Origin of the sequence: Microbacterium sp., from assembly GCF_035556355.1 — a bacterium.
GTDB lineage: Bacteria > Actinomycetota > Actinomycetes > Actinomycetales > Microbacteriaceae > Microbacterium.
This window is the reverse complement of record NZ_DATMFG010000004.1, coordinates 1-55,666: the sequence shown is the minus strand read 5'-3', so window position 1 is coordinate 55,666 and position 55,666 is coordinate 1. Positions and strand designations below refer to the sequence as shown.

At 69.6% G+C, this 55,666-nt stretch carries 51 protein-coding genes and 1 riboswitch; of the genes, 19 read left to right on the top strand and 32 right to left on the bottom strand.

All coding sequences use genetic code 11. From position 1 onward, the window contains the following. Window positions 1-603: aldehyde dehydrogenase family protein (locus VNR19_RS00475; protein WP_325722823.1), on the bottom strand; the 603-nt coding region annotated here is incomplete at its 3' end. Window positions 604-858: 255 nt separating this feature from the next. Here VNR19_RS00475 and VNR19_RS00470 point away from each other — a divergent pair. After that, window positions 859-1,515, top strand: a complete 657-nt coding sequence (locus tag VNR19_RS00470) for a GntR family transcriptional regulator (RefSeq protein ID WP_325722821.1) — start codon at window positions 859-861, stop codon at window positions 1,513-1,515. Window positions 1,516-1,624: 109 nt separating this feature from the next. Here VNR19_RS00470 and VNR19_RS00465 read toward each other — a convergent pair whose 3' ends face one another. The 5 genes from VNR19_RS00465 to VNR19_RS00445 are packed head-to-tail and all read right to left on the bottom strand — an operon-like array spanning window position 1,625 to window position 6,326. Next, on the bottom strand, window positions 1,625-2,893 hold the full coding sequence (locus VNR19_RS00465) for an ABC transporter substrate-binding protein (RefSeq protein WP_325722819.1): 1,269 nt from the start codon (window positions 2,891-2,893) through the stop codon (window positions 1,625-1,627). Between the two features lie 2 nt (window positions 2,894-2,895). Then, complete coding sequence (locus VNR19_RS00460; RefSeq protein ID WP_325722817.1) at window positions 2,896-3,963, bottom strand: branched-chain amino acid ABC transporter permease; 1,068 nt, start codon at window positions 3,961-3,963, stop codon at window positions 2,896-2,898. Further along, window positions 3,963-4,844, bottom strand: a complete 882-nt coding sequence (locus VNR19_RS00455) for a branched-chain amino acid ABC transporter permease (RefSeq protein WP_325722815.1) — start codon at window positions 4,842-4,844, stop codon at window positions 3,963-3,965. The genes VNR19_RS00460 and VNR19_RS00455 overlap by 1 nt, the downstream gene beginning before the upstream one ends. Before the next feature lie 2 nt (window positions 4,845-4,846). Next, window positions 4,847-5,557, bottom strand: a complete 711-nt coding sequence (locus VNR19_RS00450) for an ABC transporter ATP-binding protein (RefSeq protein WP_325722813.1) — start codon at window positions 5,555-5,557, stop codon at window positions 4,847-4,849. Further along, complete coding sequence (locus VNR19_RS00445; protein ID WP_325722811.1) at window positions 5,544-6,326, bottom strand: ABC transporter ATP-binding protein; 783 nt, start codon at window positions 6,324-6,326, stop codon at window positions 5,544-5,546. The genes VNR19_RS00450 and VNR19_RS00445 overlap by 14 nt, the downstream gene beginning before the upstream one ends. 290 nt (window positions 6,327-6,616) lie before the next feature. Between VNR19_RS00445 and VNR19_RS00440 the strand changes: the two genes are divergently transcribed. The 4 genes from VNR19_RS00440 to VNR19_RS00425 all read left to right on the top strand — a co-directional run bounded on the left by VNR19_RS00440 (window position 6,617) and on the right by VNR19_RS00425 (window position 12,339). Further along, on the top strand, window positions 6,617-7,999 hold the full coding sequence (locus VNR19_RS00440; protein ID WP_325722809.1) for an aminomethyl transferase family protein: 1,383 nt from the start codon (window positions 6,617-6,619) through the stop codon (window positions 7,997-7,999). Between the two features lie 157 nt (window positions 8,000-8,156). Then, window positions 8,157-10,364, top strand: a complete 2,208-nt coding sequence (locus VNR19_RS00435) for a hypothetical protein (protein ID WP_325722807.1) — start codon at window positions 8,157-8,159, stop codon at window positions 10,362-10,364. A gap of 309 nt (window positions 10,365-10,673) precedes the next feature. Continuing rightward, window positions 10,674-11,546, top strand: coding sequence for an IclR family transcriptional regulator (locus tag VNR19_RS00430; RefSeq protein WP_325722805.1), 873 nt, complete (start codon window positions 10,674-10,676; stop codon window positions 11,544-11,546). Between the two features lie 13 nt (window positions 11,547-11,559). Next, window positions 11,560-12,339: an NAD(P)-binding domain-containing protein gene (locus tag VNR19_RS00425; protein WP_325722803.1), complete on the top strand. Its 780-nt coding sequence runs from the start codon at window positions 11,560-11,562 to the stop codon at window positions 12,337-12,339. 28 nt (window positions 12,340-12,367) lie between these two features. Here VNR19_RS00425 and VNR19_RS00420 read toward each other — a convergent pair whose 3' ends face one another. From VNR19_RS00420 to VNR19_RS00390, 7 genes are all read right to left on the bottom strand, one after another. Next, window positions 12,368-13,540 (bottom strand): acyl-CoA dehydrogenase family protein, encoded by a 1,173-nt coding sequence (locus VNR19_RS00420; protein WP_325722801.1) that lies wholly within the window; start codon window positions 13,538-13,540, stop codon window positions 12,368-12,370. After that, window positions 13,537-14,415 (bottom strand): amidohydrolase family protein, encoded by an 879-nt coding sequence (locus VNR19_RS00415; protein ID WP_325722799.1) that lies wholly within the window; start codon window positions 14,413-14,415, stop codon window positions 13,537-13,539. Before VNR19_RS00415 ends, VNR19_RS00420 begins: the two co-directional genes overlap by 4 nt. Then, window positions 14,412-16,016, bottom strand: a complete 1,605-nt coding sequence (locus VNR19_RS00410) for an AMP-binding protein (protein WP_325722797.1) — start codon at window positions 16,014-16,016, stop codon at window positions 14,412-14,414. The genes VNR19_RS00415 and VNR19_RS00410 overlap by 4 nt, the downstream gene beginning before the upstream one ends. Window position 16,017: 1 nt before the next feature. Continuing rightward, window positions 16,018-16,929, bottom strand: coding sequence for an SDR family NAD(P)-dependent oxidoreductase (locus VNR19_RS00405; protein WP_325722795.1), 912 nt, complete (start codon window positions 16,927-16,929; stop codon window positions 16,018-16,020). Continuing rightward, window positions 16,926-17,387, bottom strand: a complete 462-nt coding sequence (locus tag VNR19_RS00400; protein WP_325722793.1) for a MaoC family dehydratase — start codon at window positions 17,385-17,387, stop codon at window positions 16,926-16,928. Before VNR19_RS00400 ends, VNR19_RS00405 begins: the two co-directional genes overlap by 4 nt. A 174-nt stretch (window positions 17,388-17,561) precedes the next feature. Then, the gene (locus VNR19_RS00395; RefSeq protein WP_325722791.1) at window positions 17,562-18,686 is read right to left on the bottom strand and encodes an NDMA-dependent alcohol dehydrogenase; all 1,125 of its coding nucleotides are present in this window, start codon (window positions 18,684-18,686) and stop codon (window positions 17,562-17,564) included. A gap of 99 nt (window positions 18,687-18,785) precedes the next feature. Next, window positions 18,786-20,228: an aldehyde dehydrogenase family protein gene (locus tag VNR19_RS00390; protein WP_325722790.1), complete on the bottom strand. Its 1,443-nt coding sequence runs from the start codon at window positions 20,226-20,228 to the stop codon at window positions 18,786-18,788. Between the two features lie 145 nt (window positions 20,229-20,373). Here VNR19_RS00390 and VNR19_RS00385 point away from each other — a divergent pair, with 145 nt between their 5' ends. After that, a complete protein-coding gene (locus VNR19_RS00385) occupies window positions 20,374-20,814 on the top strand; it encodes a MarR family winged helix-turn-helix transcriptional regulator (protein WP_325722789.1) in 441 nt (146 codons plus the stop codon). A gap of 3 nt (window positions 20,815-20,817) precedes the next feature. Here VNR19_RS00385 and VNR19_RS00380 read toward each other — a convergent pair whose 3' ends face one another. Continuing rightward, window positions 20,818-22,176: an aminomethyl transferase family protein gene (locus VNR19_RS00380; RefSeq protein ID WP_325722787.1), complete on the bottom strand. Its 1,359-nt coding sequence runs from the start codon at window positions 22,174-22,176 to the stop codon at window positions 20,818-20,820. 108 nt (window positions 22,177-22,284) lie between these two features. On the opposite strand from VNR19_RS00380, the gene VNR19_RS00375 reads away from it, so the two are divergent. Beyond that, a complete protein-coding gene (locus VNR19_RS00375; RefSeq protein ID WP_325722785.1) occupies window positions 22,285-23,226 on the top strand; it encodes a LysR family transcriptional regulator in 942 nt (313 codons plus the stop codon). 53 nt (window positions 23,227-23,279) lie between these two features. Here the strand turns inward: VNR19_RS00375 and ligM are convergent, their stop codons facing one another. Further along, window positions 23,280-24,689 (bottom strand): vanillate/3-O-methylgallate O-demethylase, encoded by a 1,410-nt coding sequence (gene ligM, locus VNR19_RS00370; protein WP_325722783.1) that lies wholly within the window; start codon window positions 24,687-24,689, stop codon window positions 23,280-23,282. A 222-nt stretch (window positions 24,690-24,911) separates the two neighbouring features. Between ligM and VNR19_RS00365 the strand changes: the two genes are divergently transcribed. Genes VNR19_RS00365 through VNR19_RS00350 form a run of 4 tightly spaced genes read left to right on the top strand, consistent with a single transcriptional unit; the run spans window position 24,912 to window position 28,492 of the window. After that, window positions 24,912-25,667 carry a PIG-L deacetylase family protein gene (locus VNR19_RS00365; RefSeq protein ID WP_325722781.1) on the top strand — a complete coding sequence of 252 codons (756 nt, stop codon included), beginning with the start codon at window positions 24,912-24,914 and terminating at the stop codon, window positions 25,665-25,667. Further along, window positions 25,664-26,374 carry a 4-carboxy-4-hydroxy-2-oxoadipate aldolase/oxaloacetate decarboxylase gene (locus tag VNR19_RS00360; protein ID WP_325722779.1) on the top strand — a complete coding sequence of 237 codons (711 nt, stop codon included), beginning with the start codon at window positions 25,664-25,666 and terminating at the stop codon, window positions 26,372-26,374. The genes VNR19_RS00365 and VNR19_RS00360 overlap by 4 nt, the downstream gene beginning before the upstream one ends. Beyond that, complete coding sequence (locus tag VNR19_RS00355; protein ID WP_325722777.1) at window positions 26,364-27,461, top strand: 4-oxalomesaconate tautomerase; 1,098 nt, start codon at window positions 26,364-26,366, stop codon at window positions 27,459-27,461. The genes VNR19_RS00360 and VNR19_RS00355 overlap by 11 nt, the downstream gene beginning before the upstream one ends. Before the next feature lie 2 nt (window positions 27,462-27,463). Further along, entirely contained in the window at window positions 27,464-28,492 is a 1,029-nt protein-coding gene (locus tag VNR19_RS00350; RefSeq protein WP_325722775.1) for a VOC family protein, read from the top strand. A 70-nt stretch (window positions 28,493-28,562) separates the two neighbouring features. Here VNR19_RS00350 and VNR19_RS00345 read toward each other — a convergent pair whose 3' ends face one another. Then, window positions 28,563-29,675 (bottom strand): 5-methyltetrahydropteroyltriglutamate--homocysteine S-methyltransferase, encoded by a 1,113-nt coding sequence (locus VNR19_RS00345; RefSeq protein ID WP_325722773.1) that lies wholly within the window; start codon window positions 29,673-29,675, stop codon window positions 28,563-28,565. Window positions 29,676-29,800: 125 nt separating this feature from the next. Between VNR19_RS00345 and VNR19_RS00340 the strand changes: the two genes are divergently transcribed. Genes VNR19_RS00340 through VNR19_RS00330 form a run of 3 tightly spaced genes read left to right on the top strand, consistent with a single transcriptional unit; the run spans window position 29,801 to window position 32,471 of the window. After that, window positions 29,801-30,742: an ABC transporter ATP-binding protein gene (locus tag VNR19_RS00340; RefSeq protein WP_325722771.1), complete on the top strand. Its 942-nt coding sequence runs from the start codon at window positions 29,801-29,803 to the stop codon at window positions 30,740-30,742. Then, window positions 30,739-31,647: an ABC transporter permease gene (locus tag VNR19_RS00335; protein WP_325722769.1), complete on the top strand. Its 909-nt coding sequence runs from the start codon at window positions 30,739-30,741 to the stop codon at window positions 31,645-31,647. Before VNR19_RS00340 ends, VNR19_RS00335 begins: the two co-directional genes overlap by 4 nt. Continuing rightward, the gene (locus tag VNR19_RS00330; RefSeq protein WP_325722767.1) at window positions 31,644-32,471 is read left to right on the top strand and encodes an ABC transporter permease; all 828 of its coding nucleotides are present in this window, start codon (window positions 31,644-31,646) and stop codon (window positions 32,469-32,471) included. The genes VNR19_RS00335 and VNR19_RS00330 overlap by 4 nt, the downstream gene beginning before the upstream one ends. A gap of 68 nt (window positions 32,472-32,539) precedes the next feature. Here VNR19_RS00330 and VNR19_RS00325 read toward each other — a convergent pair whose 3' ends face one another. The 6 genes from VNR19_RS00325 to ribD all read right to left on the bottom strand — a co-directional run bounded on the left by VNR19_RS00325 (window position 32,540) and on the right by ribD (window position 38,131). Next, window positions 32,540-33,997, bottom strand: a complete 1,458-nt coding sequence (locus VNR19_RS00325) for an MFS transporter (RefSeq protein WP_325722765.1) — start codon at window positions 33,995-33,997, stop codon at window positions 32,540-32,542. Window positions 33,998-34,224: 227 nt separating this feature from the next. Then, a complete protein-coding gene (locus VNR19_RS00320) occupies window positions 34,225-34,587 on the bottom strand; it encodes a Fe-S protein (RefSeq protein WP_325722763.1) in 363 nt (120 codons plus the stop codon). A gap of 67 nt (window positions 34,588-34,654) precedes the next feature. Beyond that, the gene (gene ribH, locus VNR19_RS00315) at window positions 34,655-35,128 is read right to left on the bottom strand and encodes a 6,7-dimethyl-8-ribityllumazine synthase (protein WP_325722761.1); all 474 of its coding nucleotides are present in this window, start codon (window positions 35,126-35,128) and stop codon (window positions 34,655-34,657) included. Next, entirely contained in the window at window positions 35,125-36,408 is a 1,284-nt protein-coding gene (ribA, locus tag VNR19_RS00310; protein ID WP_325722759.1) for a GTP cyclohydrolase II, read from the bottom strand. The genes ribH and ribA overlap by 4 nt, the downstream gene beginning before the upstream one ends. Next, window positions 36,405-37,088 (bottom strand): riboflavin synthase, encoded by a 684-nt coding sequence (locus VNR19_RS00305; RefSeq protein ID WP_325722757.1) that lies wholly within the window; start codon window positions 37,086-37,088, stop codon window positions 36,405-36,407. The genes ribA and VNR19_RS00305 overlap by 4 nt, the downstream gene beginning before the upstream one ends. Then, the gene (gene ribD / locus VNR19_RS00300) at window positions 37,088-38,131 is read right to left on the bottom strand and encodes a bifunctional diaminohydroxyphosphoribosylaminopyrimidine deaminase/5-amino-6-(5-phosphoribosylamino)uracil reductase RibD (protein ID WP_325722755.1); all 1,044 of its coding nucleotides are present in this window, start codon (window positions 38,129-38,131) and stop codon (window positions 37,088-37,090) included. The genes VNR19_RS00305 and ribD overlap by 1 nt, the downstream gene beginning before the upstream one ends. 63 nt (window positions 38,132-38,194) lie before the next feature. Further along, a riboswitch (FMN riboswitch) is annotated at window positions 38,195-38,354 on the bottom strand. A gap of 170 nt (window positions 38,355-38,524) precedes the next feature. On the opposite strand from ribD, the gene VNR19_RS00295 reads away from it, so the two are divergent. After that, complete coding sequence (locus VNR19_RS00295; protein ID WP_325722753.1) at window positions 38,525-40,234, top strand: glycerol-3-phosphate dehydrogenase/oxidase; 1,710 nt, start codon at window positions 38,525-38,527, stop codon at window positions 40,232-40,234. 59 nt (window positions 40,235-40,293) lie between these two features. Beyond that, entirely contained in the window at window positions 40,294-41,823 is a 1,530-nt protein-coding gene (gene glpK, locus VNR19_RS00290; protein ID WP_325722751.1) for a glycerol kinase GlpK, read from the top strand. Window positions 41,824-41,851: 28 nt separating this feature from the next. Here the strand turns inward: glpK and VNR19_RS00285 are convergent, their stop codons facing one another. The 10 genes from VNR19_RS00285 to sdhC form a co-directional block, all read right to left on the bottom strand. Beyond that, window positions 41,852-42,733, bottom strand: coding sequence for a DNA-formamidopyrimidine glycosylase family protein (locus VNR19_RS00285; protein ID WP_325722748.1), 882 nt, complete (start codon window positions 42,731-42,733; stop codon window positions 41,852-41,854). 12 nt (window positions 42,734-42,745) lie between these two features. Further along, a complete protein-coding gene (locus tag VNR19_RS00280; RefSeq protein ID WP_325722746.1) occupies window positions 42,746-43,342 on the bottom strand; it encodes a GNAT family N-acetyltransferase in 597 nt (198 codons plus the stop codon). 41 nt (window positions 43,343-43,383) lie between these two features. After that, a complete protein-coding gene (gene trpS, locus VNR19_RS00275) occupies window positions 43,384-44,394 on the bottom strand; it encodes a tryptophan--tRNA ligase (RefSeq protein ID WP_325722744.1) in 1,011 nt (336 codons plus the stop codon). Between the two features lie 44 nt (window positions 44,395-44,438). Further along, window positions 44,439-45,287, bottom strand: coding sequence for an exodeoxyribonuclease III (locus VNR19_RS00270; RefSeq protein ID WP_325722742.1), 849 nt, complete (start codon window positions 45,285-45,287; stop codon window positions 44,439-44,441). A 33-nt stretch (window positions 45,288-45,320) separates the two neighbouring features. Beyond that, window positions 45,321-46,568: a YihY/virulence factor BrkB family protein gene (locus tag VNR19_RS00265; protein WP_325722740.1), complete on the bottom strand. Its 1,248-nt coding sequence runs from the start codon at window positions 46,566-46,568 to the stop codon at window positions 45,321-45,323. 9 nt (window positions 46,569-46,577) lie between these two features. Further along, entirely contained in the window at window positions 46,578-47,699 is a 1,122-nt protein-coding gene (locus VNR19_RS00260; protein ID WP_325722738.1) for an MFS transporter, read from the bottom strand. A 129-nt stretch (window positions 47,700-47,828) separates the two neighbouring features. Beyond that, the gene (locus tag VNR19_RS00255; protein WP_325722736.1) at window positions 47,829-48,614 is read right to left on the bottom strand and encodes a succinate dehydrogenase iron-sulfur subunit; all 786 of its coding nucleotides are present in this window, start codon (window positions 48,612-48,614) and stop codon (window positions 47,829-47,831) included. Window position 48,615: 1 nt separating this feature from the next. Beyond that, on the bottom strand, window positions 48,616-50,421 hold the full coding sequence (sdhA, locus tag VNR19_RS00250) for a succinate dehydrogenase flavoprotein subunit (protein WP_325722735.1): 1,806 nt from the start codon (window positions 50,419-50,421) through the stop codon (window positions 48,616-48,618). 43 nt (window positions 50,422-50,464) lie between these two features. Next, window positions 50,465-50,926: a succinate dehydrogenase hydrophobic membrane anchor subunit gene (locus tag VNR19_RS00245; protein WP_325722733.1), complete on the bottom strand. Its 462-nt coding sequence runs from the start codon at window positions 50,924-50,926 to the stop codon at window positions 50,465-50,467. After that, a complete protein-coding gene (gene sdhC, locus VNR19_RS00240) occupies window positions 50,926-51,360 on the bottom strand; it encodes a succinate dehydrogenase, cytochrome b556 subunit (RefSeq protein WP_325722731.1) in 435 nt (144 codons plus the stop codon). The genes VNR19_RS00245 and sdhC overlap by 1 nt, the downstream gene beginning before the upstream one ends. 187 nt (window positions 51,361-51,547) lie before the next feature. Between sdhC and VNR19_RS00235 the strand changes: the two genes are divergently transcribed. The 3 genes from VNR19_RS00235 (at window position 51,548) to VNR19_RS00225 (ending at window position 55,550) form a co-directional block, all read left to right on the top strand. Then, window positions 51,548-52,663, top strand: a complete 1,116-nt coding sequence (locus VNR19_RS00235) for a mannose-1-phosphate guanylyltransferase (protein WP_325722729.1) — start codon at window positions 51,548-51,550, stop codon at window positions 52,661-52,663. 148 nt (window positions 52,664-52,811) lie between these two features. Beyond that, window positions 52,812-53,924, top strand: coding sequence for a BMP family lipoprotein (locus tag VNR19_RS00230; protein WP_325722727.1), 1,113 nt, complete (start codon window positions 52,812-52,814; stop codon window positions 53,922-53,924). Window positions 53,925-54,029: 105 nt separating this feature from the next. Beyond that, window positions 54,030-55,550, top strand: a complete 1,521-nt coding sequence (locus VNR19_RS00225; RefSeq protein ID WP_325722725.1) for an ABC transporter ATP-binding protein — start codon at window positions 54,030-54,032, stop codon at window positions 55,548-55,550. Window positions 55,551-55,666 lie beyond the last annotated feature (116 nt).

Sequence of the window (55,666 nt, the reverse complement as noted above, 5' to 3'; positions counted from 1 at the left end):
GGCGACGCGCTGCACGACGCGCGCGGTCGCGAGCGGCGTCGTCGGCGGAACCTTCACGATCGCGGTGTTGCCCGCGAGGAGCGCGTGCGGCAGCGATGCCGCGAGGATCGCGATCGGCCAGTTGAACGGCACGATGATCGTCACGACCCCGAGCGGCTGGTACGACACCTCGGTCGACACCGGGATCGCGCCCGGAACCACCGGGAGCGTCTTCGAGGTCTCGACCTCGTCCTTGAGCGCGAGCGCGAGGTTCCACCGCAGCTCGAACACGAGCGCGTCGATCCACGCCTCCATGCGGATCTTGCCGTTCTCCTGCGACAGGATCGCAGCGTCTTCGTCGCGGTCGTCGGCGATGCCTGCGATCGCGTCGGCCATCGCCTTCGCGCGCCCTTCGGCACCCAACGCCGCCCACGCGGGGTACGCGGCCTTGGCCGCCGCGACGGCATCCGCCACGTCCTGCGGCGACGCCGAAGCCGCCTCGCCCACGATCACACCGGGTTTTCCCGGATCGGCGACTTTGAGCACCTCGTCGGTGAAACGCTCCTCCCCGCCGATGTACAGTCCCGTCCGCACCTTCGCGGACGTCTCCACCACTTCGGACATCTCGACGACCACCTCTCCGTGTGTCAAAGATTCGATGCACGCGAATCAAACCCGCGGGCGCTTCCAGCGTGCCCCTTCGGGACGCGGGTGGCAAGATCGGCTACAAAATTCTCACGAATCTCGTATGCAATACCGAGTGCGCGTTACCCTCGAATCAGCAAACCGAGGACGCGGGGGCGACGGCGCCGCCGTGTCGAGATGCCCTGAGGCGTCGAGGCCGGCGTCAGGGCGGACGCAGCGAGAGAGGAACGGCGGATGACCGATCTGGCGGTGGAGTCGAGGGAGAGCCCGGCACGCGCTGACCTGACGCAGCAGCTGCGCGACGCGATCCTCGGCGGTGAGTTCGCACCGAACCAGCGCCTCATCGAAGCCGACATCAGCGAGCGGTACGACGCCTCCCGGGCGTCGGTGCGCCTCGCGCTGCTCAACCTCACGAGCGAGGGACTGGTCGAGCGCCTGCCGAATCGCGGCGCGCGCGTACGCGCGATCAGCGTGAAGGAGGCGATCGAGATCGTCGAGGTGCGTGTGGGCCTCGAGGTGCTGTGCGCGCGCAAGGCGGCCGAGAACCTCACCGACGACGGGGCCGAGACGCTGCGCACGATCCGCGCGGGAATCACGGATGCCGTCGCGAGCGGCAACCTCGTCGAGTACGCGCGCCTCAACCAGGAGATGGACCGCCTCATCCGCGAGGACAGCGGGCACGAGACGGCCACTCAGCTCCTGGAGCGGCTGCGGGCCCAGTCCGCCCGCCACCAATTCCGGCTCGCATTCCTGCCGGGGCGCGCGACGCAGTCGGCTCCCGAGCACATCGCGATCATCGACGCGATCCTGGCGCGCGATCCGGATGCCGCGGAGCGCGCGACCCGCGTGCACCTCGAGGGCATCGTCGAGGTGCTGCGCGGCCTCGACTGACGCGCGCGGTCGCCGATCGAGCGCAGCGACACGAAGCGCGCCCCGCGAACACGAGAGCGGGGCGGCCCCGGAGGACCGCCCCGCCTGAGTCGCGACTCGACTCAGAGCATCATTCGAAGCTCTGCGCCGTCTCGTAGCCGCGGCCGTTGTACTTCTGCACCTGCACGTCGGCGACGGCGGGCAGGCCGTCGACCGTCGTGTTGATGGTCGAGCCCTCGAGCATGAACGGCGCGTCGAAGCCGTCGATGCTCAGGAGCGCCTCCATGAACGCCTCACGCGTCGGCTCCTCCATCTTCATGAAGGCCTGCTCGAGCACCGAGGCCGCGATCCAGCTCCACACGCAGTGCGGGAACGCCGGGACGCCGTCCTGGTTCGTGTACTCGCCGAGCGCCTCCATGAAGGCCTGGCCCTCTTCGCTCTCCTGGAACGCCGGGCTCGCCGCGGCGCCCGAGAAGGCGACGGTGTAGATGCCCGGGAACGCCGAGCCGCCACCGGGCTCGAGGATCGCCGACGGGCTCGAGGTGTTCGACGGCAGGAACCAGCTGGGCAGCCAGCCGATCTGCTGCGCCTTCTGCAGGGCCGAGATCACGAGCGGCGTGATCGACATCGCGTTGAAGAACACGTCGGCGCCGCTCGCGGCGAGCTCGGTGATCTGCGCGTCGACGCTCGTGTCGGTCGCCTCGTAGGTCAGCTCCTCGACGACCTCGATGTTGTCGGCGCCCTCGATGGCCGACTTGAAGCCCTCGACGTAGCCCTCGCCGTAGTCGTCGTTCTGGTAGAGGATCGCGACCTTGTGCTCGTCGGACGACGACGCGAGCAGCTTGCCGAACGCCTCGCCCTCCTGCTGGTAGATCGGCACGAAGCCGAGCTGCCACGGGCTCTCCTCGCGGTCGCTGAAGATCGGGTCGCCCGACATCACGAGCACCTGCGGGAACTCCTCGTCGATCGCCGCCTCGCGCCACGCGCGGTTGGTCGGCGTGCCGAGGCCGATGCCGGCCGCGAAGACGTCGTCGGCGACCATCTGCTGGAAGTTCGCGAGAGCCTTCTGCGGGTCGTACGTGTCGTCGTACGACTTGATCTCGATCGTGCGCGTCTTGCCGTCGCCGAACTCGATGCCGCCGTCGGCGTTCTTGACGCCGAAATAGGCGAGCGCGCCGTCGACGGTGCAGTTGCCGGGGCCGGCGGTCGGGCCCGTGAGGGGGCTCGTGATGCCGAACGTCAGCGACGTGTCGGTGATGCCGGGGCTGGCGGCCGCTTCGCCGCCCCCGTCACCGTCACCGCCGCCGCCGTCGCCGCCGCGTGCGCAGCCGGTGAGGGCCAGCGCGACGACCGACGCCATCGCGACGATGCCGACGACGCCCTTCTGAGTCTTGCGCATGTTCATGCCTGACCTTGCCTCTCTGTCTTCTCGGGTCCCTCCGTCGCCGCTTCGGAAGGAGCGGACGGCGGAGTGGTCTTGGGGATCGCACCGGTGAACGTGCCCTCGCGGTGCCGTCGGAGACGGCGGAACGTGCGGGGCAGGCTCACCAGGCCACCGGGCAGCACGAACAGCACCGCGAGCAGGATGATGCCCTGGATGATCGCGGTGAGGTTCGGGTCGATGGCGTTCGTCATCTGCGGAACGAGCACGTAGTAGAAGCCGCCGAGCAGCGAGCCGACGATGCTCGCGGCGCCGCCGATGACCATGGCGGCGACGAGGCTGATCGAGTGCCCGAAGTGGAGCGTCTCGGGCGAGGTGTACTGCACCGCGACCATGTAGAGGAAGCCGGCGACGCCGCCGAAGATCGACGCGATCGTGAACGCGAGGACCTTGTAGCGATACGGCGAGATGCCCATCGAGGTCGCGACGGCCTCGTTCTCCTTCACGATCGCCATCGCGCGGCCGAACTTGCCGCGCACGAGGTTGCGCGCGAGCACGAATGCGATGACCGCGATGACCATGACGATGTAGAACTGCCACTGGTCGTTGTCCAGGCCCGTCCAGTCGGGTGCGCCGGAGAAGCGGGCGGATGTGCCCTGCGAGCCGCCCGTGAAATCGACGAGGCGCTTCGCGAGGGGCACGCCCACGATCGGCAGCGCGATCGTGACCATCGCGATGGCGAGTCCGCCGAGTCGTGCGGCGGCGAGCGCCACCAGAAGGCCGGCGATGCCCGCCACCACGAAGGCGGCGATGAAGACGAGCGCGATGTTCCAGCCGTTGTTGACACCCCATGCCGTGACATATGCGCCCAGGCCGACGAAGAAGATCTGGCCCAGCGACACCTGGCCGGTGTAGCCCATGATGATGTTCAGGCCCAGCACGGCGACGGCGTAGACGCCGACGCGCGTGAGCGTCTGGTTCCAGAACACCGGAAGCACGAGCGGCGCGATCAGCAGGAGCACCGCCACGACGAGCAGGATGCCGAGGCGAACCCAGCGGTTGCGCAGGAGGTCGGACACAGCGGCCATCAGACTCGCACCACGACTTTCCGTCCGAACAGACCCTGCGGTCGCAGGATCAAGATCACGAAGATGAGGATGAAGGGCACCGCGATCTTCAGGTCGTAGCCGATGAACGGCACGTAGACCGCGGCGAGGTTCTCGAGGACGCCGATCGCCCACGCCGCCACGACGACGCCGATCGGGCTGTTCAGGCCGCCGATGATGACCGCGGCGAGCGCGTACACGAGCGCGGTGTCCATCATTCCGGGGGTGAGTGTCAGCTGCGGCGCGACGAGCGAGCCGGCGACGGCGCCGAGCGCGGCCGCCAGGCCCCATCCGACCATCAGGAGGCGACCGACCGGGAGGCCGGACAGCGCCGACGACCGCGGGTTGATCGAGACCGCCCGCAGAGCGAGGCCGAGCTTGGTGCCGAGGAACAGTGCCTGCAGAAGCAGCATGATCACGACGATCGACAGGAACGTGCCGAGCGAGCGCAGGCTCACGGTCGCCCCGAGGATGTTGATGCCCCCGAGCGGGAACAGCGACGGGAACTGCCGGTTGTTGTAGCCCCAGATGAACGCGCAGATGCCGGTCACGAGCGTCAGCAGGCCGATTGTCACGACGACCGCGGTGTCGGGGTCTCCGCCTTCGAAGCGGCGGATGAGCAGTCGCTCGATGATGCCGCCGATCACGAACGAGATCCCGACCGAGATGAGGATCGCCAAGAGCAGGGGCACGTTCCACTGCACGAACACGTACGCGATGTACGCCGACAGCACGGCCAGGCCGCCCTGCGCGAAGTTGATGAGTCCCGTCGACTGGTTGACGAGCACGATCGCGAGTGCGAGAGCCGCGTAGATCGAGCCGGTCGACAGACCGTCGACGACGAGCTGGATGAAGGTCCCCAACGTCAGCCTCCCAGGTAGGCACGACGGATCTCGTCCATGCCCTTGAGCTCGGCGGTGGTCCCCGTCAGCGCGTTGCGACCGGTCTCGAGGACGGTCGCAGAGTCGACGAGGGTGAAGGCCAGGTTCGCGTTCTGCTCGACGATGAGCATCGCGATCCCCGATTCGAGTCGGAGGCGACGGATGGCGTCGTACACCGTCTTCGCGGTGCTGGGGGCCAGTCCGAGCGACGCCTCGTCGAGGAGGAGCAGCCGCGGCTTCGCCATGAACGCCCGCGCGATCGCGAGCATCTGCTGCTCGCCGCCCGACAGGGCCGCGCCCGCGGAGCGGATGCGGTTCTTCAACTGCGGGAAGATCTCGAGGCAGTAGTCCATGTCAGCCGCGACCTGCTTGCGGTCCTTGCGCAGGTATGCGCCCACGCGGAGGTTCTCGCGCACGGTCAGGCCGCCCAGCGTTCCGCGCCCCTCGGGGACGTGCGCGATGCCGAGTGCTGCGACGCGCTCGGGGGAGTACCCGCGGATGCTGCGCCCCTCGAACGTGATCGTGCCGCCCGTGCGCACCATGCCGCTGATCGCGCGCAGCGTGGTCGTCTTGCCGGCGCCGTTCGCGCCGAGGATCCCGACCGCGCCGCCGTCGGGCACCGTCAGCGAGATGCCCTCGAGCACCTGCACGGGGCCGTACGACGCGGTGACCCCCTTGAGCTCAAGCAGCGTCATCGGCCGCGTCCTTCCCGATGTAGGCCTCGATCACGCGCGGGTCGGACTGCGCCTCGGATGCCGTGCCCTCCATGAGCTTGCGACCGTGGTCGAGCACGACGACGCGGTCGGTGAGGGCGGCGATGAGGCCCATGTGGTGCTCGACGATGACGATCGTCACGTCGTCTTCGGCGCGCAGGCGCTTGACCGTCTCGATGAGCTGCTCGACTTCGGAGTGCGGGAGGCCCGCGGCCGGCTCGTCGAGCAGGAGGAGCTTCGGGCGCATGAGCAGCGCGCGGCACAGCTCGATGCCCTTGTGCAGGCCGTGCGACAGCTCGTCGGCGTGGAGGTTCGCGGCCCACGCGAGCCCGTGGCGCTCGAGAAGCTCCATGGCCTCCGCGCGGAGCTCCTTCTCGCTGCGGGTCGTGCGCGGCAGTCGGAGCGACCACTCGACGGGACCGCCCGGCAGTCGCGTGTGCGCGCCGAGCATGACGTTCTCGAGCACGGTCTCGCGGAGCTGGAGCGCGGGGTGCTGGAACGTGCGGGCCAGGCCGTGTCGGGCGAGTGTCGCGGGCCGCGAGCCGAGAACCTCGGTGTCGTCGATCTTGATCGAGCCCGAGCTCGGCCGGTAATGCCCGCTGATGCAGTTGAAAAGCGAGGTCTTGCCGGCGCCGTTGGGGCCGACGAGCCCGAACACCTGCCCGGGCTCGACCTCGAAGCCGACGTCTTCCAGCACTTTGACTCCGCCGAAGTGCAGATTGACGTCGCGCAGGGTCAGACGTGCGGCCATCGCCTGCCTTCCTACTCGTCGCTCCGTTGTGCCGATGCGAGGAATCGAGACACCCAGGGTGTCATGGCACGTCGATGTGCTCCCCGCGACATCTCGAAAAGTACGTTCCCCGCCCAAGATTGTCAACGATTTTGGATCGACTTCGGGCGACTGTCACTCAATCGTGATCGAGGACGATCGTTGCGCGGACGGTGACGGATGCGGCACCCGATTCTGTTCAACGGAAATCGTCGATGCGATCCGAGTCTTGCGTGCCTAACCTGCTGGCGACATCGAAAGGAAGGTCGACGATGACTACCGAGTCACTCGCTCAGGCGATCGCCCGCGTCGGCAACCCCGTGGAGCTGCTGCGGAACCAGGACTGGCCCGCGTTCACGTTCCCGGTCGCGCCCGAGTTCACGAACTGGCGCGACGAGCAGCGCGCGTGGAACACGACGGTCGCACTCATGGACCAGTCCCACCACATGACGCAGCTGTTCCTGCACGGCGCGGACCTCATCCCGATGCTCGCGAGCATCTCGCCGAACACGTTCGCGACGTTCCGTCCGGGCGTCGCCAAGCAGCTCATCTCGGTCAACAAGGACGGGTACCTCATCGGCGACGGGATCCTGTTCTACAACTCCGACGGTCCCGAGGGCCTCGTGCTCATCGGGCACCACCTGCTCATCGACTGGGTGCGGTTCAACGCCGAGAAGGCGGAGGCCGCGGGCAAGGACGTGCACCATCGCCTCGAGGCGAACTCGCACATGCGCCAGGGCCCGCCCACGTTCTATCGCTACGAGCTGCAGGGCCCGCGCGCGAACGATGTCATGCAGAAGGTCTTCGGCGGTCCGCCGCCCGACATCAAGTTCTTCCACATCGGCGACGTCGAGATCGCGGGCCGCCCCGTCAAGGCACTCCGTCACGGCATGGCGGGTCAGCCCGGGTTCGAGTTCTACGGCCCGTGGGAGGACAACGAGGTCGTGCTCGAGGCGATCATGGAGGCCGGCGCCGAGCACGGCATCCGCCGCGTCGGCGCGAAGGCGTACTCGGCCACCCCGCTCGAGGCGGGCTGGGTTCCGACGCCCTTCCCCGCGATCTTCGACGAGGACTTCGCCGAGTACCGCGAGTGGCTGCCGGCCGCGCGCGCCGGATCGATCGGCGGATCCCTGTACTCGACCGACATCCACGACTACTACATGACGCCGTACGACCTGGGCCTGGGCAAGTCGGTGCGCTTCGACCACGACTTCCACGGTCGCGATGCGCTCGAGAAGCACGCCGAGAACCAGCGCCGCCGCAAGGTCACGCTGCTGTGGAACGCGGAGGACGTGGCATCCGTCGTCCGATCCCAGCTCGAGCCGGGGACGCCTGCGAAGTTCCTCGACTTCCCGAAGGCGCGCTACGGCTTCTACCAGATGGACGAGGTCGTGAAGGACGGCGAGCGGGTGGGCATCTCGACGGATGCCGGGTACGTCGCGTACGACCAGTTGTACATGTCGCTCGCGACGCTCGACGTCGACATCCCCGACGGCGCCGAGGTCGAGGTCGTGTGGGGCGAGGACCCGATCTCGCACAAAGCGGCGGTCGACGCGAACCACCGGCAGGTCCGGATACGCGCGACCGTGGCGCCCGCGCCGTACCACGAGTTCGCCCGGACCGTGTACCGCGCGAACGAGCACGCGACGGCCTGAGGTCCGTCGCCGAGGGCCCGGGGTGTGGGAGCCGCACCCCGGGCCTCTCTCGATCGATAGGATCACTGCGCGCACGCATCGACCGATCCCTCTACGTTCTGGCGGCATGGATCGCGACCACCCCCAGGTCGTCGACATGACTCGATGAGGAGCATCCATGCGAAAGATGAGATATGTGGCCGCGGCCGTCGCGACGGCGGCACTGGTCGCCTCGACGGCAACGACCGCGAACGCTGCGACGGAACCCGAGGAGAACGTGTTCCTCAAGCCGCACGTGCTGGACGCGTGGTACGAGTACACCGCGTCCGACACGTTCGCGGAGCTGCAGCAGCAGGGCAAGATGGCGACTCCGAACGTGTACCTCGCCGACGTGGCGCGGGGCACCGACACCACGGGGGCCGAACCCGCGGACTACTGGTACGTGCGCAACGGGGTGCCCGACGACGGCGTCACCCTCGCGCCCGAGGCGATCCTGTACGCGAACCTCGAGAGGCTCAAGGCAGCGGGCAAGATCGACGACTTCAACTTCACGCTCGTGATGAACCTGCCTCACTCGGAGAACGTGAGCACCGCCGAGGCGTATGAGTGGATGGACGGCATCCTCGCCGAGGCGGGACCCTCGGACCCCGCCGACGTGCAGCCGGCCACCGGGTGGTGGGACGTCACGACCTATGAGGGCGGCACGTTCGTCGAATCGGCGAACGGGAACGTCACCTCGTCGTCCGACACGGGCAAGCGCGAGATCACGGTCACGCTCGACGGGCAGCCGTTCGGCGTGACGCACTACTGGGGCTGGTACTCGGCGACGCCGAACAGCCCGAAGCAGAAGATCAGCATCTACGTTCCCGAGAACGTGCGCGAGGACAGCCCCACGTTCTTCCGCACGAACAACGGCGGCTGGACGTCGAACAACTTCGTCGCGACGATCGTGGACGGCGGCTCGTACAACACGGGCAACCTCGCGTTCAACACCGTGATGGGCGGCGGCAACAACAACCCCGCCGTGCTCGGCGAGATCCTCGACCGCGGCATGATCCTCGTGTCGTACGGCGCGCGGAGCATGAACGACGCCCCCGTGAACGGCGAGTATCAGGGTCACTCCCCGGCGACGATGACCGACACGAAGGCCGCGATCCGGTTCCTGAAGTACAACCAGGTCTACGGCGGCCTGCCCGGTGACCCGGAGCGCGTGATCATCCACGGCATGAGCGGCGGCGGCGGCCTCACCACCGCGGTGGCCGCCAGCGGCAACAGCTCGGACTACTTCGAGTCGCTCGCCGAGATCGGCGCGCTCGGGCTCACCCAGAGCGGCGGCGCGTACTCGGACGACCCGGCGGTCGGCGACGACGTGTTCGCGACGTTCTCGAGCGCCCCGATCATCGACTCGTTCCGCGCCGATCACCTGGCGGAGTGGATGTACAACGAGACGCGCCAGAAGATCCGCGACGGCGTCTACGCGAACGAGACGGGCATCACGAGCGGCCGCAACAACCCGACCGCGCTCGCCGAGTGGCAGTACCTGAGCGCCGCGGTCCTCGCGCAGAAGGGCGACGACTACACGTACGAGCTCGGGCTCACGCCGGAGTCGGTCAAGCGCACGCTGCTCGACATGATGGAGACCTCGCTCGAGCTGACGCTCAACGAGAACAATTCGTACCGGCCCACGCTCGTCGACGTCTCGACGGTCACGACGCCGGCCGAGGCCAAGGCCGCGCTCGACGTGTTCCTGCGCCAGCAGGACTCCAACCGTGCGGCGAACTGGGCGGGCCTTCGGCTCGACTGGTTCACGGTCACGGGCACGCAGGGCGCTTTCGAGGTCACCATCCCGGACTCGGGCTGGGACGACCTCACGGAGTACCTGTACTGGGTCTCGCAGTGGACCAAGGGCACGCCGATCTCGACCGCGCAGGGTCTGACCACGGGCCTGGGCAAGAGCGGTGCGTTCGCCGGTGGTGAGGGGCAGCTGTTCGGCACGCGTGACGCGCCGTACACGCAGCTCAACCAGGTGTCGTGGGCGATGGATCCGGCCAATTGGCACCTGTTCGGAGTGCAGCAGAGCACGAACCCGAACCAGGCGCAGCGCCAGGCCGAGAACCGCGCCATCGCGGTGACGCTGTTCGACGTGCTTCCCGGCCCGAGCTACGAGGTCGTGCGCCGGCACATCGACATCGCCGAGCGTGACGGCGACCTCACGGGCAAGGCGCTGAGCGAGGTGCTCAAGCACGTCGCGCAGGCCGAGAAGCTCGCGGGCAAGGCATCGTCCAACGCCGTGAAGGCGCAGCTCGACAACGCGATCCGCAAGTCCGGTCTGCCGAGCGACGCGAACGTCGTGAAGGCGATCCAGGCGCTCGCCGACGCGAGCTGAGTCGACACGGATGCGGCGGGGAGTCGGCTTCGGTCGGCTCCCCGCCCCGTTCTCTTGCCCCGCCCCGTTCTCTTGCCCGCCCGTTCTCCTGCCTCAGCCCGTCTCTCTCTCCCGGATCAGGACATCTGGCGAGGACAGGAGGCGATCGCCGCGATAGTCCTGCCTTCGCCAGATGTCCTGATCCGGTGAACGGGGCGTCCCGCACACCGGCCGCCTGCGTGCCGCACACCGGTCGCCTGGGTCCCGCACATCGGTCGCCCCGGGTTCCGTTCATCGGAACCCGGGGTACGATCGCGCCGGGAGGTCGCGATGGCGCGGGGATCGGCGGGCGAGTCGGTGCTGCACAAGCACTTGCGCGTGCTCGACGCGTTCGACGCGCTGCATCCGTTCCGCACCCTGACCGAGATCGCGGATGCCGCGGGCCTCGCGATCTCGACCGCGCACCGCCTCGTGCGCGAGCTCGAGCGCGAGGGTCTGCTGGAGCGGTCGCCCGACCGCACGTATCGCCTCGGTGTGCGGCTGTGGGAGTACGCGTCCCGCACGCCGGGCGCTCTCGGACTGCGCGAGCTCGCCCGCCCGTGGCTGGGCGCGGTGCACTCGCGCGTTCGTCAGCACACGCAGCTGGGCGTCCTGAGCGGGCGAGACGTGCTGTTCATCGAGCGGATGTCGACGCGCGACGCCGTCGTGAACGCGACGCTCATCGGCGGACGCATCCCGCTGCCCGTCTCCAGCAGCGGGCTCGTGCTGCTCGCGCACGCGGACCCCGCGCTCGTGGACGAGGTCATCGCCGCCGGGTGGCCGCGGCACACGGCGCACACGATCCGCGACGGCAAGGAGCTGCGCGAGAAGCTGCGCCACGTGCGCGCCGACGGCTTTGCCGTCACCTCGGGACACATCTACGAGGAGTCGCGCGGCATCGCGGTTCCGGTGATGGGACCCCACGACGTCGTGTACGCCGCGATGGGCGTCGTGGTCGCGAACGACGACACGGCGATCCAGCCGATCGTGGAGCTGCTCACGACCGCGGCGGCGGGCATCACGCGCGATCTCGAGCGGGCGTACCTCCCCGACGGGGGCCCGACGGCGGGCCGCATCCGTCCCCTCGTCAGCACGTCGCCGCGCTCGCTCGAGTACATGCTCGAGCACGGCCTCGACGCATCCGGAGCCTCGCGCGGCGGCTAGGGTGAGCTTCGGCATGACGACGATCGCGATCCTGGGCCTCGGCGAGGCCGGACGACTCTATGCGACGGGGCTGCGCGACGCCGGCGCCGTGATCCGCGGCTACGACCCGTCGATCGACCTCTCGGACGCGGGGGTTCCGCAGGCGGCATCCGTGATCGAGGCCGTCGACGGCGCCGATGTCGTGCTGAGCCTCGTGGGCGCGCCCGCCGCCGAGGAGGCCGCGCGCGACGCGCTCGCGGCGGCCAGCGCCGAGACCGTGTTCGCCGACCTCAACACGGCTTCCCCCGACGTGAAGCGGCGCATCGCGGCGATCGCGGGCGAGCGGCGGGTGCCGATGGCGGATGTCGCGGTGCTCGCGCCCGTGCCGCGCGCCGGCCATCGCACGAGGCTCGTCGCGAGCGGCGACGGCGCGCAGCGCTTCGCGTCGCACGTGACTCCCCTCGGTGTGCCCGTCGAGGTCGTCGCGGGCGAGGCGGGGGAGGCGGCGCGGCTCAAGCTCCTGCGCACGGTCTTCATGAAGGGACTGGCGACGCTCATCCTCGAGAGCGTCGAGGCCGCCCGGGCGGCGGGTGCCGAGGAGTGGATGCGCGAGCAGCTCGCGCACGAGCTGGGTCCGGGCGGACGCGACCTCGTGGAGCGTCTCATCGACGGCACGCACCGGCACGCGGTGCGGCGCGAGATCGAGGTGCGCGACGCGCTCGAGGAGCTCGAGAGACTCGGGGTCGCCGACGACATGACCCGCGCGACGCTCGCGTGGTTCGAGCGCATCGTCGCCGAGCGCGACGGGGACTGACGCGTCCGGCAGGCTCAGCGTCGGGGCGTCAGCGCGTGAAGGCGCTCCGGCCCGTCAGCGCGCGACCGACGATGAGCGTGTTGACCTCGCGCGTGCCCTCGAAGGTGTACATCGCCTCGGCATCCGCGAAGAAGCGCACCGCGTCATTGTCGAGCAGGATGCCGTTTCCGCCCATCGTCTCGCGCGCGAGCGCGACGGTCTCGCGCAGCCGGTCGGCCGCGATGAGCTTTACGAGGCTCGGCGAGACGTCGTCGGCGATCGGATGCTCCGCCGTGCGCACCGCGAGGGCGAGCGTCTGCGCGATGTTCGCCGCCATCTGCACGAGCTTCTGCTGGATGAGCTGGAACCCGGCGATCGGCCGTCCGAACTGCACGCGCCGCTGCGCGTAGTCGATCGCCGCCTTGTATGCGCCCAGCTGCATGCCCGCCGAGCTCCACGCGATGTCGGCGCGCAGTCTGCGGAAGGCGCGGTTGATGTCGGCGAACCCCTCGATGCGCGGCAGGCGCCGCTCCTCGGGCACGACGACGTCTTCGAGCACGATGTCGGCGTTGTGGACCATGCGCGCCGCCGCCTTGTGGGGGATGACGGTGCGCGTCACGCCGGGGGAGTCCGCCGGCACGACGAACGCGAGCACGCGGTCGCCGCCTTCCTCGCGCGCGATGACGCACAGGTTGTCCGAGATCGTGGCGTTGCCGATCCAGCGCTTCGCGCCGTTGAGGACCCAGCGGTCGCCGTCGCGCCGCGCGGTGGTCGCCATGCCGCCGGCGATGTCGGATCCGTGATCGGGCTCGTTGAGGGCGAAGCATCCGGTGAAGGTGAAATCGAGGATGCCGGGGTCCCACGCCGCGATCTGCTCGGGGCTGCCACCCGCGTGCACGAGCGTGCGGAACATGCCGACCTGCCCGCCGTATGTGATCGACATCGCGAGGTCGAGGCGGCACAGCTCGAGCGTGACGAACCCGCGGTAGAGGGCTCGCAGCGATCCGTCGGCCTGCCGCACCGACGGGTCGTCGAGCAGGTGCAGGTCGGCGATCGGCTTGCGGAAGTCGGCGAGCGACTCGCCGCGCTCCCACCGTTCCACGAGCACGGGCCGCACGTTCTCGTCGAGGTACGCGCGCAACGCGGCGAGCTTGGCGCGCTCGGCATCCGTGAGGTCGTCTGCGAAGCCGAGCACGTCTCCCGGATAGTCGAGCTCCGTCACGCCGCACTCCCCGCATCGAGTCCGAGCAGCTTCACGGCGTTCTCCTTGAGCACGAGGCGCTGGACGTCTTCGGGCAGTTCGAGCCCCGCGAAGTCGCGCAGCCACCGGTCGGGCGTGATCGCGGGGAAGTCCGACCCGAACAGCATCTTGTGCTTCAGGTATGTGCGCGTCGCGCGCACGAGCGCCGGGCTGAAGTACTTGGGCGACCACCCCGACAGATCGATCCAGACGTTCGCCTTGTGGGTCGCGATCGAGATCGCCTCGTCCTGCCAGGGGACGCTCGGGTGGGCGAGGATGATGCGAAGACCCGGATGCCGCGCCGCCACGTCGTCGAGCAGCATCGGGTTCGACAGCCCGAGTCGCAGCCCCAGTCCGCCGGGCACCCCCGCGCCGACACCGGTCTGCCCCGTGTGCACGACGATCGGCAGGTCGAGTTCCTCGATGGCCGAGAACAGCGGGATGAACTCCGGCGCCGACGGGTCGAAGCCCTGCACGGTGGGGTGGAACTTGAAGCCCTTCACACCGAGCTCGCCCGCCTGGCGGCGCAGCTCCTCGATCGCGGCCTCGCCCTGGAGCGGGTCGACCGAGCCGAACGCGATGAGCGTGTCGGCGTTGCGCGCGGCGCCCGCGGCGATGTCGTCGATGCTGTTCGGCCGGTGTCCCGAGTTCGTCGTCGCGTCGACCGTGAACACGACCGCCATGAGCTCGCGCTCGCGGTAGTACTCGGCGGTCTCATCGATCGTGCGCGGCGGCTCGCTGCTGCCGAAGTAGCGATCCATCGCTTCGCGCTGCTCCTGCGACGCGCCGAAGTGCCCGCTGTCGTCGACCTGGATGTGGACGTGGGTGTCGATCGCGCGGATGCGGTCGAGGTTCATGCGGTGCCTTCCGATGCGTTCGCGGCGAGGATCTCGTCGCGGAGCTTGCCGATGTCGACCTTCCCCGTCGGCGAGCGGTCCATCGTCGCGCGGAACACGATGCGCCGCGGCTTCTTGTATCCGGCGAGCATGCCGTCGACGTGGCGGATGAGCTCGTCGGGCGACACATCCGCCGCCCGCTCGACGACCGCCGTCACGACCTCGCCGAAGCGCGGGTCGGGGGTGCCGAGCACGACGGCGTCGGCGACGGCCGGATGCGACAGCAGCGCCTCCTCGACCTCGAGGGGGTAGACCTTCTCGCCGCCCGTGTTGATCACGCCGCTGCCACGACCGAGGAACTCGATGTGCCGGTCCTCCTCGACGCGCACCCAGTCGCCCGGGATGACATGGCGCACTCCGTCGATGACCGGGAATGTGGCATCCGTCTTCTCCTGGTCGCCGTAGTAGCCGAGGGGGAGCGCGCCGCGCTGGGCGAGCACCCCGAGCGCGCCGGGGCGATCCTGGATCTCGTTGCGCTGCTCGTCGAGCACGACCGCGGTCGGGAACAGCTTCGGCCGGCCGGGCAGGTCGTGCTCGCCGGTCGTGGTCGTGACGGCGAAGCCGCCGCCCTCGGTCGAGGCGAGCAGGTCGTAGATCGAGAGGTTCCCGAGCCTGTGCAGGCCGCGCTTGGTCTCGGGGCTGAAGCGCATGCCCGAGCTCATGATCGAGTCCACCGTCGGAAGCCCGAGCCCCAGGCGCTCGGCCGCCTCGACGAGCGGGACGGCGACCGCGTCGCCCGCGACGATGATGCGCGTCGCGCGGGCGTCGTTCGCGAACCGCAGCGCGGCCTCGGCGTCCAGGCGCGCCGACGACGTCACGAGCACGGTGCCGCCGAGCGTCAGCGTGTTCATCGAGGTCGTGAGAGCCGTGCCGTGCATGAACGGCGCAAGCGGGAGGTTCACCATGTGGGGCGTCGCGGGGTCGCTCGCGATCGCGACCGCGTCGCTCGCCGTGCGCGGCCATTCGAGTCCGCTGAGCGAGTAGGTCGCGAACATCTGGACCTCGAACATGTCCTGTTCGTCCCAGCGCACGGCCTTCGGTCGCCCGGTGGTGCCGCCCGTGTAGATCCACAGCTCGGTGCCGTCGATCGCGGCGGCGGGCAGCGGTGCGTCGCCCGCGACGGCGTCCTTCCACGCGATGCCCGGCGCCTCGGCGGTGTCGTCGTCGGTCACGGAGATGAGGAGCACGTCGTGATCCGCCTGCTTCTCCGCGTCGACCGCCACCGTCGTGAGCGAGGTCGGGTAGACGAGCGCTGCGGCGCCCGAGTCGTCGAGCAGCGCCGCGACCTCTCCCGCCCGCAGCCGGAAGTTCAGCGGAACGGGTGTGAACCCGGCCGCGAGGCACGCGAACTGCGTGATGAGGAACTCGGGGCGGTTGTAGAGCAGCATCGCGACGCGATCGCCGGTCTTGACACCTTGTGCGGCCAGGGTCGCGGCGAGCGCGCCCGACTCGCGGGCGAACCGCGCGTACGTCCACTCCTCGCCGTCGATCGTGAGGATCGCGGTGCGCTCGGGCAGGGCCCGCGCGACCGCCTGCCAGATGTCGGCGTAGTGCGCGCGCATGTCAGTCCTTCGGGGGTCCGGAGTGCTGCGCGTCGGCGGCGAGCTCGGCGCGCCAGGCTTCGTCGATCTGCTCGGGCGACCAGCCGCCGTCCTGGTTCATCGTGCGCAGCACGGCGGGGTGCGCGTAGAGCGTGAGCCGGTCGCCGCCGATGCCGATCGCCTGCCCGGTGACGCCGGTGGAGGCATCCGACGCCAGCCACACGATGAGCGACGCGACGTCCTCTGGCGTTCCGAGAGCGTGGTCGCGGCGGTAGATGGCCGGGATGCCCTTGCCCGCGACGTAGTCCTCGTACACCTGCGTGTACGCCGGGATGGTGGCGGTCATGGGCGACAGGGCCGTCGGGATGACCGCGTTCGCGGTGATCCCCGCGCGCGCGAGCTCGAGCGACCACGTGCGGGCCATCGCGACCAGGCCGGCCTTCGCGGTGGCGTAGTTCGTCTGGCCGAAGCTGCCGAACTGCCCGGCGGGGGACCCGATGAGGATGATCCGCCCGGGGATCCCGTTGTCGCGCATGTACGTCGCCGCGGCGCGGCCCGTCGTGAACGAGCCGCGCAGGTGCGTCTCGATGACGATGTCGAAGTCGTCGTCGCCCATCTTCCACAGCACGCGGTCGCGCAGCACGCCGGCGTTCGCGACGAGGATGTCGAGGCGGCCGAAGGTCTCGACCGCGGCGGCCACGAGGGCGTCGGCGGTCTCGGTCGGGCCGACCGGGGCGACCACCGAGGTCGCACGGCCGCCCGCGGCCCGGATGTCGGCGACGGTCTGCGCGGCGGTCTCGGCGTCGACGTCGTTCACGACGACGGCGGCCCCCGCGTCGGCGAGGGCGAGCGCGTACGCGCGGCCGAGACTGCGTCCCGCGCCGGTGACGATGGCGACCTTGTCGTCGAGACGGATGCTGTCAGGAGCGCTCATTTGTAGTACCTCAGCACGAGCTCGGCCACGCACGCGGGCTTCTCGACGCCCTCGATCTCGAACGTGACGGGCACCTCGATCTGCCAGCCGCCGCCGACGTCGGTGACGCTCGCGATGCGGCCGTGGACGCGGACGTTGGAACCGGACGGCACGGGCGCGGGGAAGCGCACCTTGTTCATGCCGTAGTTGATGCCCATGCTCGCGCCCGTGATCTGGAAGATCTGGCGCATGTGCGGAACGACGAGGCTGAGCGTCAGCAGCCCGTGCGCGATGCGCGTGCCGAACGGCGTCGACGCGGCGAACTCCTCGTCGATGTGGATCGGGTTGTCGTCGCCCGACAGCTGGGCGTAGAGGTTCACCTCCTCCTGCGTGATCGGCCGCCAGCTGGAGGGGCCGAAGGTCCGGCCTTCCAGATCGGGCAGCTCATCGACGGTCGCGGACACGACGTTCTCGGCCATCACACCTCACTCGCTGCTTCGCGTCGCGCGACTCGGGCGCCGCGCTCCGGAGCGACTTCGCTCGATTGTCAGGTTACCTGAAATATTGACGGACGCCAAAGCGCCCTTCCGCAGAATGGAACCGGCCGCCCGGGCGGATGGCTCGGGCGGCCGGAGCCTGTGGGCGACAGAGGATCAGAAACGGATGCCGCCGCGGATGTTGCGGCCCTCGACCATGTCGAGGTAGCCCTGGTTGATCTCGTCGAGCGTGTACATCTTCGTGATGAGCTCGTCGAGCTTGAGCTGCCCCGCCTCGTACATCTGCAGCTGGCGGGGGACATCGGCCCGCGGGTTCGCGTGGCCGTAGATCGTGCCCTGGATGCGCTTCTGGTATCGCGTCAGCTCGAGCGGGCTGATCGGGATGCTCGTCTCGCGGTCGGGCGCGATGCCCGTGATGACCGCGACGCCGCCCTTGCGGATCGCGGACACGGCCTGCGCGACATGCTCGCCCTCCACGACGCCCACCGAGACGATCGCGCGGTCGGCGCCCTGCCAGTTCGTGATCGACCGCGCGAAGTCCGCGGCTTCGTCCATCGTCGCGAACGCGTGCGTCGCGCCCAGCTTCAGTGCCGACTCGCGCTTGAACTCGACCGGATCGACGGCGATGACCGCGACCGCACCCGCGTGGTGCGCACCCTGCACGGCGTTGATGCCGATGCCGCCGATTCCCATCACGATGACGACATCGCCGGGCTGCGTCTCCGCCGCGTAGACCGCGCTGCCCCACCCGGTGCCGACGCCGCATCCGAGCAGCCACAGCTTCTCGAGGTCGGCATCTTTCGGCAGCTTGATCGCCGAGTCGACCGACACGAGCGTGTACTCCGAGAACGAGCCGACCTGGCACATCTGCCCGACCTCGGTGCCGTCGGGCAGGGCGAAACGGTAGCTCTCCTCGTCGTCGAACCGGTGGCCCGCGAGTAGGAACCGGCCGCGGTCGCACAGGTTCGTCATGCCCGACGTGCACCAGCGGCACTTGCCGCAGCTCGGGATCCACGTGAACACGACGGCGTCGCCGACCTCCCACCCGGGGGTGTCGGGTCCGACGGACTCGACGATGCCGGTGCCCTCGTGCCCGCACACCATGGGAAGGTGGCCCGCGACGCTGTCGCCGGTCATCATGTGATAGTCCGAGTGGCACATTCCGGCGGCGACCATCCGCACCCGGATCTCGTTCTGCCGCGGATCGCCGACCTCGACGTCGGCGATCTCGAACTCTCCCGGGGCTTCGCGGACGATCGCGGCGCGGGACGTGATGGGCATTGCTCCTCCTTCGGACCAAGCTGATGAGCGACGGCGCTCAGTGTCAGGTTACCTGTAATTCAATGCGGTGAAGTCGAGACGGATGCCCCGACCGCCCGCTCAGCGGAAGATCGAGGTGCTCTCGCGGTAGTTCTCGACCGCCTCGGGCCCGAACTCGCGACCGAGACCCGACGCCTTGACCCCGCCGAACGGCGAGCCCAGGTCGGGGCGGTAGCCGTTGATCCCGATCGAGCCGGTCTGCACGCGACGCGCGACCGCCTGCGCGGCATCCGCGTCGGCGCTGAAGACGGCGCCACCGAGACCGTAGGTCGTCGCATTGGCGATGCGCACGGCGTCGTCGATGTCGGTGTACCGGTGCACGCTGATGGCCGGTCCGAAGATCTCGTTCTGCGCGATCTCACTGTCGACGGCCGCGTCGACGATCACGCGCGGCGCGAAGAAGTAGCCCTCCGACGGCGCCGGGGTGTCTCCCGCGAGGATCTTGGCGCCCTCCGCCTCCGCGCGGTCGAGCATCGCAGTGACCCGCGCGTGCGCCGTCGCCGAGACGAGCGGGCCGACCTCGGTCGACTCTTCCTTCGGGTCGCCCACGCGCAGATCGCGCGCGAGCGCCACCAGGGCGTCGACGACCTCGTCGTAGCGGTGGGCGGGGGCGAGGATGCGGCTCAGCGCGACGCAGTTCTGGCCCGTGTTTCCGAACGACGCATAGCGCAGGCTCGCCATGACCTCGTCGAGGTCGGCGTCGTCGAGCAGGATGCCCGCGGACTTGCCGCCGAGCTCGAGCGTCGCGGGGATGAGCCGCTGACCGGCGACCGAGGCGATGTGACGCCCCGCCGCGGTCGAGCCCGTGAAGGCGACTTTGTCGACGCCGGGGTGGGCGACGAGCGCCTGGCCGGTCTCACGGCCCCCCGTGACGATGTTGATGACGCCGGCGGGCAGGCCGATCGCACGGCTGGCCTCGGCGAGGTTGAAGATGTCGAGCGGCGACTCGGCGGCGGGCTTGATGACGACCGTGCAGCCGGCGGCGAGAGCGGGGCCGAGCTTGAGGGTCGTCGAGGACTGGGGGTGGTTCCACGGCACGATGAGCGCCGCGACACCGAGAGGTCGGCGCAGGTGCAGCGAGCTGCCCTCGCGGTCGACGTTCTTGCGCTCCTGCTCCTCTGAGATCTCGCGCGCGATCTTCGCGTAGTACCGCAGGTGCTGCACGGGGCGGATCGCGTTCATGCCGCGCGCGATCGTGATGGGCTGGCCGATCTCGTCGGTGACGAGCGGGGCGGTGGCCTCACCCCGCGCCTCGACCTCGTCGGCGAGGCGGTCGATCCAGTCGGCGCGTTCCGCGGGGGTCAGTCCCGACCAGGATCCGCTGTCGAACGCCCGGCGCGCCGCGGTGACGGCGCGGTCGACGTCCTGCGGCGAGCTGTCGGGCGCGTGCCCGACGACGGAGCGGTCGAAGGGGTTCTCGACGGTGAGAACCTCGGTCGAGGAGGCCTGGACGTACTCCCCGCCGGCGAAGATGCGTTCCTGGAGATCAGTTGCTTCAAGCACAGCGGAAGGCTAACACCGGAGAACGGTCATCTGCACGCATTGCGACGAAATGACCGCTATGCGTACACTCGCTGGATGAGAGCGGGAACGCGTGCGGTGCCATCGCGACGAGCGCTAGCCTGATCGGGCTCGGGGAAGGGTCGGCATGGAACACACGAACTTCACGTATGTCATCAAGCAGGTCGAGCTCGCGCTCCGACCGTACATCGACGCCGCGTGCGCCGCTGCCGGTATGACCACGGCCCAGTACACCGCGCTCACGGTGCTCGAGCGCCGGCCCGGCATCACGAGCTCCGAGCTTGCGCGTCGGTCGTTCGTGCGCGCGCAGACGATGGCGCAGACGATGGACCCGCTGCTCGAGGCCGGGCTCGTCCGTCGCGAGCGCGACCCCGAGCACGCGCGCCGCCTTCTGCTGTACCTCACCGACAAGGGCGCGGCCGCAGTCGCGAAGGCGCGCCCCGCGGTGGACGAGCTCGAGCGGCTCATCCTCACGGGTTTCACCGAAGAGGAGGGAGCGGCGTTCGCGGACTATCTCCGTCGCGTCCGCCACTCCCTCCGCGAGGGTCGCCTCGTCTCGAGCCGCTGATCCTCAGTTCTTCCGGTAGTTCTCCCGCGCGAACGACGAGTACGGCGCCGGCGCGACCGTCGCCCGCACCTCGACCTGGCGGTGCGCTTCGACGGCGGGCTTGCGCGTGTTCGGCTCCTCGCCCCACACGACGACGACCTCGGTGCCGGGCTCGGCGTGGGCGACGTCGACGCTCGCGAGCGACACGAACACCTGATCGCCCGTGATGTAGCCGACGTCGTGCGAGATGCCGACGTCGACGCCGTCCGCGAGCACGCGGTCCACCTGATACGTGCCGTAGCGCGCCTTGGGGAAGTCCAGGTACTTCGCCGGCAGCCCCGGCTCGTACATCGAGCGCTGGATCGCGGCGACGTCCTCGGGGTTCCATACGAGCGTGACCTTCGTACGCCGGGGTGCCTGTGCATGCCGCTCGAGCGCCTCGCGTCCGATGAAGTCGTGGTCGAAGGCGACGCTTCGCCCGTAGCCGAGGTCGTACGGGGTGAGGTAGTAGTCCTCGATGTCGTCCGACACGAAGCTGCCGGCGAGCGAGCCCGCCCGGTTCGCCGGCAGCCACGCGAGGTACTCCGCCGTCCCCTTGCCCGAGAAGATCGCGGGGAGGGGAGAGGGCACCCACGCCGACTCGAGGTTCGCCGACGAGTACGCCTTCGCCCCGACGAGCACGACGTCGAGTCCCTCGCCGGCGCGCAGGAGCGCGTCGCGCACGCGCTCGCCGTCGGCCCACGGACCGAACAGCTCGAACCCGGGCTGACCTGCCATGCCGTGCCGCAGCGACCGCACCGTGACGCCGTCGATCTCGAACGTCGCCATGTGGAAGAACTTCGTCGGCGGCACGGGGGCGCCGGTCGCCTTCTCCATGAGTGCGAGCGCGTTCGGGCCCTGCAGCTCGTATCGGTAGAGCTTCGGCGGAACGCCGGGCTCTCGCATGAGCGAGTTCGCGTCGCGCTCGAAGGTCACGTCGTAGTCGCCGGTCTCGCCGATGTACTGCACCCAGTCCAGCACCATGAACCAGCCGACGAGGTCGAACACGTCCTCCTCGAGGTGGAAGAGGATCGCGTCGCCGATGAGGTAGCCCTCGTGGTTGACGGCGACGAACTGCTTCGCGCGATCGACTCCGAAGTTCGCGAAGCTGTTCACACCGGTGTCCGACAGCAGTCTGAGCGCGTCGGGCCCGGAGATGAACAGGTCGGTCATGTGGTGGGACTGGTCGAGCAGGGCGACCGTGTCGCGCCACGCGCGTTGCTCGGTGCGCCAATTCGAGAACTCGGGCGTCACCGGGAAGATCGTCGGGCGCGCCTGCGAGTTGCGCAGCAGCTCGACGGCGCTTCCCACGCGGGCGATGGCGTCGGCGACGGACTCGGTCATGGCAAACTCCTTCGTTCGGGTCCTCGCCATGCTAGTAACCGCTGGTTGTTTCCGACCCGTCGGGCGATAATCGCTGCTTATGCGACGCGAACCGTTTCTAAGCGACGGATGCCGGGTGCGGGCGTGGACCTGAACCTGCTGCGAGTCTTCGTGGCGGTGTACGAGTCGCGCGGCCTCACGATCGCCGCCCGCCGTCTCTACGTCACCCAGCCCGCCGTGAGCCAGGCGCTCGCGAGGCTGCGGCGCGAGCTCGACGATCCGCTCTTCGAGCGCGAGGGTCGGCTCATGCGTCCGACCCCGTTCGCGGATGCCGTCTACCCCGGGTTCCGCGAGGCGCTGGCCGGCATCGACCGCACGCTCGACTCCGTGCACCGGTTCGACCCGGCCGACTCGCAGCGCCTCTTCCGCATCGCGCTGTCCGAGCTCGGCGAGATCGGGTGGTTCCCGTCGATCCTCGCGGCGGTGCGAGCCGAGGCATCCGCAGTCCGCCTCGAAGTCGTCCCGTCGGATCCCGCACAGCTGTCCGACTGGCTCGCGCGCGGCACCGTCGACCTGGCGATCACGCCCGCGGCGATCCCGTTCGAACGCGTGCTCGTGAAGGCGCAGCCGTACGCCGTCGCGATGTCGGAGCGCAACCGGCTCGTCGGCGAGCACCTCGACATGCCCACGTACGTCTCGGCGCGCCACGTCACCGTCGAGAGCGACTCGGGCCGCCCCGTGCTCGAGGCCGCACAGCGCCGGGCGGGGATCGACGTGCGCCCGTCCGTCGCGGTGTCGCACTTCGCGACCCTTCCCCCCGTGCTCGCGGCCGATCCGCAGCTCATCGCGAGCGTGCCCGACATGATCGCGAAGGGCTGGGCGCAGACGTGGCCGCTGCGCGTGGTGCCCCTCCCGTTCGAGATGCCCGCCGTCGAGCTCTACCTCTATCGCCGCGCGACGACGCAGCACACCGCGGCGCTGGACTGGCTCTTCGCCACGGTGGCTCGCGCCGTGCGCGGATCGTCGGGTCAGTTCTTCGTGATCCACGCCGACGCGCCGGGCGTGACATGACGAAGGGGGCGGATGCCGCAGCATCCGCCCCCTCGTCGTGACGGTTCGACCGATCAGACCGCCACGTTCTGGGCGGCCGTGCGCCAGCCGCCGTGGTACTCGGTGCGCGCCGTGACCGCGTACGGCACGGGGCTCACGACCGCGCGGACCGCGATCTGCTCGTGCGGCTGCACCGTCGTCTTCTTCGTGTTGGGCTGCTCGCCCCACAGGACGCGCACCTCGGCGCCGATCGGCACGTTGGCGTCGACGGTCGCGAGCGACAGGCCGCGCTTCTCGTTCGCGGTGACGCCCGTGAACAGCGAGAGGCCGACGACCGTGCCGTCCTCGTCGACGACGGAGTCGAAGTTCGACGAGCCGTAGTTCGCGTTCGGGAGGTCGAAGAACTGGTAGCCGGGGCCCTCGCGGTCGATGACGGTCGTGAGGATCTTGGCGAGGTCCTCGTCGTTCCACGCGAGCGTGACCTTCTTGCGCTGCGTGGCCGGGTCGATCTTCTCGAGGGCGTCGCGGCCGATGAAGTCGTGGTCGAACTTCACGAACGAGCCGTAGCCGAGCTCCCACGGGTTGAGGTAGTAGTCCTCGATGTTGTCGGAGACGAACGAGCCGGCGATCGCGTTGATGGCCTCGTAGCTGTCGGTGGGCAGCCACTCGCGGTAGGCGCGCTCGGCCTCGCTCGAGTAGATGGCCGGCAGCGGCGAGGGGATCCAGCCCGACTCGAGCGTGTTCGACGAGTAGGCGCGCGAGCCGCAGGGCTCGATGCCGAACTCGCGGCCGGCCTCGAGGATCGCGTCGCGGATCTTGCCGTGCTGCTCGTACGGGCCCCACAGCTCGAGACCCGGGGCGCCCGCCATGCCGTGGCGCAGGGTGCGGACGCGCTCACCCGCGATCGTCATCTCGCCCATGTGGAAGAACTTGACCTTCTCGAGGGTGCCGCCGTTGAGCTTCTCGATGATCTGCCACGCGTTCGGGCCCTGGATCTGGAAGCGGTAGTACTCGCGATGCACAGCCTGCCCGTAGGGGCGCGAGGGGGAGCGGTCGTCGTAGCGGAACTCGACGTCGTAGCCGCCGGTCTCGGCGTGGAACTGGAGCCAGTTGGCGCCCGGCGCGCGGCCGACGTAGACGTAGTCGTTCTCGTCCTCATGGAAGAGGATGCCGTCGCCGATGACGCCGCCGTTGGAGGCGGTGGGGACGAACTGCTTCGCGGTGTTCACCGGGAAGTTGGCGAAGCTGTTGATGCCGGTGTCGCTGAGGAGCTTGAGTGCGTCGGGACCCGACAGGAAGAAGTTCACCATGTGGTGGGTCTGGTCGTAGAGCACGGCGGTCTCGCGCCACGCGATCTGCTCGCGCCGCCAGTTCGTGAACTCCGCCGGGACGACGGGGTAGATGTAGGCGCCGAGCTGTGAGTTGCGGAGCATCTCAACGGTGTTTCCGTGCTCGTCGAGCAGCTCCTGGAGATTGCGAGCCATGGGGTTCCTTCGACTTCCTTGTTCGATGGGCGATGCCGCGATACTACGGACGACATTTACCTATGTCCAGAGGTATTCCGGTATCCAAAATTGTAGACAGAATCTTGACCACCGCGCCAGGGGTGTGGTTCGCTGTCATCTGGCGGGCCGGGCTCGGCGCCGAGCCCACGTATGCGCGCCGGATGCCCGCGACGGCCGCGGGCGACGCACAGAGGAGTCGCATTGGCAGAGAATCCGAACACGCTCTTGATCGTCAGCGCCCACGCCGGAGACTTCGTGTGGCGCGCCGGAGGCGCGATCGCCGCCGCCACGATGCGCGGCGAGCGCGCGGTCGTCGTGTGCCTTTCGTTCGGGGAGCGCGGTGAATCCGCCAGTCAGTGGCTCGCCGGCAAGTCGCTCGACGAGATCAAGGCGATCCGCCGCGAGGAGGCCGAGGCAGCCGCATCCGCTCTCGGCGCAGAGATCGAGTTCCTCGACCTGGGCGACTACCCGCTCGTCGAGTCCGAGCAGGCCGTCGCCAAGCTCGTCGACGTGTACCGCCGCGTGCAGCCGACCGTCGTTCTGACGCACCCGCTCGCCGACCCCTACAACGGAGACCACCCGGCCGCAGCGCGCATGGCGCTTCAGGCGCGCGTGCTCGCGCAGGCGATCGGCGTGGCCAACAGCGACGGCTCGTTCCCGACGAAGGACGAGATCATCGGCGCTCCGCCCGTCTTCTTCTTCGAGCCCCACCAGCCCGAGCAGAGCGACTTCAAGCCGAACGTGCTCCTCGACATCACCGAGGCCTTCCCGCTCAAGCGCAAGGCGATGGAGTGCCTGCCCGCGCAGAAGCACATGTGGGAGTACTACACGCAGCTCGCGATCCGCCGCGGAGTGCAGGTCAAGCGCAACGCGGGGCCGAACCTCGGCCTGCCGCACGAGACGATGGGCGAGGCCTACGTGCGGTACTTCCCGCAGGTGACGGACGTCCTGCAATGATCGCGTCCGGCCCGGTCGTCGTCACCGACATCGCGCGAGCCGACCGCGATGTCGTGGACGCCCTCGCCGCGTTCGGCTCGGCGACCGTGCACGAGGCGATGGGGCGCATCGGATACGCGGGTCCGCGCATCCGTCCCATCCAGCAGGGCACCGCGATCTCGGGGTCGGCCATCACGGTGTCGACCGCGCCCGGTGACAACCTCATGGTGCACGCGGCGATCGAGCAGGCGCAGGACGGCGACGTGATCGTCGTCGTGCCGACGACCGACTCGGCGTTCGGGTTCATCGGCGAGCTCATGGCGACCCAGATGCAGGTGCGTGGCGTGCGTGCGTACGTGACCTCCGGGGGGGTGCGCGACACGGGCGAGCTTCGTGCGATGGGCTTCCCGGTGTGGACCGCGCACGTGAGCTCGCAGGGCACCGTGAAGGACACGGCCGGGTCGGTGAACGTGCCCGTCATCCTCGACGGCGTCGTGGTGAACCCGGGCGACGTCGTGGTCGCGGACGACGACGGCGTCACGATCGTGCCGCGCGACCGGGCGGCCGAGGCGCTCGAGGCGTCGCGCGCCCGCGCCGAACGCGAGGCCCGCAACCGCAAGCGGTACGAGGCGGGCGAGATCTCGATGGACATCAACAACCTGCGCCCCGTGCTCGCCGACCTCGGCGTGGCGTTCGTGACGCAGGAGGAGTACGAGCGTGGTCGCTGACCCGGTCCGCGACGGCGTCCGCTGCATGCTCATGCGCGGCGGGACGTCGAAGGGCGCGTACTTCCTCGCCGACGATCTTCCCGACGATCCGGATGCGCGCGACGAGCTGCTCCTCAGGATCATGGGCTCGCCCGACCCGCGACAGATCGACGGGCTGGGTGGCGCGCATCCGCTCACATCCAAGGTCGCCGTCGTCTCGCGTTCGGCTGAGCCGGGCATCGACGTGGACTACCTCTTCCTGCAGGTCGGGGTCGACGAGCCGACGGTGAGCACGAAGCAGACCTGCGGCAACCTTCTCGCCGGCGTCGGCCCCTTCGCCGTCGAGCGCGGGCTGGTCGCCGCAGGCGAGGAGTCGACGACCGTCCGCATCCGCCTCGTCAACACGGGCGACCTCGCCACCGCCGTGTTCCCGACCCCCGGGGGCCGCCCGGACTACGACGGCGACGAGGCCATCGACGGCGTGCCCGGCACTGCCGCGCGCATCGAGCTCGAGCTCGGCGCGGCCGACAAGCCGCTGCTGCCGACCGGCAATCCGATCGACGAGCTCGACGGGCACGCCGTGACGCTCGTCGACAACGGCATGCCGGTCGTGCTGCTGCGCGCCGAGGACTTCGGGATCGCCGGCGACGAGTCGCCCGCAGAGCTCGAGTCCCGTTCGGATCTCGCGGCCGCCGTGGAGCGCGTGCGCCTCGCCGCGGGGCCGCTGTTCGGGTTCGGCGACGTCTCCGAGCAGACCGTGCCGAAGATGATCCTCGTGTCGCCGCCGCGCAACGGCGGGGTGGTCTCGACGCGCGCGTTCATCCCGAAGCGCGTGCACACGTCGCTGGGCGTGCTCATGGCGGCATCCGTCGCCGCCGGCGTCCGCATCCCCGGAGCCGTGGGATCCGACTTCGCCCGCGTGCCGGCGGAAGGCCCGAGCGACATCGAGCACCCGACCGGTGTGCTCGCCTCGACCGTGCGCGTCGAGCAGGACGACGAGGGCGTGTGGCACGGCACGTCCACGTCGGTGCGCACCGCCCGAAAGCTCTTCGACGGGCTCGCGTTCGCGCGCCCCCGTCTCCAGAACCCCCCGTCAGAGAGGACATGATCATGGCCAGCTTTGAGAACTTCGACCTCGCCCACCTGGGCGGCGTCGAGCTCTACACCCCGAAGTTCGAGGAGAGCCTGCACTTCTTCCGCGACATCCTCGCGATGCGCGAGGTCGCGCGCATCGGCGACTCGGCGTACCTGAGGTGCTGGGACGAGTACCAGCTGTACACCCTGAAGCTCACCGCGTCCGACACGAACGGCGTCGGCCGCACGCTTTTCCGCGCGACGAGCCCCGAGGCGCTCGAGCGTCGCGTCGCCGCGATCGAGAAGGCGGGCCTCGGGCACGGCTGGCGCGACCCCGAGGTCGGCGTCGGGCGCTCGTACGAGTTCGAGGACCCGGACGGGCACCTCATGGGCATCTACTACGACACCGAGCACTACGTGCCGGACGAGCTCGACACCCCGGCCCTCAAGAATCAGGCGTCCGCCTTCCCGGGCCGCGGCGTGAACGCGCGCCGCATGGACCACATCAACTACCTCGCGAGCGACGTCAACGCGGCGGGCGAGTTCTGGCGCGACGTCATGATGGCGCGCGAGTCCGAGCGCGTGCGCCTCGATGACGGCGGCTACGGCGCGTGGTGGTTCCGGTTCCAGCAGAAGTCGTACGACGTCGTCTACTCGGACGACTGGACGGGCGAGCGCGGCCGCTTCCACCACTTCGCGCTCGCGCCCGACACGCGCGAGGACATCCTCAAGGCCGCCGATATCTTCCTCGAGAACAAGATCCACATCGAGTTCGGTCCGTACAAGCACGCCATCAACCAGACGTTCTTCATCTACGTGTGGGAGCCGGGCGGCAACCGCATCGAGCTTGCGAACGCCGGCGCGCGGCTCATCCTCGACCCGGACTGGCCGGTCGTCGAGTGGAGCCAGGCCGAGCGTGCGAAGGGTCAGGCGTGGGGCGCCAAGACGGTGCCGACGTTCCACACGCACGGCACGCCGTTCGTCGAGAACCAGGAGGAGATCGACGCGGCCGCGATGCGGGGCGAGCCGTACAAGAAGCCCGAGAAGCCCGAGAAGTCGGAATAGGCCGGAACCGGCTCACCGAGAACGCGAGAGGGGCGGATGCCGCGGCATCCGCCCCTCTTCGTGAATCCGGTCAGCCCCAGACGTCGCGGGCGATGTCGACCACCGTGCGCACCTTGGCCCATTGCTGGTCCTCGGTGAGGATGTTGCCCTCCTCGGTCGAGGCGAAGCCGCACTGCGGGCTCAGCGCGAGCTGCTCGAGCGGCGCGAACTTCGTCGCCTCGTCGATGCGGCGCTTGACGTCGTCGGGGTTCTCGAGGTCGCCCGTCTTCGACGTGATGAGCCCGAGCACGACCGTCTTGTCGCCCTCGGGGAGGAACCGCAGCGGCTCGAACCCGCCCGCACGGTCGGTGTCGTACTCGAGGAAGTAGCCGTCGTACTCCGTGACGCCCAGCAGCTGCTCGGCCACGGGTTCGTAGCCCCCCGACGAGATCCACGTCGAGCGGAAGTTGCCGCGGCACACGTGCGTCGTCACGACGAGGTCGTCGGGCTTGCCGTCGAGGATGCGGTTGAGGAGGGCCGCGTAGCGCTGCGCGATGCCGTTCGTGTCGATGCCGCGCTCGGCCGCCTTCTCGAGCTCGACCTCGGAGCACAGGTACGCCCACGCGGTGTCGTCGAACTGCAGGTAGCGGGCGCCGGCGTCGTAGAACGCCTTGACCGCGTCGCGGTACGCCTGTACGAGGTCGTCCACGATCGCCTCGCGGCCGTCGTAGACGGCGGAGTCGATGTGGCCAGGCTCGAGGCGGAAGTCGAGCACCGTCGGCGAGGGGATCGTGAACTTCGGCTGCGCGCCCGTCGCCTTCACGTCCTCCTGCAGGGCGCGGAAGTGGTCGAGGAACGGATGCGTGTCGCTGAAGCCGATCCTGCCGGAGATCTCGATGCCGCGCGGGCGCGTCTGCACGCCCTGGAATTGGATGCCGTGGTCGAGCTCGACGATGTCGACGCCGTCGAGCAGGCCGAAGAAGTCGAAGTGCCACCACGAGCGGCGGAACTCGCCGTCGGTCGCGAGCTCGAGGCCGGCGTCGGCCTCCTTCTGCACGAGATCGACGATCGCGGCGTCTTCGACGGCGCGGAGGCCCTCGGCGTCGAGCTCGCCGGCGTTGTGTCGGGCGCGCGCCTCGGCGACGGCGGGGGGACGGAGGAAGCTGCCGACGACGTCGGCGCGGTAGGGGGGTCGAACACTCACCCGGTCAGCCTAACCATGACGGATGCCGCGGCCGAGGCATCCGTCACCCTTCGTCATCCAGCGTGGGCGCGGGATCGCTCCCGCGGCGCGAAAACCACGTCGGTGACCGGCGTTAGGGTAGTCCGGTGCCTGCTCCCGTGATCGAAGCGAAGAACCTCGTGAAGGCGTACAAGATCAAGGGCAAGCCCGACTTCCTCGCGGTCGACGGGCTGTCCTTCGAAGTCGCGCCGGGCGAGTCGTTCGGACTGCTCGGGCCGAATGGCGCGGGCAAGTCGACGACCATGAAGATGATCGGCGCGGTGTCGACGCGCACGAGCGGCGACCTGTCGATCCTCGGCCTCGACCCCGACCGGTACGGCCCCGAGATCCGCTCGCGGCTGGGCGTCGTCCCGCAGCAGGACAATCTCGACGGCGAGCTCAACGCGCGCGAAAACCTCTACATCTACGGGCGCTACTTCGGGCTGCCGGGCAAGGTGTGCCAGCAGAAGGCCGACGAGCTGCTCGCGTTCGCGCAGCTCGAAGAGAAGGCCAAGAGCAAGGTCGATCAGCTGTCGGGCGGCATGAAGCGGCGTCTGACGATCGCGCGCGGCCTCATCAACGACCCGCGCATCCTGCTCCTCGACGAGCCGACGACGGGCCTCGACCCGCAGGCGCGGCACGTGCTTTGGGACCGGCTCTTCCGCCTCAAGGAGCGCGGCACGACCCTCGTCCTCACGACCCACTACATGGACGAGGCCGAGCAGCTGTGCGACCGCCTCATCGTCGTCGACAAGGGCAGGATCATGGCCGAGGGCACGCCGGCGTCGCTCATCCGCGAGCACTCGAGCCGCGAGGTGCTCGAGGTGCGGTTCGGCTCCAACCGCAACGAGCAGGTCGCGCCGACGCTCGAGGGCATCGGCGACCGCGTCGAGGTGCTCCCCGACCGCATCCTCGTCTACACCGAGAACGGCGAGCAGGCCCTCGAGCGGGTCACCGCCGCCGGCCTCCAGCCGATCACGTCGCTCGTGCGGCGCTCGTCGCTCGAGGACGTCTTCCTGCGACTCACGGGAAGGTCGCTGATCGAATGAGCACCTTATCGGTTGGTGAGCCCGTCGAACCACAGGGACCGGGTGCGGATGCCTCGCTCGACGAGCTGCGGCGCGAGGCGATGGAGTGGGGGCGCAAGCCCCGCGCGAACGGCACGTTCTACGTCGCCGAGCACATCGTGCGCGCGATGCGCGCGTACGGGTGGACGATCGTGGTCGGCGCCCTGGGCCAGCCGATCCTGTACCTGCTCGGTCTCGCGTTGGGCCTTGCGGCGCTCATCACGGCTCCGATCACGGATGCCTCGGGCATGTCCGTGTCGTACGTCGCGTTCGTTGCGCCGGCGCTGCTCATGACCGCCGCGATCCAGGTCGCGACCGAGGAGTTCAGCTACCCCGTGATGGACGGGTTCAAGTGGCGGCGCTTCTTCTTCGGGTTCAGCGCATCGCCCATCTCGCCCGGTCAGATCACGACGGGGGTGCTGCTCGGCGCGAGCGCACGCGTGCTCGTCGCGGTCGCCGGCTACTACCTGTTCATCTGGCTCTTCGGCCTCGCCTTCACGCCTTCCCCGCTCGCAACCCCCGAGACGGGGTGGATCGCGATCCTCGTGGGCGTGCTGGGCGGCTGGGCGTTCGGCGCTCCGCTCATGGCCTACGCGTCGTCGATCGAAGACGACAAGGGCCAGTTCGCGCTCGTGCAGCGGTTCATCTTCATGCCGATGTTCCTGTTCTCCGGCACGTTCTACCCGCTCGACTCGCTCCCGCTCTGGCTGCAGTGGATCGGGTGGATCTCGCCGCTGTGGCACGCGACCGAGCTCGGCCGCACGTTCATGTACGGCCGCCCGACCGAGCCGTTCGCGGTCGTGGTGCACGTCGTCTACCTCGTCGTGCTCGCCGTCATCGGCTACGTCCTGGCGCGCCGCAACTTCGCGAGGAGGCTGGCCAAATGACCACTGCCGTCGAATCGCCCCCTCAGCGACTCCGCTCCGGAGGCGTGCGAGCGCTCTATGCAGGCAACCCCGGCGCCGTCGTGCAGCGCGGCCTCGTCGCGGCGCGCAGCTCGAGCTGGATCGTCGTGCTGTCGGGCTTCTTCGAGCCCGTGCTGTACCTCGCCTCGTTCGGCATCGGCCTGGGCATGCTCATCGGCGACGTCGAGACGTCCGCCGGCGTCGAGGTGCCGTACGCGGCGTTCATCGCACCCGCGCTGCTCGCGGTGTCGGCGATGAACGGCGCGATCTACGACTCGACGTGGAACGTCTTCTTCAAGATGAACTACGCGAAGCTGTACGAGGCCATGCTGTCGACGTCGCTCGGCCCGCTCGACGTCGCGCTCGGCGAGATCGTCTACGCGCTGCTGCGCGGACTCGTCTACGCGTCCGGCTTCCTCGTGATCATGCAGTTCGCAGGACTGAACCTGTCATGGACGGCGATCCTCGCGTTGCCTGCGGTGCTGCTCATCGCGTTCGGGTTCGCGTCGCTCGGCATGGCCGTCACGAGCTACATGAAGGTCTTCCAGCACATGGACCTCATCAACTTCGTGCTGCTGCCGATGTTCCTCTTCTCGGCGACGTTCTACCCGATCACCGTCTACCCCGAGTGGGTGCAGGCGATCGTGAAGGCGTTTCCGCTGTGGCACGGCGTCGAGCTCGTCAGGGGCCTCACGACGGGGGCCCTGTACCCGGGCATGCTGTGGCACGTGCTGTATTACGTCGTCATGATCGGTGTGGGGCTCATCTTCACGACGAAGCGGCTGCGGGCGCTGTTCCTCGACTGACCGCGCACCGAGAACGGTGAAGGGCGGATGCCGCGGCATCCGCCCTTCACCGTCGAACCGCGACGAGCTTAGAGCGACCCCGTCTCACCCAGTCCGAGGTTCGTGTCGTAGTCGATGTCCTTCGTCTCCTTCGACAGTGCGAGGGCGATGAGGGTGAGCACCCCCGCGCCGCTCAGGTAGACGCCGACGAGCCAGGGCGAGCCGCCCGCGGCCGCCCACAGCGCGACGGCGACGATCGGCGCGAGCGCGGCGCCGAGGATCGACGACACGTTGTACGCGACCGCCGAGCCCGTGTACCGCACGTTCGTCGGGAAGAGCTCGGGGAGGATCGCGCCCATCGGCCCGAACGTCATGCCCATGAGCGTGAAGCCGAAGATGAGGAAGGCCTGCACGAGCGCGCCGGTGAACTTCGGATCGAGCTGAGGCACGAGGAACACCTCGAACACCAGGCCGAACACGACGATGCCGGCGGTCACCCACATGAGGAGCTTGCGGCGGCCGACCGAGTCGGCGAGCGGGCCGGACAGCAGCGTGAACACGCCGAAGAACACCACGCCGATGATCTGCATGATGACGAAGTCGGTGTAGCCGAAGCCGAGTCCCGGCACGTAGGCCGCCGCGTCGAACGCGGTGCCCGCCGCTTCGGCGGCCGCCTCGGCTCCCTCGAGTGTCGGCTTCGTGCCGTACGAGAGCGTGAAGCTCGTCATGAGGTAGAAGAGCACATACGTCGCCAGCATGATGAACGTGCCGAGGATGAGCTGCCACCAGTGGCGCCGGAACACCGCTCCCAGGGGGAACTTCCGGATCGCGCCGACCTTCTCGGCGCGGGAGAAGGTCTCGGACTCGACGAGCTTGAGGCGCACCCACAGGCCGACGATCACCATGACGGCCGAGAAGAGGAACGGCACGCGCCAGCCCCACGCGAGGAACGCGTCCGAGCGCTGACCGGCTCCGTCGGGGTGCGGCAGCGCGAAGTTGATGAGCAGGAACACCGTGTTCGCGATGATGAAGCCGAGCGGCGCCCCGAGCTGCGGGAACGTGCCGTACCACGCGCGCTTGCCCCGCGGCGCGTTCTCGGTGGCCACGAGGGCGGCACCCGACCACTCGCCGCCGAGCGCGAAGCCCTGCGCGAGTCGCAGGATGAGCAGCAGGAGGGCCGCCCACAGGCCGATGTCGTTGAAGGTCGGGAGGCACCCGATGAGGAACGTCGCGATGCCCATCGTGAGGAGGGACGCGACGAGCGTCGCCTTGCGGCCGAAGCGGTCGCCGAAGTGGCCGAACACGACCGCGCCGAGCGGACGCGCGATCATCGCGGCGCCGAACACGCCGAACGAAGCGAGGAGTGCCGTCGTGTCGTTGCCGGTCGGGAAGAACAGGGTCGGGAAGACCAGCACGGCGGCGGTCGCGTAGACGTAGAAGTCGTAGAACTCGATCGTCGTGCCGATGAGGCTGGCCGCGATCACGCGGGAGCGGGGATTGGCGGGGGCAGGGGAGGCGGCCTGCTGCGCCGCGGGAGAACTGCTCATGTATTCACCTGAGGGTCAGGGGGAGAGCGCCCTCGTGGGACGAATCGGCGGGCGGCCGCCGATGCAGGGTGACGCACCAGGCGGCACTGCACTGGGTCACCGGGGCGTCGGCAGGGGTCGCCGACGCACAAGGTATCAGTCTAGGTGGCGTCGCGGACAGGCCGCTCGGCGGGCACGAGAAGGGCGGATGCGCCGGCTGAAGCATCCGCCCTTTCCCGAGATCGGCGTCAGCGCCAGATCACGCCGAGCGCGGCGTTGAGCAGCGTGAGAAGCCCGATCGCCCAGAAGATCCCCGGGTTGACCTTCCCGTCACCGCCGCCCTTGCGGGCGCGAGACTGGCCGATGCCCATGAGCGCGCCGATGATGATCAGCACGACGAGCTTCACGCCGATCTTGACGTAGTTCAGGTCGTACGAGATGCCCCACGGTGCGGCGAGGACGAGCCCCGCCAGACCGGCGATCGCGAGGCCGATGTTCATGAGACGCGTCACCTGCCGGCGCCCGCTGAACTGCTCGGCCGCCCACGCGCCGAACAGCAGCGCGAAGCCGGTGAGGTGGATGAAGACGACGATGAGACGCAGATACTCCATGGGCGTCACCATAGGGGTTCATGCGGGGCGCCGCCACCAAGGCGCGCCTCGCCGTCGCGTGCGGACCTCAGGAGCGCAGCGCGCGCAGGGCGAGCGCCGTGCGGATCGCGGCATCCGCCGCTTCGGCGCCCTTGTCCTCCTTCGAGCCGGGGAGCCCCGCACGGTCGAGGCCCTGCTGCTCGTCGTCGAGGGTGAGCACACCGAACCCGACGGCCTTGCCGGTGTCGAGCGCGACGCGCGTGAGCCCGTCGGTCGCCGCCGACGACACGTACTCGAAGTGCGGCGTCCCGCCGCGGATGATGACTCCGAGCGCGACGACCGCGTCGGCCCCCGCCTCGAGCGCCACCTTCGCGGCGACCGGAAGCTCGAACGAGCCCGGTACGCGCATGAGCCGATACGACGCACCGGATGCCTCGAGCACCCGCTCCGCGCCGGCGATGAGGCCGTTCGTGATCTCGTCGTGCCACGTCGCCGCGATCACGACGATGTCGAGGCCCGACGCATCCGTCCCGCCCGTGATCGGCGCTCCCTTGCCGCTCATCGTCCGGCGCCCTCCTTCATCTGTGCGAGCGCGTCGCTCAGGTCGTCCTCCGCGATCAGGTGCCCCATGCGGTCGCGCTTGGTCGCGAGGTACTGGTGGTTGTTCGGGCCGACGCCGACCAGGAGCGGCACCTGCTCGACGATCTCGAGCCCGAGGTCGCGCAGCTGCTTGACCTTGTCGGTGTTGTTCGTGAGCAGGCGCACGCGATCGATGCCGAGGTCGGCGAGGATGCCGGCCGCGGCGGCGTAGTCGCGCGCATCGGCGGGAAGGCCCAGCGCGAGGTTCGCGTCGACGGTGTCGAGACCGCGCTCCTGCAGGCTGTATGCGCGCAGCTTGTTGATGAGCCCGATTCCGCGGCCCTCGTGTCCGCGCATGTAGATGACGACGCCGCCGTCCTGCTCGATCGCGTCGAGAGCGGCGTCGAGCTGCGGGCCGCACTCGCACTTGAGCGAGTCGAAGGCCTCGCCCGTGAGGCACTCGGAGTGCACGCGCACGAGCGGCGCGTCGGTGTCGAGCTCGCCCGACACGATCGCGAGGTGGTCGGTGCCGGTGACACGGTCCTTGTAAGCGAGGAAGCGGAACTCGCCGTGCGCGGTGGGCACGAGCGCCTCGGCGCGCAGGCTCACGCGCCGGCGGTGGTGGTGCTCGCCCTGCGGCGCGTCGGTGCGGGGGTCGACCTCGTCGAGGTACGCGATGAGCTGCTCGATCGTGATGACCGGGATGCCTTCGCGCTCGCCCATCTCGAGCAGTCCGGGAAGGCGCATCATGCTGCCGTCCTCGGCGACGACCTCGCCGATCGCGCCGACGGGGGAGAGCCCTGCGAGGCGCATGAGCTCGACCGCGGCCTCGGTGTGACCGGCGCGTTCGCGCACACCGCCGTCCACCGCGCGCAGCGGCAGGATGTGGCCCGGGCGGATGACGGACGACGGCGTCGACTCGGGGTCTGCGAGCACGTTGAGCGTGTGCGCACGGTCGGACGCGCTGATCCCCGTCGACTCGCGGTCGGCGGCGTCGACGCTCACGGTGTACGCCGTGCCGCGTGCGTCCTCGTTGAGGGCGACCATGGGCGGCAGGTCGAGGCGGTCGGCCCAGTCGGCGGGCATCGGCGCGCACAGGAAGCCGCTCGACCAGCGGATCGTCCATGCGAGCCACTCGGGCGTCGCGAGCTGAGCCGACAGGACGATGTCACCCTCGTTCTCGCGGTCCTCATCGTCCGCGACGATGACGGGACGCCCCGCGCGCAGCGCCTCGAGGGCTTCGGGGATGGTGGAAAGGCTCATCGGAAGCCTCCTTCCGTGGCGGCGGCCGCAGCCGCCGGAGTGAAAGCAAGGAGGCGCTGCACGTGGCGCGCCAGGATGTCGGTCTCGAGGTTCACACGGTCGCCGGGCTCGCGCGCGCCGAGCGTCGTCGCCTCGAGGGTCTCGGGGATGAGCGAGACCTCGAACCACGCTTCTCCGCCGGTCCCTGAGCCCGTCGAGTCCCCGGTCCCCGAGCCTGTCGAAGGGTCGCTCACCGCGCTGACCGTGAGCGACACACCGTCGACCGCGATCGAGCCCTTGTCGACGACGAGCGGCGCCAGCTCGCGCGGAAGGCTGATCCGCACGACGCGCCACTGGTCGCCGGGGCGCACATCGAGCACGGTGCCCGTGCCGTCGATGTGCCCCTGCACGATGTGGCCGCCCAGGCGCCCGTGCGCGGGCGTCGCGCGCTCGAGGTTGACGGCGCGGCCCGGCTCGATTCCGGCGAGGGTGGACATGTCGAGGGTCTGCTTCATGACGTCCGCGGTGAACCAGTCGTCGCCCTGGTCGACGACGGTCAGGCACACGCCGCTGACGGAGATCGAATCGCCGTGCGCGGCATCCGCAACGACCTTCGGCGCACGGACGGTGATGCGCACTCCGTCTCCCGACGGCTCGACGGCCGTCACGGAGCCGATCTCTTCGACGATGCCGGTGAACATCAGGCGTCTCCTTCGTGTGGTTCTGAAGTCTTGCGTGGCGTCGCGACGATGAGAAGGTCGTCGCCGAGACGCTCGACGGATGCGAGAATGAGCCGCCGCGCGTCGCCGATCGTGCCGACGCCGATGTCGCCGATCGCGAGGCGGTCGCCTCCGAGCAGCACGGGGGCGACATAGGCGAGCACTTCGTCGGCGAACCCCTCGCGCACGAAGGCGCTCGCGATCGTGGGGCCGCCTTCGACGAATACGCGCTGCACCCCGCGGTCGCGGAGCTCGCGGAGGACGTCGGGGAGGGAGTGGCCGTCGTACTGCAGGACGGGTCGCGGATGCCGCCGCACCGCGGCATCCGCCGGGATCTCGCGTGTGCCGAGGACGACGGGCGTCGGCTGACGGTCGAGCAGTGAGCCGTCGGCGGCGCGCGCGGTGAGAGCGGGATCGTCGGCGAGGACCGTGCCGATGCCGGCCACGATCGCGTCGGCGCGCGCGCGACGGCGGTGCACGTCCTCGCGGGCGGCGGGGCCGGTGATCCACTTGCTGGACCCGTCGGATGCCGCGATCCGCCCGTCGAGGCTCTGCGCCCACTTCACGGTCACGTGCGGGCGACCGAGCCGCTGGACCTCGAGCCACGACGCGAGCAGAGCCTCGCCGTCGTGCTGGAGCAGGCCCTCCTCGACCGAGACGCCCGCCGCGCGCAGCCGCTCGGCGCCGCCGGACGACACGGTGTTCGGGTCGGCGACGGCGAAGGCGACGCGGGAGACGCCCGCCTCGATGAGCGCGACGGCGCACGGACCCGTGCGGCCGTGGTGGTTGCAGGGCTCGAGCGTGACGATCGCCGTGGCGCCGCGAGCGGCGCCCGGGGCGAGCTTCGACAGGGCGTCGACCTCGGCGTGCGCCGTTCCGGCTCCGCGATGCCAGCCCTCGGCGAGGATCTCGCCGTCGGGGGAGAGGATGACCGCTCCGACCTGCGGGTTGACGCCTCGGGGACCGCGCAGCGCGAGGTCGAGGGCGCGCCGCATCGCGTCGCGTTCCCGCTCGGTCGCCGTCATCTCGATCCCTCTGTCGATCGCGGCACTCCGGCACGGGAGACGGCGGCGACGTCGACGACGGCGCTCGTGCTGCCTCCCATCCGGACTAGCGACGCTTCGCGTCGCATCACCGTCGGTTCCGGAATTCCACCGGATCAACCGTGGAACCGACCCAGAGGGTGCGGAGCCACGGCTCGCGGACTGTCACCGCCGGTTCGGATTCTCACCGACCCCGGAGCACGTTGATGCTCACGAGTCTACTCAACGCGACCTGCGCGATTTCATTCCATGACTCGGGCCCTCTCTGCGGGCCCGAGAAAGGGGGACTGCGCGCAGGTGTGGCGGGAGCGCGCGGCGTGCGGCCCGCGTGTCGGCGAGCGCGCATAGCCTGGGGGAACGGGAAGGGGACCGACGATGCAGGGGGCACAGCGCCGGCCGGGATTCAGGGCGATCGCGGAGCGCCCGTACGCGGACGTTCTCATCGTCGGCGGCGGCATCAACGGCCTTGCGACCTTCCGCGACCTCGCGATGCAGGGTGTCGACGTCGCGCTCGTCGAGCGCGGCGACTTCGTGAGCGGAGCGTCCGCCGCGTCGAGCCACATGATCCACGGCGGCATCCGCTATCTGGAGAACGGCGAGTTCCGCCTCGTCGCCGAGGCGGTGACCGAGCGCAACGCGCTGCTGCGCACGGCACCGCACTACGTGCGACCGCTCCAGACGACGATCCCGATCTTCACGACCTTCTCGGGTGTGCTCAGCGCGCCGCTGCGGTTCCTCCGTCACGGCAAAGGACGCCCGCGCGAGCGCGGGGCGGCGCTCATCAAGATCGGGCTCATGATCTACGACTCCTTCTCGCGCGGGGGCGGGCGGGTGCCGCGGCACACCTTCCACGGGCGGCGGCAGTCGCTCGAGCGCTTCCCGTCGCTCAACCCCGCCGTGCGCTACACGGCGACCTATTGGGACGCGTCCCTCCACGACCCCGAACGCCTCGCGCTCGACGTGCTGCGCGACGGGCTCGCCGCGGGCGGCGATCGTGCGCGCGCCGCGAACTACGCCGAGGCGGTCGGCGAGCGCGACGGGCGCGTGGTCGTGCGCGATGTCGAATCGGGCGAAGAGGTGGCGTTCGCGGCATCCGTCGTCGTCAACGCGTCGGGCCCGTGGACCGACCTGACCAACGACGCGCTCGGCGAGTCGACCCGTTTCATGGGCGGCACGAAGGGCTCGCACATCGTGCTCGACCACCCCGCGCTGCTCGCGGCGACGGGCGGCCACGAGCTGTTCTTCGAGCACAGCGACGGGCGCATCGTGCTCATCTACCCGCTGAAGGGGCGCGTGCTCGTCGGAACGACCGACCTCGAGCACGACATGGCCGACCCGATCGTGTGCACCGAGGAGGAGGTCGACTACTTCATCGCGCTCATCCGCCACGTGCTGCCCGACATCGAGGTCGACCGATCGAGCATCGTGTACCGATTCTCGGGCGTCAGGCCGCTCCCCGGACACGGAGACCTCGCCCCGGGCTTCGTCTCTCGCGACTACCGGATCGAACGCGGATCGATCGGCGGGGCGACGGATGCGGCGCTGCTGAGCCTCGTCGGCGGCAAATGGACCACGTTCCGGGCCTCCGCCGCGCACCTCGCCGACCGCGTGCTCGACGTGCTCGCGGTGCCGCGGCGGCGCTCGACGCGCGGTGTGCCGATCGGCGGCGGGAGGGGGTTCCCGGTGAGCGAGCGTGCGCGGCACGGGTGGATCGCCGAGCACGACACGGGTGTGGGGTTCGCGCGCGCGTCCGTGCTGCTCGACCGGTACGGCACCGTTGCGGCGGAGGTCATCGCCGCGATCGTCGACGACCCCGACGACGCGCCCCTCGCGAACGCGCCGGGCTACTCGACCGGAGAGCTGCGCCACCTCGCGCGCACCGAGCACGTCGTGCATCTCGATGACCTCCTGCTCCGGCGCACGAGCCTCGCGTTCATCGGAGAAGCCGAAGGCGCGGCGCGCGAAGTCGCCGACGCCGTCGCCCCGGTGCTCGGGTGGGACGATTCCGCGGTCGCGGCCGAAGTCGAGCGCGCGATCGCGGCGGTGTACGCGGCCGACCCGTCGTGGACCGGCGTCCGCTCGTGACGCCGCCGTCGCGATAGCCTGACGAGGCGGATGCGGCGACGAGGCAGCGAGGAGACGATGTGACGCAGCACGTGCTGGCGATCGACCAGGGCACCACCTCCACGAGGGCGATCGTGTTCGACGCCGCAGGTGCGATCGTCTCCTCCGCGCAGCGCGAGCACGAGCAGATCCTCCCCCGTGCGGGCTGGGTCGAGCACGACCCCGTCGAGATCTGGACCGGCACCGAATGGGTCATCGCGGCGGCCCTCGCGCGGGCGCGGGTGTCGGCATCCGATGTCGCCGCCGTCGGCGTCACGAACCAGCGCGAGACCGCGATCGTGTGGGACCGGACAACCGGTCGCCCCGTCTGCAACGCGCTCGTGTGGCAGGACACCCGCACGCAGCCGCGCATCGACGAGCTCGCCCGGGAGGGCGGACCGCACCGCTTCGCCGAGATCACCGGCCTCCCGCTCGCGACCTACTTCTCCGCATCGAAGATCGCGTGGATCCTCGACCACGTGCCCGGCGCTCGTGAGGCCGCTGCGGCGGGCGATCTGCTCTTCGGCACGCCCGACACATGGGTGGTGTGGAACCTCACGGGCGGCGCGCGCGGCGGCATCCACGTGACCGACGTCACGAACGCGTCGCGCACGCTGCTCATGGACCTGCGCACGCTCGACTGGTCGGACGAGCTGCTCGAGGTGTGGGGGATCCCCCGCGCGATGATGCCCGAGATCCGGTCGTCGTCCGAAGTCGTCGGCTCCGCGCACCTGCCCGACTCGCTGCACGGCGTGCCGATCGCCGGCATCCTCGGCGACCAGCAGGCGGCGACGTTCGGCCAGGCCGCGTTCGATGTCGGAGAGTCGAAGAACACGTACGGAACGGGCAACTTCCTGCTCGTGAACACAGGCACCGAGATCGTGCGCTCCGAGAGCGGCCTCATCACGACCGTCGCCTACCGCTGCCGCGACGAGCCCGCGCGGTACGCGCTCGAAGGGTCGATCGCGGTCACCGGATCGCTCGTGCAGTGGCTGCGCGACAACCTCGGCATCATCAACCGGTCGGAGGAGGTCGAGACGCTCGCGGCGACCGTCGCCGACAACGGCGGGGCCTACTTCGTCCCGGCGTTCTCGGGGCTGTTCGCGCCGCACTGGCGACCCGACGCGCGAGGCGCGCTCGTGGGCATGACGCGGTACGTCAACAAGGGGCACATCGCTCGTGCCGCCCTCGAGTCGACGGCCTTCCAGTCGCGCGACGTGATCGAGGCGGTCGTGACCGACACGGGGCGCGCGCTCGACGAGCTACGCGTCGACGGCGGCATGACCCGTGATGACCTCCTCATGCAGTTCCAAGCCGACGTGCTCGGAATTCCCGTCGTGCGGCCCCAGGTGGTCGAGACGACCGCGCTCGGAGCCGCGTACGCCGCGGGACTCGCGACAGGCGTGTGGCGTGACCGCGATGAGCTGCGCTCGCACTGGCGCGAGGATGCGCGCTTCGAGCCGCGCATGAGCGTCGACGAGCGCGAGCGCCGCTACCGCCTGTGGAAGAAGGCCGTCTCGAAGTCGCTCGACTGGGTCGACGACGACGTGCGCGAGCAGGCGCAGGTCTGACGGGCGCGCGAGCGACGCGAGGCGCTCGTCACTTCAGGAGGCGCGACAGCCGCCGGTCGGCGAGGATCTTTCCGCCCGTCTGGCAGGTCGGGCAGTACTCGAGCGAGTTGTCGGCGAAGAAGACGCTGCGCACCTCGTCGCCGCACACGGGGCACGCCTCGCCGCGCCGCCCGTGCACGCGCATTCCGCGGCGCTTGGCGTCTTTGAGGTCGGCGGGGGGCTTTCCGGATGCCGCGGCCAGCGCCTCGGCGAGGGTCTCGGTCATCGCGGTGTAGAGCCGGTCGATCTCTTCGTCGGACAGTCCCGCCGCGAGGGCGTACGGCGACATCTTGGCCGCGTGCAGGATCTCGTCGGAGTACGCGTTCCCCACGCCCGCGATGATCGCCTGGTCGCGCAGCACGCCCTTGATCTGCGTGCGGCGCCCCGCGAGCAGCCCTGCGAACGTGTCGCGATCGAACGACGGGTCGAGCGGATCCGGCCCGAGCCGCGCGATGCCCGCCACTTCGGAAGGATCGCGTACGACGTAGACCGCGAGCGACTTCTTCGTTCCCGCTTCGGTGAGGTCGAAGCCCGAGCCGTCGGAGAGCCCCACGCGAAGCGCGATGGGGGTCTTGCCCGGCCGGATGATCGTCTGCGGAAGCTCGTCGTACCAGCGCAGCCATCCGGCCTTCGCGAGGTGGAAGACGAGGTGGGGTCCGGCTCCGGCGTCGTCGCCGGTGGTCGTCGCGATGTCGACGAACTTGCCGTGGCGCTCGACGCCCGTGATCTGCGCGTCCTTCAGCGACTCGATCGGGGGGTCGTAGGTCTTGAGCGCGGCGATGTTCGCGACGGTCGCACGCGTCACGCGCAGGCCGGTCGTGCGCTCGCGCAGGAAGTCGACGAGGCCCTGCACCTCAGGCATCTCGGGCATGGGCTCATCCTGTCACGGGCCGCCGACGAGCGTCTCGCGCGCGGCTCGATCGAGCACGGGCCAGGGCTGCGGCATCCGGTCGTCGTCGGCGAGGAGTCCTGCGATCCATCCGTCGTCGCGTCGCCCGTCGCTGCTCACGAGCGCCTGACGCAGCAGTCCCTCATAGCGGAATCCGAGTGTGCGCGCGGAGCGCGCGGATGCGATGTTGCCCGCGACCGCGCGCCACCCGATGCGCCGGAGCTTCAGGCCGTCGGCGGAGAAACCCCAGTCGATGACCGTCACCGCGGCCTCGATGAGGATCCGGCGACCCCGCGCCCACGGGGCGACCCAGTACCCGATCTCTCCCGCGCCGTTCTCGACACCGTAGAGTCCGATCGTGCCGACGAGGGCGCCGGCTTCGCGGATGCCCCACGTGAGGTTGCGACCTGCCTCCCAGTCCTTCGAGATCTGGGCGATGAACGCCTCGGCGTGCCGGCGCTCGTAGGGCGTCGGGATCGTCGTGTACCGCTGGATCGCCGGATCCTGGCACGCCTCGAACATCGTGTTGGCGTCGGAGGCGACGGGAAGCGACAGTTCGAGTCTCGCGGAGCGGAGGACGACGGGCTGCATCCCGCCACGATAGCCGCCGCTGCGCGGCCCGGCGCATCCGGTTACAGGCGCACGCGGCGCAGCAGACCGACCTTGTCGTACACGTCGGCGAGCGTGCGGTCGGCGACCGCGTCGGCCTTCGCCGCGTTCTCGGCGAGCAGGCGGTCGAGCTCGGCCGGGTCGGCGAGCAGGGTCAGCGCGCGCTCGCGCACGGGCGCGAACTCCTCGACCACGACCTCGGCGAGGCCCTTCTTGAAGTCGCCGTAGCCGCGTCCGGCGTATTCGTCCTCGATCGCGCCGATCTGCCGGCCGGTGAGCGCCGCGTAGATCACGAGCAGGTTCGAGACGCCGGGCTTGTTCTCGGTGTCGTACCGCACAGTGCCCTCGGAGTCGGTCACCGCGCGCATGATCTTCTTGCGCGTCTTGGCCGGGTCGTCGAGCAGCCACAGGATGCCGGCATCCGACTCCGCCGACTTCGACATCTTCGACGTCGGGTTCTGCAGGTCGTAGATGCGCGCGGTGTCGCGCTGGATGACGGGCGTGGGCACGCGGAACGTCTGCCCGTAGCGCGAGTTGAATCGCTCGGCGAGGTCGCGGGTGAGCTCGACGTGCTGCTTCTGGTCGTCGCCGACCGGCACGATGTCGGTCTGGTAGAGCAGGATGTCGGCCGCCATCAGCACGGGGTACGTGAAGAGCCCGACCGACGTCGCGTCGGACCCGTACCGCTGCGACTTGTCTTTGAACTGCGTCATGCGGCCGGCCTCGCCGAAGCCCGTGATCGTCGAGAGGATCCATGCCAGCTCGGCGTGCGCGCGCACGTGCGACTGCACGTACAGCGTCGATCGCGACGGCTCGATGCCCGCCGCGATGTACTGGGCGGCCGTGCGACGCGTCTTCTCGCGCAGTTCGGCGGGATCGTTGGGCTGCGTCAGGGCGTGCAGGTCGACGACCGAGAAGAACGCGTCGTAGGACTCCTGCAGATCGCGCCACTGCATCAGGGCTCCGATGTAGTTGCCGATGTGCAGCGAATCGGCGGAGGGCTGCATTCCGGAGTACAGGCGCGGTTTCGTCACCCAGCAATCCTAATGAGCGATCTCGCCCCCGACGCCCGCGCGGTTCAATGACCGAGCGTGTAGTCCGCGATGACGGGCGAGTGGTCGCTCCATCGCGTGTCCCACGAGGGGGCGCGGAACACGGCGTAGTCCGTCACGCGCTCGGCGAGCGCCGGGGTGGCGAGGTGGTAGTCGATGCGCCACCCCGAGTCGTTGTCGAATGCGCGCCCGCGCATCGACCACCATGTGTACGGTCCGGGCACTTCGCCCGCCCACCGGCGCCCGACGTCGACCCATCCGAGGCCGATGCCCGTCGTATCGTCCACGCACTCCACCGGCTGACCCGCGGGCCCGAGGAAGCGGTCGAAGTACGCGCGTTCGCGAGGGAGGAAGCCCGCCTTCTTGACGTTGCCCTTCCAGTTGCGGATGTCGAGCTCGCGGTGCCCGACGTTGAGGTCGCCCATGATGAGCGCGAGCGGGTTGTCGGACGCGAGCAGCGGCATCCGCTTCTCCATCGCGTCGAGGAATGCCCACTTCGCGTCCTGCCGCGGAGTGTCGGCCTCGCCGGTCGGCACGTACGCGCTCACGATCGTCACGCGCTCGCCGTCGACCTCGAAGTCGGCCTCGATCCAGCGCCCCGCGGAGTCGAGCGGCTCGGGACTCAGGGCGGTTCGCACGTCGATCGCTCGGTCGCGGCTCGCGATCGCGACGCCCGCGCGACCCTTGAGCAGCGCCTCGTCGTTCACGAGCTGCCAGCCCGGGAGCACTGCGGCGAGCTCGTCGCGCGTCGCACGCACCTCTTGCAGCGCCATGAGGTCGATGTCGGCGGCGTCGAGCCACTCGATCATGCCTTTGCGCGTCGCCGCGCGGATGCCGTTGACGTTGACGGAGGCGATGCGAACGCGGCGAGGCATGCGTGCCAGCCTAGCCGCGGGCGCCGACACACCTCACTCGAGCAGGCTGCCCCGACGCTCGTTCTTGACCGGGGGAGCGGATGCCTCGACCTCGGCGAGCTCCCGCTCCGCGTCGTGCACCGCGCGGTCGGCCGCCCACACGCGGTACCACGGCGCCTGGTCGCGGGCCGCGCGAGCCGTGCGCAGCCGCACGCGCGCTGCGAGCACGAGGGCGCGATGCTCCTCGGCGAGACGATCCGCCTCCGACTCGGGCAGCAGCGGCTCGTTGACGTCGTTCGCGCGCACCGCGATCCACGACGCCGCGACGAGGATGATGACGCCCATGATGCGGAACCACAGCAGGAGACCGACGAAGATCGCAAACGTCGCGAGGAGCGGATTCGTCGGGGTGTAGCTCACGAGCAGGCCCGCACCCAGCTGCAGAACCGTGATCGCGCCGCCGCCGAGCAGCGCGCCCGGCCAGATCCGTCGCCACTGCAGCTCGGTGCCGGTGAGGAACCGCACGAGGCCGGCGAGGGCCGCGCTGAACACCGAGAACGAGACGGCGACGGACGCCACGAAACCGCCCGCCTGGTAGAGGAGGGAGGACGTGTCCCAGCCGAACAGGCCGAACACCACGCTGATCGCCCATGTGCCGAGGTAGTTGAGCGCCGAGCCGAGGACGAGCGCCACGCCGAAGATGAGCGCCGCGAGCAGGTCGCGGGCCTTCAAGATGACGTAGCTGCGCCGGTCGGGTTCGAGGCCGAAGATGTCGCGGACCGCGCGGCGTGCGAACGTCACGAAGCCGATCGCGGTCCAGACCACGGTGACGAGGGCGACCAGACCCGTGACACCGAGCACGCTCGCGCTGCTGGTCGCGATGCTCGTCACCTGCTCGACGGTGAACAGGCCGGAGTCGTCTTCGCTGATGAGCCCCGGGATGTAGCTGTTGATCAGGTCGATCATCGCCTGGATCGCCTCGGGGCTGCCCCCCAGCCACAGCCCCGCGATCGCGAACGCGAGGTACACCGCCGCGAAGATCGCGAAGAGGGCCTGGTAGCTGATGCCCGCCGCGAGAAGGAAGCCGTTGTGCTGGAGGAAGTGCCGCCACACCCGGATCGGGAACCACGCGAGCGTCCGGCGAGTCAGCTTCGACGCACGCTCGATCGGGTCGTCGAGTCGCGCGCGCAGGGTGGACTGCGTCGTCTCCCACCGGGCCCGGAGAGACTCTTCGGTGCGCGCCGCCTCGTCGGCCTCGCTCTGGGCCTGCGGCGAGGAAGCACGGCCCTTGTGTCGCGCCACGCAGTCAGATTAGCGGGCGGTGGCGGGCGCGCCCCTCGATGCCGCCCGGAACCTCGGCACCGCGAACAGGATCGCGGCGAGTGCGACGGCGGGAAGGAGGAAGGCCGGCCCGAGTCCGGGTGCATCGGCGAGGAGTCCGAGCACCACCGCGCCGAGGATCGCGCCGGCGTAGTTGAAGAGGTTCACGCGCGCGATCACCTGGTCGCTGTGCGCCGGGTCGAGCTCGCCCGCCGCGCCGAACGTCACCGGGATGAGCACGCCTGCCGACACACCCGCGAGCGCGAAGCCCGCGACCGCGACGCCCGGCACCGGCACGAACGCGACGAGCGCGCACCCCACCGCCGACACGGACGCGGCGACCGCGACGATGCGGCGACGGTCGACGACCGACAGCAGACGATCCGTCACGAGTCGCGTCACGAGCACGACCGCCTGATACGCGGCGTAGCCGAGCGGCGCGACCCACGCAACCGCGAACAGGTCGTCCTGCAGGTAGACCGTGCTCCACGTGCTCACGGCCGAGTCCGCGACGAAGATCGCGAGCACGACGAGCCCGAACACCCAGATGCCGGCACGCGGCAGGCGTGTGCGCTCCGCGGGCGGCAGAGCCTCGTCGACCGGCGTCTCGCGGGCCGAGAAGCGGGCGACGATGACGGCGGCGGCGAGGGCGACGACGGCCGCGCATGCGAGCGCGATGCCGGCGGCGAACGCGGATGCCGCGACCGCCGACACGAGCAGTGCGCCGACGATCGCGGCGGCCGTCGCTGCCGCGAAGAAGCCGCCGAGCACGGGACGGCCGTACGCCCGCTGGACCGCGACTCCCTGCATCGCGGCGGACGCGTCGACGCAGCCGAGCCCGACGCCGAACACCGCCCACGCGGCGACGAAGACGCCGAACGGCGCCGGCACCGCGATGACGGGGAGCGCGATCGCCTGGATCGCCAGGCCCAGGGTGAGCGCAGCGCGGCTGCCGAAGCGCACCGCCACCGCATTCGCCACGAGCGAGCCTCCCGCCGCCATGATCGCGACGCCGAGCACGATGAGCGAGACCGTCATGTCGTCGACCTGCTGGCGCGCCTTGAGCGCGGGGAGCGAGGTGACGACGACGGCGTAGCCGAGGCCCTGCGCCACGTATGCTGCCGTGACCGCTCCGCGGGCGGCCTTCCAGGGCCCGGGCGGCGCGGGGCGCGGCATCCGCCGGTTCGTCTTGCTCTTGGTCAGCGGACCATCGCTCCGTTGCGACGCGTCCACTCGCGGGCCCTAGCCTCGCCCGCGCAGAACGGCCTGCTTGACCTCTGCGATCGCCTTCGTGACCTCGATGCCGCGGGGGCACGCCTCGGTGCAGTTGAACGTCGTGCGGCAGCGCCACACGCCCTCTTTGTCGTTGAGGATGTCGAGGCGCACCTGGGCGGCGTCGTCACGCGAGTCGAAGATGAACCGGTGCGCGTTGACGATCGCGGCGGGGCCGAAGTACTGACCGTCGGTCCAGAACACCGGGCACGACGACGTGCACGCCGCGCACAGGATGCACTTGGTCGTGTCGTCGAAGATCTCACGGTTGACGATCGACTGGATGCGCTCCTTGCCCGGCTCGGGGGCCGTGCCCGAGATGAGGAACGGCTGCACCTCGCGGTAGGACGCGAAGAACGGCTCCATGTCGACGACGAGGTCCTTCTCGAGGGGCAGGCCCTTGATCGCCTCGACGTAGATGGGCTGCGAGATGTCGAGGTCCTTGATGAGCGTTTTGCAGGCCAGGCGGTTGCGCCCGTTGATGCGCATCGCGTCGGAGCCGCAGATGCCGTGGGCGCACGAGCGGCGGAACGTCAGCGAGCCGTCGACCTCCCACTTGATCTTGTGCAGCGCGTCGAGCACGCGGTCCGTCGAGTAGAGCTCGACGTCGTAGTCGACCCAACGCGGCTCCTCGTCGACCTCGGGGTCGAAGCGCCGGATGATGAACGTGACGAGGAACGACTGGATGCCGGTGTCGGCCGGGGACTGCTCGACGCCGTCGTGCGCGTCGGTCGTCTCGAGGACGGTCGAGGTCATCTCAGTACTTCCTCTCCATCGGCTGGTAGCGCGTGATGACGACCGGCTTCCAATCGAGTCGGATGTGGTCCTCCGAGTTGGACGAGTGCGGATCGCCTGTCAGATACGCCATCGTGTGCTTCATGTAGTTCTCGTCGTCGCGCGCAGGGAAGTCGTCGCGCATGTGGCCGCCGCGGCTCTCCTTGCGGTTGCGTGCGGCGACGACGACGACCTCGGCGATGTCGAGCAGGAACCCGAGCTCGACCGCCTCGAGGAGGTCGGTGTTGTAGCGGCGGCCCTTGTCGTCGACGTGGACGTTGCGGTAGCGGGCGCGGAGGTCTTCGATCACCTCGAGCACCTCGCTGAGCGACTCCTCGGTGCGGAACACCTGGGCCTTGCGGTCCATCTCGTCCTGCAGCGTCTTGCGCAGGACGGCGATGCGCTCGGTGCCCGGGTTGTTGCGCAGCCCCTCGATCATCTCGCGCACCTCGCGGGCGGGATCGTCGGGCAGCGGCACGAAGTCGGCCGTCTTGACGTACTCGACCGCGTGGCGGCCGGCGCGCTTGCCGAAGACGTTGATGTCGAGCAGCGAGTTCGTGCCGAGGCGGTTCGAGCCGTGCACCGACACGCATGCGCACTCGCCCGCCGCGTACAGGCCGGGGACGACGGTCGTGTTGTCGCTCAGCACCTGCGCGTCGGTGTTGGTCGGGATGCCGCCCATGGCGTAGTGCGCGGTCGGCATGACCGGCACGGGCTCGACGACGGGATCGACTCCGAGGTAGGTGCGCGCGAACTCGGTGATGTCGGGGAGCTTCGTCTCGAGCACTTCGGCGCCCAGGTGCGTGCAGTCCAGCAGCACGTAGTCGCGGTGCGGGCCGGCGCCGCGGCCCTCAGCAACCTCCTGCACCATGCAGCGGCTCACGATGTCGCGCGGCGCGAGGTCCTTGATCGTGGGGGCGTAGCGCTCCATGAAGCGCTCGCCCGTGACGTTGCGCAGGATCGCGCCCTCGCCGCGGGCGCCCTCGGTGAGGAGGATGCCGAGCCCTGCGAGGCCGGTCGGATGGAACTGGAAGAACTCCATGTCCTCCAGCGGGAGGCCCTTGCGCCAGATGATGCCGACGCCGTCGCCCGTGAGCGTGTGGGCGTTGGACGTGGTCTTGAAGATCTTGCCGAAGCCGCCCGTCGCGAAGATGACGGCCTTCGAGTGGAAGACGTGCAGGTCGCCCGTCGCCAGCTCGTACGCGACGACTCCCGCGACCTGCGTCGCGCCGTCCGCGTCCTTCACCGTGATGAGGTCGAGGACGTAGAACTCGTTGAAGAAGTTGATGCCGAGCTTGACGCAGTTCTGGAACAGCGTCTGCAGGATCATGTGGCCGGTGCGGTCGGCCGCGTAGCACGCACGGCGCACGGGCGTCTTGCCGTGATCGGCGGTGTGACCGCCGAACCGGCGCTGGTCGATCTTGCCCTCGGGCGTGCGGTTGAACGGCAGGCCCATGTTCTCGAGGTCGATGACCGCGTCGATCGCCTCTTTCGCGAGGATCTCGGCCGCGTCCTGGTCGACGAGGTAGTCGCCGCCCTTGACGGTGTCGAAGGTGTGCCACTCCCACGAGTCGTCCTCGACGTTCGCGAGGGCCGCGGCCATGCCTCCCTGTGCCGCGCCGGTGTGCGAGCGCGTCGGGTAGAGCTTGGTGATGACGGCCGTCCGCGCTCCCGGACCTGCCTCGATCGCCGCACGCATTCCTGCGCCGCCGGCGCCCACGATGACGATGTCGAACTGGTGATAGTGGACGCCGTTCTTCACGACGCCGTCAGCGGTCTGGGTGCTCACGTGATTGGGGTGCTTTCCGTCTCTGTTGAGTGTCGTCGCGGCGTCAGACGCAGCGTTCCTGCAGCCACTGCGCGCTCTGGTCGGTCAGACCGAGGCACGGGTCGAAGGTGAAGACCACGAGGGTTCCGAGGACGATCAGGAATCCCGCGGCGAGCCACAGGGCCCACACGAGCACGCGACGCGTGCCCTCGTGGGTCACGTAGTCGTTGACGATCGTGCGCATGCCGTTCGCGCCGTGGATGAGGGCGAGCCACAGCATGAGCACGTCCCACCACTGCCAGAACGGGCTCGCGAACTTGCCCGCCACGAAGCCGAAGTCGATCGCGTGGATGCCGTCGCCGACCATGAGGTTGACGAAGAGGTGCCCGAAGATGAGGACGATCAGCAGCACGCCTGAGGCGCGCATGTAGATCCAGCCCCATTTCTCGAGGTTGCCGCCGCGCTTGCTGCGCGGGGCGATGGGGGTGCGGGGATCGGCGATCGAGACGCCCTGTGCGGTGCTCATCAGTGGCCCCCTCCCATGCCGCCGAAGACGTTCATGAGGTGACGCGGCGTGAAGGCCAGCATCGTCACCGCCCACACGCCGATGACGCCCCACCACAGCTGGCGCTGGTGGCGCGTGGCCCACGGCCAGAAGTCGACGAGCATGACGCGCAGGCCGTTGAACGCGTGGTACGCGACGGCCGCGACGAGCACGACCTCGCCGAGTCCCATGATCGGGTTCTTGTAGGTGCCGATCACCGCGTCGTACGCCTCGGGCGAGACGCGGATGAGGGCCGTGTCGAGCACGTGCACCAACAGGAAGAAGAAGATCGCCACGCCGGTGATGCGGTGCAGCACCCACGACCACATGCCTTCGCGGCCGCGGTACAGCGTTCCGCGGGGGGTTCGCGACGTGGTCTCGGATACCGACGGTGTGACGCGCGCTGGAGCAGACACGGCCCGTCCTTCCTAGGGGTAGAACGCGGATGGCCGGGGCACTTCGTCGGCCCCGGATCGGATCCCGGACGCTTCACAGCGCCCCGACCATCCTATTCCCGTCGAGGAGGCGCTTGGATCACCCACGGCTGCGGCGTCCCGCCGGTCAGGAATCGTGCCGGACCGTCCGCGCGGTTAGCCTGTGAGCATGGCCGGACCGATCGAGGACTTCTACGCCGTCATCCCCGCAGGCGGGATCGGCTCCCGGCTGTGGCCGCTCTCACGCGCGGACGCGCCCAAGTTCCTGCACGATCTGACCGGCTCCGGGCACACGCTCCTGCACGACACGTGGAAGCGGCTCGAGCCGCTCACAGGTCCCGACCGGATCGCGGTCGTGACCGGTCGCGCGCACCGTGCCGCGGTCGAGAAGGAGCTGCCGGGCATCCTCGACAAGAACCTCTTCCTCGAGTCCGAGCCGCGCGACTCGACGGCCGCCATCGGCCTCGCCGCCGCCGTGCTCGCGCGCCGCGAGCCGGATGTCATCATCGGCTCCTTCGCCGCCGACCACGTCATCCGCGTGCCGCACCTGTTCGAGTGGGCGGTTCGCCAGGCGGTCGAGGTCGCGCGCGAGGGCTTCGTGTGCACGATCGGCATCCAGCCGAGCGAGCCGTCCATCGGCTTCGGCTACATCAAGAAGAAGCGCGCGCTCGTGATCGAGGGGGCGCCCGAGGCGGCGCTCGTCGAGAGCTTCGTCGAGAAGCCCGACCTCGAGACCGCGAAGGAGTACTTCGCATCGCGCGACTACCTGTGGAACGCGGGCATGTTCATCTCGCGGGCCGACGTGCTGCTGGGTGAGATCGCCGACAACCAGCCCGCCCTCTACGCAGGACTCATGGACCTCGCCGAAGCGTGGGACAACCGCGACGCGCGCGGCCCCGTCGTCGACCGCGTGTGGCCCACGCTGCCCAAGATCGCGATCGACTACGCCGTCGCCGAGCCCGCTGCCGAGAAGGGACGCCTCGCCGTCGTGCCGGGTCACTTCGACTGGGACGACGTCGGGGACTTCGCGAGCCTCGCGAAGCTCAACTCGAAGGGCCGCAAGAACGACCTCGCGGTGCTCGGCAAGAACGCGAGGATCCTGTCGGATGCGGCATCCGGGATCGTCGTGAGCCAGACGTCGCGAGTGATCAGCCTCATCGGCGTGAACGACATCGTCGTCGTCGACACGGATGACGCGCTGCTGGTGACCACGAGCGAGCACGCCCAGCGCGTGAAGGGCGTCGTCGACGCCCTCAAGCTCAACGGGCGCGGCGACGTCCTCTAAGGCATCCTGCGAGACGCGCTCGCCCTCTGTTGCGTCTTTGTAACCATTCGGCCCGAGGCCCGGTCCGGGCGTGCAACCGCCTGGTGACACTGGGTAACTTCTCTATGCACCCGCGAGGTCCGCGGGGTCTTCTCCCGTGGAGGTTGAGTTGACCGTTTCCACCCGAAAGCGACTGCTCGGCGGCTTGGTCGCCGCCAGCATGTTCGTCGCTCTTGCCGGCTGTGCGTCGGCCCCCGAAGACACCGGCGAGACCGGCGGTGCGGACGCCGGCGGCGCCGTCGACGGCTTCCTGCCCTGCATGGTCTCCGACGCGGGCGGCTTCGACGACAAGTCGTTCAACCAGCTCGGCTACGAGGGCCTCGAGCGCGCCGCCGACGAGCTGGGCGTCGACTTCAAGGCCGTCGAGTCCAGCTCCGAGTCCGACTACGCGCCGAACATCACGAGCCTCATCGACCAGGGCTGCACCCTGATCATCACCGTCGGCTTCGCGCTCGCCGCGGCCGCGGGCGAGGCCGCCACGGCCAACCCCGACATCGAGTTCGTGTCGATCGACGACGTCGTCGACAACGACTTCGACGGCGAGACGGATGCACCGAACATCAAGCCGATCGTCTTCGACACCGCGCAGGCCGCGTTCCTCGCCGGCTACGCGTCGGCGTCGTTCTCGACGGCCAAGAAGGTCGGCACCTTCGGCGGAATGAACTTCCCGACCGTCTCGATCTTCATGGACGGCTTCGCCCAGGGCGTCGAGTACTGGAACGAGCAGAAGGGCGACAGCGTCGAGGTCATCGGCTGGGACCGCGCGGCTCAGGACGGTGTGTTCACGGGCGGCTTCGAGGCCAACCAGGACGCGATCAACGCCGCTCAGGGCATCGTCGACCAGGGCGTCGACGTGCTCCTGCCGGTCGGCGGCCCGATCTACCAGAGCGCCGCTTCGGTGATCCGCGGCTCCGGCCGTGAGATCGCGCTCCTCGGTGTGGACGCCGACGTGTTCGAGACCGACCCGAGCGTCGCCGACCTCCTGCTGACGTCGATCCGCAAGCTCATCGACGTCGGTGTCGAGGAGGCCGTGGTCGCAGCGGGCCAGGGCGACTTCGACCCGACCCCGTTCGTGGGCACCCTCGAGAACGGCGGCGTGGGCCTGGCCCCGTTCCACGACTTCGAGGACCGTGTGTCGCCCGAGCTGCAGGGTGAGCTCGACGAGATCGCAGCCGGCATCATCGACGGCTCGATCCCCGTCGAGTCCTACCTCGCGGGCTGACAACCGCTCCCTGTGGGGAGGCCGGCACGCCGGCCTCCCCACAGCCGTATTCGCGGTGCGACGGCGTCATCGCGCCGCCGCACCCCGCTCACTAGGATCTGCACCATGAAGCTCGAACTCCGCGGCATAACCAAGCGGTTCGGGAGCCTCGTCGCCAACGACCACATCGATCTCGTGGTCGAGCCCGGCGAGATCCACTGCCTGCTCGGCGAGAACGGCGCCGGCAAGTCCACCCTCATGAACGTCCTGTACGGGCTCTACCAGGCTGACGAAGGCGTCATCCTGCTCGACGGCCACGTGCAGAACTTCCGCGGTCCCGGCGACGCGATGCGCGCCGGGGTCGGCATGGTGCACCAGCACTTCATGCTCATCCCCGTCTTCACGGTCGCCGAGAACGTCATGCTCGGCCACGAGTCGACGAAGGCCGCGGGACTCCTCGACATCGAGGCGGCGCGCAAGCGCGTCCGCGAGATCTCGTCGCGATTCGGGTTCGACGTCGACCCGGATGCCGTCGTCGAAGACCTCCCCGTCGGCGTCCAGCAGCGCGTCGAGATCATCAAGGCCCTGTCGCGCGATGCGAAGGTGCTCGTGTTCGACGAGCCCACCGCGGTGCTCACGCCCCAGGAGACCGACGAGCTCATGGAGATCATGCGCCAGCTGCGCGAGACCGGCGCGTCGATCGTCTTCATCACCCACAAGCTCCGCGAAGTGCGCGAGGTCGCCGACCGCATCACCGTGATCCGGCTGGGCAAGGTCGTGGGCGAGGCCGAGCCGACGGCGACGAACGCCGAGCTCGCGTCGATGATGGTCGGGCGCGCGGTCGAGCTCACGGTTCACAAGGACCCGCCGAAGCCCAACGACAGCTCGCTCGTCGTCGAGGGGCTCACCGTCATCGACCCGCGCGGGCAGGTCACCGTCAACGACGTGAGCTTCGAGGTGCGCGGCGGCGAGATCCTCGCGATCGCCGGCGTCCAAGGCAACGGCCAGACCGAGCTGACCGAGGCGCTCGTCGGATTGCAGACGAAGGTGCAGGGCTCCGTGCGGCTCAACGGCGAGGAGCTGCTCGGGCGCAGCATCCGTCACATCCTCGACGCCGGCGTCGGCTTCGTGCCCGAGGACCGCAAGGAGGACGGCCTGGTCGGGGCGTTCACGATCGCCGAGAACCTCATGCTCGACCGCGCGAACGGCGAGCCGTTCGTCAAGGCCGGCAACGTGCAGCGCAAGACGCTCGAGCGCTTCGCGAAGGAGAAGTTCACCGAGTTCGATGTGCGGGCACCCGGGATCGACACCCCGGTCGGATCGCTGTCGGGCGGCAACCAGCAGAAGGTGGTGCTCGCGCGCGAGCTCAGCCGTGACCTGTCGCTGCTGGTGGCAGCCCAGCCCACGCGCGGTGTCGACGTCGGATCGATCGAGTTCATCCACAAGCGCATCGTCGCTACGCGCGACCAGGGCGTGCCCGTGATCGTCGTCTCCACCGAGCTCGACGAGGTCACCGCCCTCGCGGACCGCATCATGGTCATGTACCGCGGCAGGATCGTCGGCATCGTGCCGGGCGACACGCCACGCGACGTGCTCGGCCTCATGATGGCCGGCGTGACGCCCGAGACAGAAGGAGCCGCAGCGTGAGCTCGTCCAGCGCGCCCCTGGCGCCCGCCGAGGTGCCCCCTCCTTCCAAATGGCACGACACGTTCCTGAGGATCACGCAGGGCAATTGGCTCATCTCGGTGCTCGCCGTGCTCCTA

What these genes read in the sequence shown, in the direction of transcription:
- VNR19_RS00470 (WP_325722821.1), top strand. Translation starts at nt 859, where the DNA reads ATGACCGATCTGGCGGTGGAGTCGAGGGAGAGCCCGGCACGCGCTGAC.
- VNR19_RS00465 (WP_325722819.1), bottom strand. Translation starts at nt 2,893, where the DNA reads ATGCGCAAGACTCAGAAGGGCGTCGTCGGCATCGTCGCGATGGCGTCG.
- VNR19_RS00460 (WP_325722817.1), bottom strand. Translation starts at nt 3,963, where the DNA reads ATGGCCGCTGTGTCCGACCTCCTGCGCAACCGCTGGGTTCGCCTCGGC.
- VNR19_RS00450 (WP_325722813.1), bottom strand. Translation starts at nt 5,557, where the DNA reads ATGACGCTGCTTGAGCTCAAGGGGGTCACCGCGTCGTACGGCCCCGTG.
- VNR19_RS00445 (WP_325722811.1), bottom strand. Translation starts at nt 6,326, where the DNA reads ATGGCCGCACGTCTGACCCTGCGCGACGTCAATCTGCACTTCGGCGGA.
- VNR19_RS00440 (WP_325722809.1), top strand. Translation starts at nt 6,617, where the DNA reads ATGACTACCGAGTCACTCGCTCAGGCGATCGCCCGCGTCGGCAACCCC.
- VNR19_RS00435 (WP_325722807.1), top strand. Translation starts at nt 8,157, where the DNA reads ATGCGAAAGATGAGATATGTGGCCGCGGCCGTCGCGACGGCGGCACTG.
- VNR19_RS00430 (WP_325722805.1), top strand. Translation starts at nt 10,674, where the DNA reads ATGGCGCGGGGATCGGCGGGCGAGTCGGTGCTGCACAAGCACTTGCGC.
- VNR19_RS00425 (WP_325722803.1), top strand. Translation starts at nt 11,560, where the DNA reads ATGACGACGATCGCGATCCTGGGCCTCGGCGAGGCCGGACGACTCTAT.
- VNR19_RS00415 (WP_325722799.1), bottom strand. Translation starts at nt 14,415, where the DNA reads ATGAACCTCGACCGCATCCGCGCGATCGACACCCACGTCCACATCCAG.
- VNR19_RS00410 (WP_325722797.1), bottom strand. Translation starts at nt 16,016, where the DNA reads ATGCGCGCGCACTACGCCGACATCTGGCAGGCGGTCGCGCGGGCCCTG.
- VNR19_RS00405 (WP_325722795.1), bottom strand. Translation starts at nt 16,929, where the DNA reads ATGAGCGCTCCTGACAGCATCCGTCTCGACGACAAGGTCGCCATCGTC.
- VNR19_RS00400 (WP_325722793.1), bottom strand. Translation starts at nt 17,387, where the DNA reads ATGGCCGAGAACGTCGTGTCCGCGACCGTCGATGAGCTGCCCGATCTG.
- VNR19_RS00395 (WP_325722791.1), bottom strand. Translation starts at nt 18,686, where the DNA reads ATGCCCATCACGTCCCGCGCCGCGATCGTCCGCGAAGCCCCGGGAGAG.
- VNR19_RS00385 (WP_325722789.1), top strand. Translation starts at nt 20,374, where the DNA reads ATGGAACACACGAACTTCACGTATGTCATCAAGCAGGTCGAGCTCGCG.
- VNR19_RS00380 (WP_325722787.1), bottom strand. Translation starts at nt 22,176, where the DNA reads ATGACCGAGTCCGTCGCCGACGCCATCGCCCGCGTGGGAAGCGCCGTC.
- VNR19_RS00375 (WP_325722785.1), top strand. Translation starts at nt 22,285, where the DNA reads ATGCCGGGTGCGGGCGTGGACCTGAACCTGCTGCGAGTCTTCGTGGCG.
- ligM (WP_325722783.1), bottom strand. Translation starts at nt 24,689, where the DNA reads ATGGCTCGCAATCTCCAGGAGCTGCTCGACGAGCACGGAAACACCGTT.
- VNR19_RS00360 (WP_325722779.1), top strand. Translation starts at nt 25,664, where the DNA reads ATGATCGCGTCCGGCCCGGTCGTCGTCACCGACATCGCGCGAGCCGAC.
- VNR19_RS00350 (WP_325722775.1), top strand. Translation starts at nt 27,464, where the DNA reads ATGGCCAGCTTTGAGAACTTCGACCTCGCCCACCTGGGCGGCGTCGAG.
- VNR19_RS00335 (WP_325722769.1), top strand. Translation starts at nt 30,739, where the DNA reads ATGAGCACCTTATCGGTTGGTGAGCCCGTCGAACCACAGGGACCGGGT.
- VNR19_RS00330 (WP_325722767.1), top strand. Translation starts at nt 31,644, where the DNA reads ATGACCACTGCCGTCGAATCGCCCCCTCAGCGACTCCGCTCCGGAGGC.
- VNR19_RS00325 (WP_325722765.1), bottom strand. Translation starts at nt 33,997, where the DNA reads ATGAGCAGTTCTCCCGCGGCGCAGCAGGCCGCCTCCCCTGCCCCCGCC.
- VNR19_RS00320 (WP_325722763.1), bottom strand. Translation starts at nt 34,587, where the DNA reads ATGGAGTATCTGCGTCTCATCGTCGTCTTCATCCACCTCACCGGCTTC.
- ribH (WP_325722761.1), bottom strand. Translation starts at nt 35,128, where the DNA reads ATGAGCGGCAAGGGAGCGCCGATCACGGGCGGGACGGATGCGTCGGGC.
- ribA (WP_325722759.1), bottom strand. Translation starts at nt 36,408, where the DNA reads ATGAGCCTTTCCACCATCCCCGAAGCCCTCGAGGCGCTGCGCGCGGGG.
- VNR19_RS00305 (WP_325722757.1), bottom strand. Translation starts at nt 37,088, where the DNA reads ATGTTCACCGGCATCGTCGAAGAGATCGGCTCCGTGACGGCCGTCGAG.
- ribD (WP_325722755.1), bottom strand. Translation starts at nt 38,131, where the DNA reads ATGACGGCGACCGAGCGGGAACGCGACGCGATGCGGCGCGCCCTCGAC.
- VNR19_RS00295 (WP_325722753.1), top strand. Translation starts at nt 38,525, where the DNA reads ATGCAGGGGGCACAGCGCCGGCCGGGATTCAGGGCGATCGCGGAGCGC.
- VNR19_RS00285 (WP_325722748.1), bottom strand. Translation starts at nt 42,733, where the DNA reads ATGCCCGAGATGCCTGAGGTGCAGGGCCTCGTCGACTTCCTGCGCGAG.
- VNR19_RS00280 (WP_325722746.1), bottom strand. Translation starts at nt 43,342, where the DNA reads ATGCAGCCCGTCGTCCTCCGCTCCGCGAGACTCGAACTGTCGCTTCCC.
- VNR19_RS00270 (WP_325722742.1), bottom strand. Translation starts at nt 45,287, where the DNA reads ATGCCTCGCCGCGTTCGCATCGCCTCCGTCAACGTCAACGGCATCCGC.
- VNR19_RS00255 (WP_325722736.1), bottom strand. Translation starts at nt 48,614, where the DNA reads ATGACCTCGACCGTCCTCGAGACGACCGACGCGCACGACGGCGTCGAG.
- VNR19_RS00245 (WP_325722733.1), bottom strand. Translation starts at nt 50,926, where the DNA reads ATGAGCACCGCACAGGGCGTCTCGATCGCCGATCCCCGCACCCCCATC.
- VNR19_RS00235 (WP_325722729.1), top strand. Translation starts at nt 51,548, where the DNA reads ATGGCCGGACCGATCGAGGACTTCTACGCCGTCATCCCCGCAGGCGGG.
- VNR19_RS00225 (WP_325722725.1), top strand. Translation starts at nt 54,030, where the DNA reads ATGAAGCTCGAACTCCGCGGCATAACCAAGCGGTTCGGGAGCCTCGTC.